Origin of the sequence: Sphingomonas sp. (genome assembly GCF_036387535.1) — a bacterium.
Lineage (GTDB): Bacteria > Pseudomonadota > Alphaproteobacteria > Sphingomonadales > Sphingomonadaceae > Sphingomonas_R.
Genome location: NZ_DASVTO010000157.1, coordinates 1 through 45,505, shown reverse-complemented (window position 1 = coordinate 45,505; position 45,505 = coordinate 1). Strand labels below are relative to the sequence as shown.

Annotated in this window: 46 protein-coding genes and 2 pseudogenes; 21 read left to right on the top strand and 27 right to left on the bottom strand. The window is 67.3% G+C overall.

The window, feature by feature from the left end; genetic code table 11:
• The first annotated feature begins 155 nt into the window (after positions 1-155).
• Complete coding sequence (locus VF649_RS14715) at positions 156-494, top strand: DUF2794 domain-containing protein (RefSeq protein WP_331012710.1); 339 nt, start codon at positions 156-158, stop codon at positions 492-494.
• Here the strand turns inward: VF649_RS14715 and VF649_RS14710 are convergent.
• From VF649_RS14710 to VF649_RS14660, 11 genes are all read right to left on the bottom strand, one after another.
• Positions 475-1,584: a hypothetical protein gene (locus VF649_RS14710; protein ID WP_331012706.1), complete on the bottom strand. Its 1,110-nt coding sequence runs from the start codon at positions 1,582-1,584 to the stop codon at positions 475-477. The two genes, VF649_RS14715 and VF649_RS14710, sit on opposite strands and share 20 nt — an antisense overlap.
• Before the next feature lie 289 nt (positions 1,585-1,873).
• Positions 1,874-2,770, bottom strand: coding sequence for an SDR family NAD(P)-dependent oxidoreductase (locus tag VF649_RS14705; protein WP_331012705.1), 897 nt, complete (start codon positions 2,768-2,770; stop codon positions 1,874-1,876).
• A gap of 137 nt (positions 2,771-2,907) precedes the next feature.
• Positions 2,908-3,504, bottom strand: a complete 597-nt coding sequence (locus tag VF649_RS14700; protein WP_331012704.1) for a PEPxxWA-CTERM sorting domain-containing protein — start codon at positions 3,502-3,504, stop codon at positions 2,908-2,910.
• A gap of 273 nt (positions 3,505-3,777) precedes the next feature.
• The gene (locus tag VF649_RS14695; RefSeq protein ID WP_331012703.1) at positions 3,778-3,999 is read right to left on the bottom strand and encodes a hypothetical protein; all 222 of its coding nucleotides are present in this window, start codon (positions 3,997-3,999) and stop codon (positions 3,778-3,780) included.
• A gap of 141 nt (positions 4,000-4,140) precedes the next feature.
• Complete coding sequence (phoB, locus tag VF649_RS14690; protein WP_331012702.1) at positions 4,141-4,839, bottom strand: phosphate regulon transcriptional regulator PhoB; 699 nt, start codon at positions 4,837-4,839, stop codon at positions 4,141-4,143.
• A 5-nt stretch (positions 4,840-4,844) separates the two neighbouring features.
• Positions 4,845-5,546: a phosphate signaling complex protein PhoU gene (gene phoU, locus VF649_RS14685; protein ID WP_331012701.1), complete on the bottom strand. Its 702-nt coding sequence runs from the start codon at positions 5,544-5,546 to the stop codon at positions 4,845-4,847.
• Positions 5,547-5,557: 11 nt separating this feature from the next.
• On the bottom strand, positions 5,558-6,304 hold the full coding sequence (gene pstB, locus VF649_RS14680) for a phosphate ABC transporter ATP-binding protein PstB (RefSeq protein ID WP_331012709.1): 747 nt from the start codon (positions 6,302-6,304) through the stop codon (positions 5,558-5,560).
• Between the two features lie 65 nt (positions 6,305-6,369).
• Positions 6,370-7,665 (bottom strand): phosphate ABC transporter permease PstA, encoded by a 1,296-nt coding sequence (gene pstA, locus VF649_RS14675; protein ID WP_331012700.1) that lies wholly within the window; start codon positions 7,663-7,665, stop codon positions 6,370-6,372.
• A complete protein-coding gene (gene pstC, locus VF649_RS14670) occupies positions 7,662-9,017 on the bottom strand; it encodes a phosphate ABC transporter permease subunit PstC (protein ID WP_331012699.1) in 1,356 nt (451 codons plus the stop codon). The genes pstA and pstC overlap by 4 nt, the downstream gene beginning before the upstream one ends.
• Positions 9,018-9,019: 2 nt before the next feature.
• Complete coding sequence (locus VF649_RS14665) at positions 9,020-10,057, bottom strand: substrate-binding domain-containing protein (protein WP_331012698.1); 1,038 nt, start codon at positions 10,055-10,057, stop codon at positions 9,020-9,022.
• Positions 10,058-10,089: 32 nt separating this feature from the next.
• On the bottom strand, positions 10,090-11,343 hold the full coding sequence (locus VF649_RS14660) for an ATP-binding protein (protein ID WP_331012697.1): 1,254 nt from the start codon (positions 11,341-11,343) through the stop codon (positions 10,090-10,092).
• A gap of 204 nt (positions 11,344-11,547) precedes the next feature.
• Here VF649_RS14660 and VF649_RS14655 point away from each other — a divergent pair, with 204 nt between their 5' ends.
• The 6 genes from VF649_RS14655 (at position 11,548) to VF649_RS14630 (ending at position 15,059) form a co-directional block, all read left to right on the top strand.
• The gene (locus VF649_RS14655; RefSeq protein ID WP_331012696.1) at positions 11,548-11,700 is read left to right on the top strand and encodes a hypothetical protein; all 153 of its coding nucleotides are present in this window, start codon (positions 11,548-11,550) and stop codon (positions 11,698-11,700) included.
• Between the two features lie 17 nt (positions 11,701-11,717).
• A complete protein-coding gene (locus VF649_RS14650) occupies positions 11,718-12,146 on the top strand; it encodes a hypothetical protein (RefSeq protein ID WP_331012695.1) in 429 nt (142 codons plus the stop codon).
• Positions 12,147-12,302: 156 nt separating this feature from the next.
• Positions 12,303-12,704, top strand: coding sequence for a hypothetical protein (locus VF649_RS14645; RefSeq protein ID WP_331012694.1), 402 nt, complete (start codon positions 12,303-12,305; stop codon positions 12,702-12,704).
• 206 nt (positions 12,705-12,910) lie between these two features.
• Positions 12,911-13,216 (top strand): HPr-rel-A system PqqD family peptide chaperone, encoded by a 306-nt coding sequence (locus VF649_RS14640; RefSeq protein WP_331012693.1) that lies wholly within the window; start codon positions 12,911-12,913, stop codon positions 13,214-13,216.
• A complete protein-coding gene (locus VF649_RS14635) occupies positions 13,213-14,070 on the top strand; it encodes an HprK-related kinase A (protein WP_331012692.1) in 858 nt (285 codons plus the stop codon). Before VF649_RS14640 ends, VF649_RS14635 begins: the two co-directional genes overlap by 4 nt.
• Positions 14,055-15,059, top strand: a complete 1,005-nt coding sequence (locus tag VF649_RS14630) for a nucleotidyltransferase domain-containing protein (protein ID WP_414713692.1) — start codon at positions 14,055-14,057, stop codon at positions 15,057-15,059. Before VF649_RS14635 ends, VF649_RS14630 begins: the two co-directional genes overlap by 16 nt.
• Positions 15,060-15,235: 176 nt before the next feature.
• On the opposite strand, the gene gph is transcribed toward VF649_RS14630, so the two are convergent.
• Positions 15,236-15,910 carry a phosphoglycolate phosphatase gene (gph, locus tag VF649_RS14625; RefSeq protein WP_331012691.1) on the bottom strand — a complete coding sequence of 225 codons (675 nt, stop codon included), beginning with the start codon at positions 15,908-15,910 and terminating at the stop codon, positions 15,236-15,238.
• A gap of 60 nt (positions 15,911-15,970) precedes the next feature.
• Here gph and glmU point away from each other — a divergent pair, with 60 nt between their 5' ends.
• The 6 genes from glmU to VF649_RS14595 all read left to right on the top strand — a co-directional run bounded on the left by glmU (position 15,971) and on the right by VF649_RS14595 (position 21,694).
• Entirely contained in the window at positions 15,971-17,314 is a 1,344-nt protein-coding gene (gene glmU, locus VF649_RS14620; RefSeq protein ID WP_331012690.1) for a bifunctional UDP-N-acetylglucosamine diphosphorylase/glucosamine-1-phosphate N-acetyltransferase GlmU, read from the top strand.
• 168 nt (positions 17,315-17,482) lie between these two features.
• Positions 17,483-19,306: a glutamine--fructose-6-phosphate transaminase (isomerizing) gene (gene glmS, locus VF649_RS14615; RefSeq protein ID WP_331012689.1), complete on the top strand. Its 1,824-nt coding sequence runs from the start codon at positions 17,483-17,485 to the stop codon at positions 19,304-19,306.
• 2 nt (positions 19,307-19,308) lie between these two features.
• Positions 19,309-19,494: a hypothetical protein gene (locus VF649_RS14610; RefSeq protein WP_331012688.1), complete on the top strand. Its 186-nt coding sequence runs from the start codon at positions 19,309-19,311 to the stop codon at positions 19,492-19,494.
• A gap of 45 nt (positions 19,495-19,539) precedes the next feature.
• Positions 19,540-19,908: a GFA family protein gene (locus VF649_RS14605; protein ID WP_331012687.1), complete on the top strand. Its 369-nt coding sequence runs from the start codon at positions 19,540-19,542 to the stop codon at positions 19,906-19,908.
• Positions 19,909-20,138: 230 nt separating this feature from the next.
• Positions 20,139-20,939 carry an ABC transporter permease gene (locus VF649_RS14600; protein ID WP_331012686.1) on the top strand — a complete coding sequence of 267 codons (801 nt, stop codon included), beginning with the start codon at positions 20,139-20,141 and terminating at the stop codon, positions 20,937-20,939.
• A complete protein-coding gene (locus VF649_RS14595; RefSeq protein WP_331012685.1) occupies positions 20,939-21,694 on the top strand; it encodes an ABC transporter ATP-binding protein in 756 nt (251 codons plus the stop codon). Before VF649_RS14600 ends, VF649_RS14595 begins: the two co-directional genes overlap by 1 nt.
• A 140-nt stretch (positions 21,695-21,834) precedes the next feature.
• Here the strand turns inward: VF649_RS14595 and VF649_RS14590 are convergent, their stop codons facing one another.
• The 3 genes and pseudogenes from VF649_RS14590 to VF649_RS14580 form a co-directional block, all read right to left on the bottom strand.
• Positions 21,835-24,756: a TonB-dependent receptor plug domain-containing protein gene (locus VF649_RS14590; RefSeq protein WP_331012684.1), complete on the bottom strand. Its 2,922-nt coding sequence runs from the start codon at positions 24,754-24,756 to the stop codon at positions 21,835-21,837.
• Positions 24,757-24,972: 216 nt separating this feature from the next.
• Positions 24,973-26,007, bottom strand: a pseudogene (locus tag VF649_RS14585) (acetyl-CoA C-acetyltransferase); the annotation flags it as partial.
• A gap of 12 nt (positions 26,008-26,019) precedes the next feature.
• Positions 26,020-27,135, bottom strand: coding sequence for an alpha/beta hydrolase (locus tag VF649_RS14580; RefSeq protein WP_331012683.1), 1,116 nt, complete (start codon positions 27,133-27,135; stop codon positions 26,020-26,022).
• Here VF649_RS14580 and phaR point away from each other — a divergent pair.
• From phaR to VF649_RS14560, 4 genes are all read left to right on the top strand, one after another.
• Positions 27,134-27,724, top strand: a complete 591-nt coding sequence (phaR, locus tag VF649_RS14575) for a polyhydroxyalkanoate synthesis repressor PhaR (protein ID WP_331012682.1) — start codon at positions 27,134-27,136, stop codon at positions 27,722-27,724. The two genes, VF649_RS14580 and phaR, sit on opposite strands and share 2 nt — an antisense overlap.
• Positions 27,725-27,835: 111 nt before the next feature.
• Positions 27,836-28,483, top strand: coding sequence for a Tim44/TimA family putative adaptor protein (locus VF649_RS14570; protein WP_331012681.1), 648 nt, complete (start codon positions 27,836-27,838; stop codon positions 28,481-28,483).
• The gene (locus VF649_RS14565) at positions 28,480-29,829 is read left to right on the top strand and encodes a murein transglycosylase A (protein ID WP_331012680.1); all 1,350 of its coding nucleotides are present in this window, start codon (positions 28,480-28,482) and stop codon (positions 29,827-29,829) included. Before VF649_RS14570 ends, VF649_RS14565 begins: the two co-directional genes overlap by 4 nt.
• Positions 29,804-30,355 (top strand): Smr/MutS family protein, encoded by a 552-nt coding sequence (locus tag VF649_RS14560; RefSeq protein ID WP_331012679.1) that lies wholly within the window; start codon positions 29,804-29,806, stop codon positions 30,353-30,355. The genes VF649_RS14565 and VF649_RS14560 overlap by 26 nt, the downstream gene beginning before the upstream one ends.
• 243 nt (positions 30,356-30,598) lie before the next feature.
• Here the strand turns inward: VF649_RS14560 and dapE are convergent, their stop codons facing one another.
• The 8 genes from dapE to VF649_RS14520 all read right to left on the bottom strand — a co-directional run bounded on the left by dapE (position 30,599) and on the right by VF649_RS14520 (position 37,179).
• On the bottom strand, positions 30,599-31,723 hold the full coding sequence (dapE, locus tag VF649_RS14555) for a succinyl-diaminopimelate desuccinylase (protein WP_331012678.1): 1,125 nt from the start codon (positions 31,721-31,723) through the stop codon (positions 30,599-30,601).
• A 73-nt stretch (positions 31,724-31,796) separates the two neighbouring features.
• Complete coding sequence (locus VF649_RS14550) at positions 31,797-32,462, bottom strand: glutathione S-transferase (RefSeq protein WP_331012677.1); 666 nt, start codon at positions 32,460-32,462, stop codon at positions 31,797-31,799.
• Between the two features lie 130 nt (positions 32,463-32,592).
• On the bottom strand, positions 32,593-33,246 hold the full coding sequence (yihA, locus tag VF649_RS14545) for a ribosome biogenesis GTP-binding protein YihA/YsxC (RefSeq protein WP_331012676.1): 654 nt from the start codon (positions 33,244-33,246) through the stop codon (positions 32,593-32,595).
• 81 nt (positions 33,247-33,327) lie between these two features.
• The gene (gene yidC / locus VF649_RS14540; RefSeq protein WP_331012675.1) at positions 33,328-35,070 is read right to left on the bottom strand and encodes a membrane protein insertase YidC; all 1,743 of its coding nucleotides are present in this window, start codon (positions 35,068-35,070) and stop codon (positions 33,328-33,330) included.
• 19 nt (positions 35,071-35,089) lie between these two features.
• On the bottom strand, positions 35,090-35,314 hold the full coding sequence (yidD, locus tag VF649_RS14535; protein WP_331012674.1) for a membrane protein insertion efficiency factor YidD: 225 nt from the start codon (positions 35,312-35,314) through the stop codon (positions 35,090-35,092).
• Positions 35,311-35,628, bottom strand: coding sequence for a ribonuclease P protein component (gene rnpA / locus VF649_RS14530; RefSeq protein ID WP_331012673.1), 318 nt, complete (start codon positions 35,626-35,628; stop codon positions 35,311-35,313). The genes yidD and rnpA overlap by 4 nt, the downstream gene beginning before the upstream one ends.
• A 5-nt stretch (positions 35,629-35,633) precedes the next feature.
• The gene (rpmH, locus tag VF649_RS14525) at positions 35,634-35,768 is read right to left on the bottom strand and encodes a 50S ribosomal protein L34 (RefSeq protein WP_076071284.1); all 135 of its coding nucleotides are present in this window, start codon (positions 35,766-35,768) and stop codon (positions 35,634-35,636) included.
• A 727-nt stretch (positions 35,769-36,495) separates the two neighbouring features.
• Positions 36,496-37,179 (bottom strand): class I SAM-dependent methyltransferase, encoded by a 684-nt coding sequence (locus VF649_RS14520; RefSeq protein WP_331012672.1) that lies wholly within the window; start codon positions 37,177-37,179, stop codon positions 36,496-36,498.
• 241 nt (positions 37,180-37,420) lie between these two features.
• Between VF649_RS14520 and VF649_RS14515 the strand changes: the two genes are divergently transcribed.
• Positions 37,421-38,929: a YifB family Mg chelatase-like AAA ATPase gene (locus tag VF649_RS14515; RefSeq protein ID WP_331012671.1), complete on the top strand. Its 1,509-nt coding sequence runs from the start codon at positions 37,421-37,423 to the stop codon at positions 38,927-38,929.
• Between the two features lie 85 nt (positions 38,930-39,014).
• The gene (locus tag VF649_RS14510) at positions 39,015-41,054 is read left to right on the top strand and encodes a TonB-dependent receptor (protein WP_331012670.1); all 2,040 of its coding nucleotides are present in this window, start codon (positions 39,015-39,017) and stop codon (positions 41,052-41,054) included.
• A gap of 19 nt (positions 41,055-41,073) precedes the next feature.
• On the opposite strand, the gene VF649_RS14505 is transcribed toward VF649_RS14510, so the two are convergent.
• Complete coding sequence (locus VF649_RS14505; RefSeq protein WP_414713691.1) at positions 41,074-42,789, bottom strand: gamma-glutamyltransferase family protein; 1,716 nt, start codon at positions 42,787-42,789, stop codon at positions 41,074-41,076.
• 135 nt (positions 42,790-42,924) lie between these two features.
• On the opposite strand from VF649_RS14505, the gene VF649_RS14500 reads away from it, so the two are divergent.
• Positions 42,925-43,131 carry a hypothetical protein gene (locus VF649_RS14500; protein WP_331012669.1) on the top strand — a complete coding sequence of 69 codons (207 nt, stop codon included), beginning with the start codon at positions 42,925-42,927 and terminating at the stop codon, positions 43,129-43,131.
• 23 nt (positions 43,132-43,154) lie between these two features.
• Here the strand turns inward: VF649_RS14500 and VF649_RS14495 are convergent, their stop codons facing one another.
• Genes VF649_RS14495 through VF649_RS14485 form a run of 3 tightly spaced genes read right to left on the bottom strand, consistent with a single transcriptional unit; the run spans position 43,155 to position 44,909 of the window.
• Positions 43,155-43,655, bottom strand: a complete 501-nt coding sequence (locus tag VF649_RS14495; RefSeq protein WP_331012668.1) for an LptA/OstA family protein — start codon at positions 43,653-43,655, stop codon at positions 43,155-43,157.
• A gap of 5 nt (positions 43,656-43,660) precedes the next feature.
• Complete coding sequence (gene lptC, locus VF649_RS14490) at positions 43,661-44,299, bottom strand: LPS export ABC transporter periplasmic protein LptC (RefSeq protein WP_331012667.1); 639 nt, start codon at positions 44,297-44,299, stop codon at positions 43,661-43,663.
• Positions 44,292-44,909, bottom strand: a complete 618-nt coding sequence (locus tag VF649_RS14485; RefSeq protein WP_331012666.1) for a ribonuclease H-like domain-containing protein — start codon at positions 44,907-44,909, stop codon at positions 44,292-44,294. The genes lptC and VF649_RS14485 overlap by 8 nt, the downstream gene beginning before the upstream one ends.
• 323 nt (positions 44,910-45,232) lie before the next feature.
• On the opposite strand from VF649_RS14485, the pseudogene VF649_RS14480 reads away from it, so the two are divergent.
• A pseudogene (locus VF649_RS14480) lies at positions 45,233-45,505 on the top strand (cold-shock protein); the annotation flags it as partial.

Here is a 45,505-nt window from a genome sequence, read left to right as displayed (position 1 = left end):
GCCGTGCACCGAGCAATATGACCAGGCGACGCAGAAGCTGGAACTGATGCGGTGCGAGCTGGAGGTGATGCGCGGGCGAGTGGACGCGTTGCTGGCGGAGCGCGACCGCATGATCCAGCCGCTGGAGCGGGATGCGGGATGAGGACCGCGCGCTGATGGGCGTGGTCACGCCGTTTCCGGGTGCGCGCCCGACGCAGGTGGCGTTCGATCGGGCCGAGATGATGCGTATCCTGGACCTGTATGGGCGGATGGTCGCGGCCGGCAACTGGCGCGATTATGCGATCGAGTTGGGCAGCGAAGTGGCGGCCTTTTCCGGTTTTCGCCGCGCCACCGAACGGCCGGAATTCCGGATCGAAAAGCGTCCCGCCCTGCGCAATCGCCAGGGCATGTGGGCGCTGATCGGCGAGTCCGGTGCCGTGTTGAAGCGGGGGCACGAACTGGCCCCGATCCTGGCGCCGATCGAACGGCGGCTGCTCAAGCTGGTTGCGGAATAGCCGCGGCCGTCGTGGTGACCGGCAGCCGGCGGCGCAGACCGTCGGGCAGCCGATCGACGATCGCGGCGCGGGCACCGTGCCAGAAGGCGGACAGCAGCAGCAGCGCCGAGCCGATTACCAAGCCGGTCAGCGCGAGATTGAGGCTGACCGCGCCGAATTCACGGAAGAGCGCGGCGAGCGCATAGAGCACGTAGAACAGCGCCGATACCATGAGCGCGCGGCGGTCGACCGCCAGTGCGACGATGCCGAGCAGGACATAGAGCGCCAGCACGATCACCGCCTCGGTCGAGGTGGCGCCGCCGTCCAGCAGCCCGAGCAGCTTGAACACCGGATGCACGATCAGCGGTGCGGCGAGCAGATGGAGCCAGAAGGCGACATCGGCCCGGCGGGTGGTGCGGCGCGGATCGGACATGTCCCAGTGCATGGCGAGCGCGAACACGGCGAGCCCGGCGGGGAGGGTCAGCGCGGCGACGTGATCCTGCAGCCCGGGAATCAGCACGAGCACGATCCCCAGCAGGGTGCCGACCGCACCGGCCGCCATGGCGGCAACCGTGATCGGGACATGGAAACGGCGCCAGTGCGCCAGCCCCGCGGCAACCGCGACGATACCGACGACGGCGGCCATGATCCCGTCCAGCCGTGGATTTTCGGCGGCGGCGAACCAGTGGGCAAGATCCCCCGCGGCTTTCGCCAGTCCGCCGACGAAGGCGAGGAGCAGCAGGATACTGGGCAAGGCCATGCGGCGGACGCGCGTGAAATATTCGGCCAGGCCCCAGGCGGCGACCGCCACGAACAGCCCGCCGAGCGGCGCCAGCGTGCGGGTCACCGGAAAGGAGAAGCCGGACGGCATCGTCTGCTGCGTCGTCACGCTGGCGAGCACCAGGCTGGATCCGATCCAGGCGAGCGCGGACAGCAGCAGGATGGTGGCGATCGCGACGAAGATATCGTTGAACCCGGTCAGCAGCCGGAACTGTTCCTCGTCGACCGTGCCATCGGCCGTGCCGGTGAGATAGCGGCGGAAGGCGATAGCTGCCTCCGGCGTCAGCACCCCCGCGCCAACCGCACCATCGATATCCGTGTCCGTGTACATGCCTGTCCCCGCTGCGTTTGCGCGATGCTAGGCGTGCTGTGTTGCCTTGGCAATACGGGCAAGGGGATGTTCGGCGGTCATCATCCAGCGTGGGTCGGGGTTTCGTCCGGTGTGGCGGTCGTGTTGCGCCTTTGGGAGATCCCGGCTTTCGCCGGGATGACGGGAGGATGGGGGTGACCGAGGTCGCGGCTGTTCATCACCCCGGGTGACCGGGGTGATGCCGGTTCGTCACCCCGGATGACCGGGGTGGTGCCGGTTCGTCACCCCGGGAGACCGAGGTGACGGTGGATCAGCCCTGCAGCGACTGCAGGATGGTCATCGACTGGTCGGCGCCGGATTTCGGCACGGTTTCGCCGTCGCGGTCCGAGATTTCGGACCAGTGTGCGGCTACGCCTTCCGGTGTGCGGTCTTCGGCGGCGAGCATCTTGCCCTTGGTCATGGTGACATGCGCCGTGTGGAAGAAGCCGGCACCGGCGCCGACGATCTGGTTGGTGGGGGCATCGTCCGACACCAGGAAGAGCGCGGCAGGGACGACGTTCTCAGGTGCGAACGCCTTGAAGGCTTCAGCCGGGAAAATGTCCTCGGTCATGCGGGTGCCGGCGACCGGCGCGATCGTGTTGACCTTGACGTTGTACTTCGCGCCTTCGAGGTAGAGCGTCTTGGTCAGGCCGGCGAGGCCGAGCTTGGCCGCGCCGTAATTCGCCTGGCCGAAATTGCCGTACAGGCCGGTCGACGACGCCGTCATCAGGATGCGGCCATAATTCTGTTCGCGCATCATGTCCCACACCGCCTTGGTCGCGGTGGCAGACCCGGTGAGGTGGACGTCGACGACCAGGCGCCAGTCATCCATCGTCATCTTCGTGAACGACTTGTCGCGCAGGATGCCGGCATTGTTGATGAGGATGTGAACGCCGCCCCAGGCTTCCTTGGCCTTGGCGACCATTTCGGACATCTGGTCCATGTCGGTCACGGACCCGCCGTTGGACATGGCGATACCACCGGCCTGTTCGATTTCCTCCACGACCTTCAGCGCAGCGTCGCTGTGGCCGGTGCCGTCGCGGGCGGCGCCGAGATCGTTGACGACGACCTTTGCACCGCGGCGGGCGAGTTCGAGCGCATAGGCGCGGCCGAGGCCGCCACCGGCGCCGGTGACGATCGCGACGCGCCCTTCGAAACTGATGGTCATCCGTGACTCTCCGTTCTGGTTTACGTGAACGTCAAGTAGCGCCATGCGGGCACGATGGAAAGAGGGTTCCCGCGTACCATGCGAAACGCCGCCGATCCCATGATCGGCGGCGTTCCGGTGCGTGGGAGCAGCAGTGATCAGGCGTAGGCGGGCGTCGCGATGCGGGCACGACGGCGGGCGGCGGCGCCCATCACGCCGAAGCCGACCAGCATCATCGCCCAGGTCGTCGGTTCCGGAACGCCGGAAACGGCGGAGAGCGTCGAGGTGTAGCTGAGATTGCGTCCCTGTGTGATGCGGACATTGCCGAGATTGGTCGCGACCGCACCGTTGACGGTGCCGAGCAGGAACGCCGCGGGGGTCGCAGCCGTGTCGTCGGTCGCATCGCCCAGCGCGCCGAGGAAGCTGAACAGGTTCTGCGCATGTGCGCCGCCAGCGAAACCGGCGATGAACCCGGTCGAGTAGAAGCTGAAGGCATTGCCGAAGTCGAAAGTCTTGCCGCCGGACAGTGCGGTCAGGCTGCTGAGCGGGACGACGGTGGTGTTGAGCAGCGTCTGCGTGGTGTTGGTATCGCCGATGCCGGTGAACACCGCGGGGGTGTTGAACGACTGACCCGCGAGCGTTCCGCGGAAATTGCCGGACACAGTGTAGGTGATCGTCGCGGCCGACGCCGAACCGGCCAGCAGGGTAGCAGCAGCGACGGCGGACATGGCCAACAAGCGGAGGCGGGTCTTCATGATGGTTCTCCCTAAGCACACCACGCAAGCGGCGCGGTCAAAAACCTCCTAATTCGATATATTCGAATGATCCAGCAAGTTAACCAATGAATAAAGCAGTGTTCCAGAACGAAACGTGGGATCGTGGAGAAGATTAATAGTTAAACTATGCGGTTCCCGAACTGTTAATCATCGATGCTGTTCATCGCGCACTATTATCTGTCCATGCCCGTCCGACATCGGGGTGCGGCAGGGGCACTGGACGGCATCGCGCGTCCGTGGCGACCCTGCAAATCAGGGGTTGGGACCATCATGGATGCCGACGCGCGTGGCGCGTTCGCGGGAGCGGGTGCGCAGGCCGAGGCTTTCGGCGCGCGTGCTGCAGGCCATCTGGGTGCGGTCCAGCGCCCTGGCGATTGCGGGAAGCAGTTCGCCGGCTTCGATTCGCTGGCGCAGTTCCAGATCCTCGGCATCGGTCCAGCGTCGGCGAACCCGTTTGTGTAGAGCGAACGTCATGGCCTAATCCTCCTGAACGAAGGGGATTAGACCGCGGGATGTGAATGATTTTACAACAAGATCGTCAGCTTAGGTGCAGTATTGCAACCCGGTTTACTTGTCTTAACGCGTGCTTAACCAAGTCCGGTACCCCTTTTCCGCTCAAACGGCGCCTTCGCTGTCGAGGGCATAGCCGGCCGAGCGGACGGTTCGGATGATGTCGGGCAGGTTGTCGCCGTTGATCGCCTTGCGCAACCGGCGGATATGAACATCCACGGTGCGCGGTTCGATATCGCTTTCGCGGCCCCACACGCTGTCGAGCAGGCGTTCGCGGGAGAAGACGCGGCCGGGATGTTCGAGAAAATGCTTGAGCAGCCGGAACTCGGTCGGCCCGAGCGGGACGGTCGTGCCGTCGCGGCGGACCTTGTGGCTGACCGTATCCATTTCGATGTCCGAATAGATCAGCCGTTCCCCGGCGAGCGCGGGGCGGACGCGGCGCAGCACCGCCTGGACGCGCGCAACCAGTTCGCGCGGGGAAAAGGGCTTCGTCACATAATCGTCGGCGCCGGTTTCCAGACCGCGCACCCGGTCTTCCTCCTCGCCACGCGCGGTGAGCATGATGATCGGGACGTTGGCGGTATCGGGCATGCGGCGCAGGCGGCGGCAGACCTCGATCCCCGACAGCGATTCGAGCATCCAGTCGAGCAGCACGAGATCGGGCGGCGTTTCCCGCGCGAGCAGCAGCGCCTCCTCACCATCCGGCGTATGTTCGACTTCGAACTCCTCGCGCTGGAAATGCCACATCAGCAGTTCGGCGAGCGCTGCGTCATCTTCGACCAGCAACAGGCGGGCACGGGCCATCAGCTCTACTCCATGGGCGGGACGAGCGTGTCGTCCCCCTTCGATCGTTCGGTCATCTGGCGACCGGTGGCGGCAAAGAAGACCATCTCGGCGATGTTGGTCGCGTGATCGCCGATGCGTTCGAGATTCTTGGCGATGAACAGCAGGTGCGTCGCGGACGTGATGGTATGCGGATTTTCCAGCATGTAGGTCAGCAGCGTGCGGAACAGGCTGTTGTAGAAATCATCGACCGCGCGATCGCTTTCGCAGACCGTGACCGCGGCGTCGGCATCGCGCGCGACGAAGGCGTCCAGCACATTGTGGACCATTTCCGACACCAGCCGCGCCATGGCCGGCAGGATCGACAGCGGTTCGATGCCGCGTGCGTCCTGGAGCAGGGGCACGCGCTTGGCGATGTTCTTGGCATAATCACCGATGCGTTCGATCACGCCGCTGATCTTCATCGCGGCCAGGATCTCGCGCAGATCGTCGGCCATCGGCGCGCGCAGCGCGATCATGCGGACGACCTCGCGTTCGATTTCCGCCTCGATCGCGTCGATGCGGCGATCCTGATCGACTACGCGGGCGGCGCCATCGAGGTCGCGGCGGACGAGTGCCTGGATCGCATCGGAAATGGCGGCTTCGGCCATGCCGCCCATTTCGGACACCAGCGCGCGCAACTGGCCCAGTTCGTCGTCAAATGCCTTGATCGTGTGACCCATCGCCATGTCGTCGCTCCTCAGCCGTAGCGGCCGGTGATGTAATCCTTGGTCCGCGTCTGGCGGGGATTGGTGAAGATGTCCGACGTATCGCCATATTCGACGAGCGTCCCGAGGTGGAAGAAGGCGGTCTTCTGGCTGACGCGTGCCGCCTGTTGCATGTTGTGCGTCACGATCACGATCGCGTAGCGGCCGCGCAGTTCGTGGATCAGCTCCTCGATCTTTGCAGTCGCGATCGGGTCGAGCGCGGAGCAGGGTTCGTCCATCAGGATAACTTCCGGATCGACCGCGATGGCGCGGGCGATGCACAGCCGCTGCTGCTGCCCACCCGACAGCGCCGTGCCGCTGTCGGTCAGGCGGTCCTTGACCTCTTCCCACAAGCCGGCGCGCTTCAACGATTTTTCGACGATGGCGTCCATGTCCGGCTTCGCCGCGGCCAGGCCGTGGATGCGGGGCCCGTAGGCGACATTTTCGTAGATTGTCTTGGGAAACGGATTCGGCTTCTGGAACACCATGCCGACGCGGGCGCGCAACTGCACCACGTCCATTTCGGGCGCGTAGATATCCTTGCCGTCGAGCGTGATGTCGCCGGTGACGCGGGCGGAGGCGACGGTGTCGTTCATCCGGTTGAGCGTCCGCAGGAAGGTGGACTTGCCGCAGCCCGACGGGCCGATGAAGGCCGTCACATTTTCCTGAGTGACGTCGATCGAGACGTCCTGGATCGCCTGTTTATCGCCATAGAAGACGTTCACGCCGCGCGCGGCCATCTTCAGCGTGCCGCCGGCGACACCATGCTGGTGCGCGGCGCGGTCGTTGAGGGAGGTTTCTGTCATCACCAGCGCCGTTCGAACCTGTTCCGGAGGTAGATGGCGATCCCGTTCATCGCGAGCAGGAACACCAGGAGGACAATGATCGCGGCCGACGTCTTTTCGACGAAGCCGCGGCTGACCTCGTCCGACCAGAGAAAGATCTGGACCGGGAGGACGGTGGCGGGATCGGCGAGGCCGCCGGGCGGGGACGCGATGAAGGCGCGCATGCCGATCATCAGCAGCGGCGCGGTTTCACCAAGCGCGCGCGCCATGCCGATGATGGTGCCGGTCAGGATGCCGGGCAGCGCCAGCGGCAGGACATGGTGGAACACGACCTGCACCTTCGACGCGCCGATGCCGAGCGCCGCGTCGCGGATCGACGGCGGGACCGACTTGATCGCGTTGCGCCCCGCGATGACGATCACGGGCATCGTCATCAGTGCGAGCGTCAGCCCGCCGACGATCGGCGCCGATCGCGGGAAGTTCAGGACGTTGAGAAAGACCGCCAGTCCGAGCAGGCCGAAGATGATCGACGGAACCGCCGCGAGATTGTTGATCGACACCTCGATCAGGTCGGTCCAGCGGTTGCGGGGGGCATATTCCTCCAGATAGAGCGCGGACAGCACGCCGATCGGGAAGGCGAGCACCAGCGTGACGAACATCGTCAGCAGCGAGCCCTTGAGCGCGCCCCAGATGCCGACCAGCGTCGGGTCCGTCGAATCAGATCCGGTGAGAAAGGCCCAGCTGAACCCGGTACGGACCGCCTGCTTCGCATCCAGCAGGCGATAGCCGGCCTCCGCATCGGCATCGGCAGTGCCCTTGGCCGCGAGATCGATCGCGGTGGCGGTCGGCACCCAGATGTCGGCGCGGCGGGTGAGGATCGCAGGGTCGGCCTGGATCGCGGCCCGGACCGACAGCCACGCGCCGTCCGACAGCAGCTTATAGCCACCCGCGCCATAGGCGCGATCGGCGGCGGTGGCGGTGGCGGCTTCGAGATCGACCGCAGCCAGTCGCGCGCGCGCATCCGGGCGCCCCAGATCGGCGGGGGCAAGCGCCAGCCGCGCGGCCGGAAAGTCGATCGGCAGGCGCAGTTCGGTCTGGGTGAAGCCGCGCAGCCCCTGGCTGAGCATCGACACCAGCAGGAAGACCAGGAAGGCGGTCGACAGCAGCACCGCGCCCGCGCCGAGCAGGCGGAACCGGCGTTCGGCACGGTAGCGGCGGCGGATGCGACCCTGCATCGAATCCGTCGTCCAGTCGGTCGGGACGCGCGCCTGCGCATGACGCGGCGGCGGTTGCAGGACGGAAGCGAGCGTGCTCATTCGTAAGCCTCGCGATATTTCTTCACGACGCGCAGGGCGACGATGTTGAGGAGCAACGTCACCACGAACAGCACGAGGCCAAGCGCGAAAGCCGCCAAGGTCTTCGCGCTGTCGAATTCCTGATCGCCGGTCAGCAGCTGCACGATCTGGGTGGTGACGGTGGTGACGCTGGCGAAGGGGTTGGCGGTCAGATTGGCGGCAAGACCGGCGGCCATGACGACGATCATGGTTTCGCCGATCGCGCGGCTGACCGCGAGCAGGACGCCGCCGACGACACCGGGCAGCGCGGCGGGCACCAGCACGCGGCGGATGGTTTCGGAGGTGGTGGCGCCCATGGCCAGCGACCCGTCGCGCATCGATTGTGGCACCGCAGCGATGCTGTCGTCCGCCATCGATGATACGAACGGGATGATCATGACGCCCATGACCAGCCCGGCGGCCAGCGCGCTTTCCGACGACGCACCGCCGATGCCGAGCAGGCTCGCCAGATCGCGGATCGCGGGGGCGACGGTGAGCGCCGCGAAATAGCCGTAGACGACGGTGGGGACGCCGGCCAGCACCTCCAGGATCGGTTTCATCCAGCGGCGCGTGGCGGGGCGGGCATATTGGGTGAGGTAGATCGCACTCATCAGGCCGAGCGGGATGGCGACGATCATCGCGATGATCGCACCGATGAAGATCGTGCCCCAGAACAGGGGCACCGCGCCGAACGTGCCGCTGTCCCCTGTCTGCGGCGACCAGAGCGTGCCGAACAGGAACTCGATCGGCGACACCCGCGCGAAGAAGCGCAACGATTCGAACAGCAGCGACAGCACGATGCCGAGCGTCGTCAGCACAGCGATCAGCGACGCGCCGAGCAGCGCCGCCATGACCAGCCGTTCGACGCGGGTGCGGGCGCGGAAATCGGGACGCAGCCGGGTGAAGGCGAACGCGCCGCCGGCAAAAGCAAGCAACAGCGCCACGACGCCGCCGATCACGTCATAATGGGTCTGGACACGCTGGAACACCGGGACGAGCGGTACGACCTCCGGATGGAAGGGGGTGGTGAGCGCGCCCGTGCCGAGCGCGCGAACCTCGTTCGTCAGATCGGCGGGCGCGATCCGGATGGCGGCGGATTGCGGCGTGGCGGTGACCGCGGCATCGACCAGGCCCGGCGAGACGAACGACCACGCCGCCAGGAAGAGCAGCGCGGGGGCGAGCGCCCACAGCGCGACATACCAGCCATGATAAGAAGGCAGGCTGTGCGGGCGATCCGTACCGGTACCGGTGAACCGCCCGGCGCGGGCACGGCCGGTGAGCCAGCCGACCAGCGCCAGCCCGGCGACGAGTAGGAGGAAAAGGCCAAGCGACATGGTTATTGCACCATCGCGGGATCGAGCGGGGTGAAGGCGAGCGCGATCTTGCGGTTCTTCTCCGTGACGTCGGCCGGGGCGACGATCAGCCCGCGCCGCGCCAGATAGCCGCCGCGTCCCCAGTCGTTGGCATATTCGGCGACCAGTTCGCGCAGCCCCGGCACGACGTTCAGATGCTGCCCCTTCACATAGATGTAGAGCGGGCGCGAGCCGGGATAGCTGTAGTCCGCGATCGTATCGTAGGTCGGCACGATCCCGTTCATGGGGATTCCACGCACCCGATCCTTGTTCTCCTCCAGAAAGCTGTAGCCGAACACGCCGACCGCATCGGGATTGGCGACCAGTTTCTGGACGATCAGATTGTCGTTCTCGCCGCTTTCGACATAGGCGCCGTCTTCGCGGACCTTGGTGCACACCGCGGTGTGGCGCTTGGCATCGGTATTCTTCAGCGCCGTCATCGCGGGGTTCGCGTCACAGCCCTTTTGCAGGATGAGTTCGGCGAAGGCGTCGCGCGTGCCGGAAGTGGGCGGGGGGCCATAGACGACGATCGGGATCGCGGGGAGCGTGGGGTTGACGTCGGACCAGCGGCGCGCCGTCTGCGGCCGGCCGTAAGGGGTGGCGGCCAGCGCCTTGTACACATCGGCCGGGGTCAGGCGCATCGCGTCGCCACGCAGGCTTTCGGCCATGACGATGCCGTCAATGCCGATCTGGACCTGGACGATGTCCTTGACGCCGTTCTTCGTGCATTCCTCCAGTTCCGATTTCTTGATCGCGCGGGAGGCGTTTTCGATATCGGGGAAACGCGCGCCGACGCCGGCGCAGAACAGCTTCATCCCGGCGCCGGTGCCGGTGGATTCGACGATCGGTGCCTTGAACTGCGTCTGGCGGCGGGCAAATTGTTCGGTGACGGCGGTGGTGAACGGATAGACGGTCGACGATCCGACCGCGCGGATCTGATCGCGCGATGCGTTCGCCCCATTGTTCGAGCAGGCGGACAGCGCCAGCGCCGTCGTCACCACACCCATCGTCCTGCTGATCATCGACCGCTCCATGAGGCCCGCGTCGCGAGCCGTCAGGCCGCGCTAGGTCGTTTCGCCTCTTCCCCTGTGACGGTTTCGTGACCATTTGATGACAGCGTCTCCGGGGCGCGGGGCAGCAGCATGGTGACGGTGGTACCGGTGCCGACAACGCTGTCGATCGACAGCCGGCCGCGATGCCGTTCGACGATATGCTTGACGATGGCGAGCCCGAGTCCGGTGCCGCCGAGCGCGCGGCTGCGGCCCGGATCGACGCGGTAGAAGCGTTCGGTGATGCGCGGCAGATGTTCCGGCGGAATGCCGTCCCCCTGATCCGACACCGCCAGCCGCACCATCGCGGGGGAGGCGCAGCGGAGATCGACCGTCACCGGCGTTCCGGAACGGCCATATTTCAGCGCATTGCCGATGACATTGTGGAGCAGTTGCGATAGCTGCGCCGGATCGCCGGCGACGTCGCACGGCGCGCCATCGCCCACCACGATGATGCGGGCGTCGTCCAGTTCCAGCCCGGCGACCAGCGCGCGGCGGACATCGGCAAGCAGCCGATCGAGCGGGACCGCGGTTTCGGGCAGGCTGTATTTGTCGGCCTCGATCCGGCTGAGCGACATGAGGTCGTCGACCAGCCGTTGCATCCGCTTCGCTTCGCCGAACATGATCTTCAGGAAACGCGCGCGGGTCGGGCCGTCCTCGGCCGCATTGCGATCCTCCAGCGTCTCGATGAAGCCGAGCAGGGTGGCGAGCGGGGTGCGCAGTTCGTGGCTGGCATTGGCGACGAAATCGACCCGCGACCGCTCTGCCGCGTGGATTGCGGTGCGATCGACCAGCCGCGCCAGCCGTGCGCCGTCGCGGAGCGGATGGACGGTGAGCGCGAACCGGCGCGCATGATCGCCGAGCCCGACCAGCTCGACCGGCGCGCCATCGCCGGGTTGCCGCCCCGCCAGCCGATCGGCGGCGGCGGGATGGCGGATGGCGAGCCGCACATCCTCCCCCACGATATGGTCGCCGAGCAGCGCGCGCGCGGCACGATTGGCGTTCCGGACGCGTTGCCCCTCGATCACCAGCAGCGGATCGCGGATCGCATCCAGCACGATGTCGATGCCGAGATCGGGCTGGTCGCGGTCGTCGTCCACCTCCAGCAGGCGGGGCGTGGGCGGGGCGGGCGCCGCCGCCAGGAACAGCGCCACCACCGCGAGCGTCGCACAGAAGGCGGTGACGGCAACCGGGCTATGCAGCAGCCAGGCGAGGGTGCCGGCGGCGACACCGGCGATCAGGGACAGGAGGATACGCATGGGCACACCCTTCTTAGGGGTGCTTTTGTGACATTCCTATGATGGCTGTGGCGGCATGTGGCGGTTCCGCCGAGGCATGTTCGGATTCGCAAAGGATCCGTGGCAGCGGGGCAAGGTGGCGCGCTTGTCGGTGGCACGGCAGGAAGCTGGGGAGGAGCATGGGCCGGGTGCGTGGGCTTGGGCACCATAGCGTCTCCCTCGCTCGTGATCCCGATCATCGGCGAGATCGGCACCGGTGGCGCTTGCCTGGCGGATGGAATTCTGGGCGGATTTGGTGGCGGCGCAGCGGGAGCCTGGTTGGGCGATCGTACCGGAACGGCGGCCTATGACGACATCACCAAGCTGGAGTGGTCGTAACGGGTTTCGTTGATCGGGTGAACCAAGCCTTTTTTCGCCGCTTGCGCGCGCGGTCGCCCAGATATGTTGTCGTCGCGGACGGCATTCAGGTCATATCTCCGGATGGGCGCGAGCATCGGCTGGGATTCGCCGAACTGGCGGCTGCAACGCTCCACCACCGCGATGCCTACGCGTATGACGCCTTCGTTTTGGCGCTCAGCTTCACCAACTGTGAAACCGTGGAATTTGCTCAAGATGAGTCGCAGTGGGGGCAACTGGTCGATGCGCTGGATCGGAGCGGGCGCATTCAGGAGCCTTCCACCGTCTGGCAGCTTCGGGCGATCGGTGACGGTGGTGGAGCGCCCATGCGGCATCTGCGCATTACATGGGCGGAGTGCGTTGACAGCACGACCGGCATAGCGGCCCGCTCCATCAGCATGAGGTTTACGTCTGCCGAACGCTCCTGACCGGCGTCTCCCGGACGCAGCCATAGCATCTTCGTATGGCCCCGGATCATCACCTCCGTAGCCGCGGCATATGCTGTGCCAATAAGAGCGGGCGTGGCGGCTCGCTTTCGGGGTGGCTTGGGGGTAGGCATTCGGGGTGGCACGCGGAGGGCATGGGTGAGCGAGGATCGGGGCGACGGTGCGGGTGCGACGGCGGAAGCGCCGACGCGGCGGATGCTGATGCTGGGCGCGGCGGGGGCGTCGATGGTGGTGACGATCCGGCCGGCGCTGGCGCAGACGGCGGGATCGGTGCTGACCTGCGAGATCCCGATCCCCGATCCGCGGCAGAGCGGCAAGTGGATCGGCGCGGACGGATCCGTGGTCGCGCCTTTCACCCAGGGCGCGGTGCGGCCGCCGTGGCGCCCGTTGAAGGGGCAGGATGTAAAGGTCGCGTTGCGCAACCACACGGTGTTTCCGGGCACGACCTATGAACAGACGCAGGCCTATACCAAATATATGCAGCGGTTGCAGAACGGAAACAGCGGCTTCACCTGCTTCGTCTCGCTGAAGACGCGTTAGGCGGGGCACAGTGATCCAGGTATTTCGAGATGCGCGGTGCTTCACCCGAGCAAGATCCCGGCTTTCGCCGGGATGACGAAGTGGTGGGAGGACGGATTTCTCCTATCTGTCACCGCGGCGGGGGCCGGGGTCTCGTTTGGGCTAGGGGTGGGTGCTTTACCTTCGGGAGATCCCGGCTTTCGCCGGGATGACGGAGGGGTGGGGTGATGGTTGACGACACGTACCTCGTCGCCCCGGCGAAGGAATCACGCTACATCGCCGACGCGGCGTCGCCCTCTGTCGCGATGGAGGGGTTTGCCGTCGTCTATCATGCGCCGTCGGGGGCGACGCATGTGCTGGGGTCGCCGGTGCCGGAAATCCTGGGCGTGATCGCGCCGGAGCAGGGCGCGGCGACGATCGCCGGCATCGTGGCGCGGTTGCAGGCGGACTATGAACTGGACGGCGATGTCATCGAAGTGGTGACCGCGCGATTGGCGGAACTGGAGGCGGCGGGGCTGGTGCGGCGCGTGTGAGGCATCAGCTGACATTGAAGATCGGGCCGGTGCGGTTCCGGGTCGGATCGGACTGGGCGGCGCCGATCGCGGCGCTACGATCACTGTACCGCGACTATCCAGTGGCCGCGGGCGTGCCGGATTATACCGTGCGGCTGGAAGCGGAGCGGCCATGGCGGCGGTTCATCCGCCCGTCGGTGGCGGTGCGGGGGGATCATGTGCTGCCGGACGCGCTGCCGCTGGACCTGACGCATGGCGTGCTGGCGGCGGAGATCGGGATGAACCTGCAACTGGCGCTGGGGGAGCGGCGCTGGTTGCTGCTGCATGCGTCGAGCGTCGAGCGCGAGGGCCGCGCGATCATGATGACCGGCGAGTCGGGATCGGGCAAGTCGACGCTGGCGGCGGTGCTGGCGACGCGCGGCTGGCGGTTGATGGGCGATGAATTCGCGCTGGTCGATCTGGCGAGCGGCGCGCTGCGCGCGTTTCCGCGGGCGACGAGCCTGAAGAATGCGGCGATCGACGAGATGCTGGCGCGCGTGCCCGAGGCGCGGTTCGGGACGGAGTTGACCGGCACGCCGAAGGGGCGGCTGCGGCATCTGCGGCCGGATGCGGCGGCGATCGCGGCCATGGACGTGCCGGCGACCCCGGCGCTGATCCTGTTTCCCAGGTTCGGGCCGCCGGAGGGGGCGGAGGCGATGGGTGCGGCGGAGGTGTTCGTGCGGCTGACGCAGGCATCGACCAATTATGTGCCGCTGGGCCGCGGCGGATATGATGCACTGACCCGGCTGGTGACGCAGGTGCCGGCGGTGGCAATCGATTATCCCGATACCGATGCCGCGGTGGCGGTGGTGGAGCGGCTGTGGGCGGCGCTGTGACGGCGGCGCTGCGCCTGACGCGGTTGCTGGCCGATCCGGCGCGGGCGGCGGAGCTGGACGAGGGCGGCTGGACCGCGGTGCTGACCGCGGCGCTGGCTGAGCGGTTGGCGGGCACGCTGGCGGCGCGGCTGGCGGGGGTGGCGGTGCCGGAGACGGTATCGGGCTGGCTGGACAATGCCGCGCGGCAGGCGGTGGTGGAGCGGCGATCCGCGCTGTGGGAGGCGGAGATGGCACGGCGGGCGCTGGCGCCGCTGGGGGTGCCGGTCGTGCTGCTGAAGGGGACGGCCTATGTCGCGGCCGATCTGGCGGCGGGGCGGGGGCGATCGATCGGAGACCTGGATATCCTGGTGCGGCCGGCGGACCTGCCGCGCGTGGAGGCGGCGTTGCTGGCGGCGGGATGGGAATGGGTGAAGGCGGATGCCTATGACGACGCCTATTACCGGCGGTGGATGCACGAGTTGCCGCCGCTGATCCATCGCACCCGCGACCGGATGATCGACGTGCATCACACCATCCTGCCGCCGACCGCGCGGCCGACGCCGGATGCGGCGTTGTTGGTGGCGGACAGCATCGCGCTGCCGGACGGGCTGCACGTGCTGGGGCCGGCGGACCGGATCGTGCATGCGGCGGCGCATCTGTTCGCGGATGGCGACCTGGCGGGGGGCTTGCGCAACCTGTGGGATATTCACTGCCTGATCGGCGAAGCGGGATGCGACGGGTTGATCGCGCGGGCGGACCGGCATCAGCTGGGTCCCGCGGTGGCGCGGGCGGGGCGGCTGGCGCATCAGCTCTATGGGACGGCGGTGCCGGAGGCATGGCGGCGGCGGCGGTTCGGCGACCGCTGGTTCCGGCGGCGGTTGCTGGCGGTGGATGGCTGGGGACGGGATCGACGGCGGGTGACGCGGCTTGCCTTCTATGTGCGGTCGCACTGGCTGCGGATGCCGCCGGCGATGCTGGCGCGGCATTTGTGGGTGAAGATGCGGCGGTAGGCGGGTGGTGTTCGACGGCCGTGTTCGGAGCGGGTTCTCGACAGGCCCGAACCGAGCGGATGGGCGGGGCTCGCCTTCATGGCGACACCGCAGCGCAGGCCGGGGTTTCGGCTGGCTTGGCGGGTGCGGTTTCCCTTCGGGAGATCCCGGCTTTCGCCGGGATGACGGTGGGGCGGCTATGCTCCGAGCTGCGCCAGTGTCGGTACTAGCTGGTCGAAATGGTCGATCAGGGCGGAGGCACCCAGATCGTCCGCCGGGCGGTCGCGGAAGCCGAAGGTGACGGCGATGCAGGGAAGGGCGGCGGCGCGGGCGGTGTCGGTATCGGTGATCGAATCGCCGACGAAGACGGCGGTGCCGCCGCCGGCGCGGGCGATGGCTTCCAGCAGCGGGGCGGGGTCGGGCTTGCGGACCGGGAGGGTGTCGCCACCGACGATCGCGGCGAAGCGGCCATGCCAGCCGAGCGCATCCACCAGTGCGATCGCGACCGATTCGAGCTTGTTGGTGCAGATCGCCAGCTGGACGCCCCGTGCGGTGAGCGCGTCGAGCGCGGTATCGACGCCGGGGAAGGCGCGGCTGTGGTCCGCGATGTGCGCGGTATAATGATCTAGGAAGAGCGGGAAACCACGATCGATCAGCATCTCGTCGCAGGCGCCGGTCGCCTCCAGCCCCTGGCGCAGCAGCGCGCGGGCGCCGTGGCCGACCATGTGACGGACGGATTCGGGCGCCATCGGCGGGCGATCCAGCTGGCCCAGCGCGTGGTTGAGCGCGGCGGTGAGATCGGGCGCGGTATCGACGAGGGTGCCATCCAGATCGAAGGCGACGATGGCGAAGGGAAAGCGAGACGTGTGCATGACGCCGCTGTCACCCGCCGGTTATGGAATATGCAAGGGGAACATGGCAGAGCGGCGCGCATGTCGAGCCCGTCCCCCCACCCCGTCGCCGCGATCATCCTGGCCGCAGGCCGCGGCACCCGCATGAAATCCGACCGGCACAAGGTGCTGCACCCGATCGCGGGACGACCGATGCTGGCGCATCTGCTGGCGACAATCGAAACGCTGGCGCCGGCGAGGCGCGTGGTGGTGGTAGGCAGCGGGCGCGAGCAGGTGGAGGCCGCGGTGGCCGGGCAGGGGGTGATCGTGGCGGTGCAGGAGCCGCAGCTGGGCACCGGCCACGCGGTGCAGCAGGCGCAGGCGGCGCTGACCGGCTTCGCGGGCGACGTGCTGATCCTGTACGGCGACGTGCCGCTGGTTTCGGCGGAGACAATGACGCGGATGCTGGACCGGCTGCACGGCGACGATGCGCCGGCGGTGGTGGTGCTGGCGTTCCGGCCGGACGATGCGCTGCGTTATGGCCGGGTGATCGCGGAGGACGGGATCGTCGCGCGGATCGTGGAATATCAGGACGCCGGTGCCGCCGAGCGCGCGGTGCCGCTGTGCAACAGCGGGTTGATGGCGGTGCGGTCGGACGCGCTGTGGGCGCTGCTCGACCAGATCGGGTCCGACAATGCAGCGGGGGAATATTATCTGACCGACATCGTTGCGCTGGCGGAGCGCGCGGCGGTGGTGGAGACCGCGCCCGAGGAAGTGGCGGGGATCAACAGCCGCGGCGAACTGGCGGCGGTCGAGGCCGGGTGGCAGGCCGCGCGGCGGGAACGGGCGATGGCGGAGGGGGTGACCTTGGTCGCGCCGGAAACCGTCTGGTTCGCGCATGACACGGTGCTGGGCCGCGACGTGACCGTCGAACCCCATGTGGTGTTCGGGCCGGGCGTGACGGTGGCGGACGCGGTGACGATCCGCGCGTTCAGCCATCTGGAAGGCGCCACGATCGGCCGCGGCGCGGAGGTCGGGCCCTATGCGCGGCTGCGGCCCGGTGCGGTGATCGGGGAGAGCGCGAAGGTCGGCAATTTCGTCGAGATCAAGCAGGCGGTGCTGGGCGCCGGCGCCAAGGTCAACCATCTCTCCTATATCGGCGACGCCGTGATCGGGGCGAAGGCGAATCTGGGCGCGGGCACGATCACCTGCAATTATGACGGCTTCACCAAGTCCAAGACGGTGGTCGGCGCGGGGGCGTTCGTGGGATCGAACAGCGCGCTGGTGGCGCCGGTCACGATCGGCGACGGCGCGATCGTGGGCGCGGGATCGGTGGTGACGCGCGATGTCGAGCCGGACGCGCTGGCGCTGGCGCGCGGGCGGCAGACGGTGATCGGCGGCTGGGCGGCGCGGTTCCGGATGGGGAAGGCCGCGAAGAAGGCCTGATCGTCATTCTCCGTTCGTCCCGAGCCCTTCGACGGCCTACAAGCTGGCGCCCAGGGCAAGCTACGGCTTCGCCGTAGTCGAGGGGCGTGTGGCGAGCGCCGTGCGGGGTGTCTCGACGACGCTCGACACGAACGACTTCATTGCGTGTCAATCAGTTAGGAACAATCCATGTGCGGCATCATCGGGATCGTGGGCGCGGGTGAAGTGACCGGGCGGCTGGTCGAGGGGCTGCGGCGGCTGGAATATCGCGGCTATGATTCCGCGGGGGTGTGCACCATCCACGACGCGGCGCTGGATCGGCGGCGGGCGGAGGGGAAGCTCGACAATCTGGTGCGGGTGCTGGACGCGGACCCGTTGGCCGGGCGGATCGGGATCGCGCATACCCGCTGGGCGACGCATGGCGGGCCGACGACCAGCAACGCACACCCGCACGCGACCGGCGAGGTGGCGATCGTCCACAACGGCATCATCGAGAATTTCAAGGCACTGCGCGACGAGCTGACCGCGCGCGGGCGGGTGTTCGAGAGCCAGACCGACAGCGAGGTGGTGGCGCATCTGATTTCCGAGCGGGTCGAGGCGGGCGAGGCGCCCGCGCAGGCCACCGCCGCGGTGCTGAAGCGGCTGCACGGGGCATTCGCGCTCGCCATCCTGTTCCGCCAGCATCCCGACCTGCTGATCGGGGCGCGGCTGGGGTCGCCGCTGGTGGTGGGATATGGCGAGGATGAGACATATCTGGGGTCCGACGCGCTGGCGCTGGCGCCGCTGACGCAGCGGATCGCCTATCTGGAAGAAGGCGACTGGGTGGTGATCACGCGCGAAGGGGCGCAGATCTACGACAAGGACGACCGGCCGGTAGAACGGCCCGTCACGCTGTCGGGCCTGATCGGGCTGACCGTCGACAAGGGCAATCACCGCCATTTCATGCTGAAGGAGATTTACGAGCAGCCGATCGTGGTGGCGCAGACATTGCGCTCCTACCTGCGGCCGCTGGACGGGCAGGTGGCGTTGCCGATCCCGGATTTCGATTTCGCCGAGATCCGCCGCGTGACGATCGTGGCATGCGGCACCAGCTATTATGCCGGCATGGTCGCGAAATACTGGTTCGAACGCTTTGCGCGTTTGCCGGTCGAGATCGATGTCGCATCCGAATATCGCTACCGCGATCCGGTGATGGAGGACGGCGGGCTGGCGCTGTTCATCAGCCAGTCGGGCGAGACTGCGGACACGCTGGCGGCGTTGCGCCATGCCAAGGCGGGCGGGCAGAAGATCGCGGTGGTGGTGAACGTGCCGACCAGCACGATGGCGCGCGAGGCGGACCTGCTGCTGCCCAGCCATGCCGGGCCGGAGATCGGGGTCGCGTCCACCAAGGCGTTCACCTGTCAATTGGCGGTGCTGGCGGCGCTGGCCGCGAACCTGGCGCGCGCGCGCGGACGCCTGTCGGGCAAGGAAGAGCGCGAGATCGTCCGCCATCTGGAGGAGGCGCCGGCCGCGATCAATGCGGCGCTCGCCTATGACGACGCGATCGCGCAGGTGGCGGCGACGATCGCGGGCGCCCGCGACGTGCTGTATCTGGGCCGCGGGCCGGATTATCCGCTGGCGCTGGAAGGCGCGCTGAAGCTGAAGGAAATCAGCTACATCCATGCCGAAGGTTATGCCGCGGGCGAGATGAAGCATGGACCGATCGCGCTGATCGACGATCATGTGCCGGTGATCGTGCTGGCGCCGTCGGGGCCGCTGTTCGAAAAGACCGTGTCGAACATGCAGGAGGTGCAGGCACGCGGCGGCAAGGTGGTGCTGATCTCCGACTATGACGGCATCCAGGCGGCTGGCGAGGATTGTATCGCCACCATCACCATGCCCAAGGTCCACCCGCTGATCGCGCCGATCGTCTATGCGATCCCGGTACAACTGCTCGCCTATCATGTCGCGGTGCTGAAGGGGACGGATGTGGACCAGCCGCGCAACCTGGCGAAGTCGGTGACGGTGGAGTGAGCATGGCTCCGATCGTCCTGGTGCTGGCGATCCTGGTGGCGGCGATGCTGTTCGCGCGGTGGCAGAGCCGGCGCGGGCGGCCGGAGAGTGGCGGCGGGGATGGCGGGGACGGCGGAACCGGTGGCGAGAGCCATGGCTGGTCCGACGGCGGCTCCGATTGCGACGGCGGCGGCGGGGGATGTGACTGATCGCTGACCGCGACCGGTCCGGCGGAGAGATGAGGAGTAGCGATGATGATGGTCGAGGGTGGATGCCATTGCGGGTTGGTGCGGTTCGAGGCGTCGGTGCCGGACGGGCCGGTCGAGGTGCTCGACTGCAATTGCTCGATCTGTGCCATGACGGGCTATCTGCACCTGATCGTGCCCGATAGCCGCTTTCGCCTGGTCGAGGGGCAGCGCGAGACCAGCACCTATCGCTTCGGATCGGGCAAGGCGCGGCACATGTTCTGTACGCAGTGCGGGATCAAGAGCTTCTACAAGCCACGATCGCATCCCGACGGGATCAGCATCAACCTGCGCTGCCTGGACGAGGGCCATGGCCTGGACGTGCGGGTGGTGGCGTTCGACGGACGCGATTGGGAGACGGCACGGGCGGGTTTGTAGAAGCGGATCATGTGGTTGGCCCGATCAACGCCTGGCAGAAGGCCGCGGGCCGCGGGCGGAGCTGCCAAGCCCGGTCGGTCGATGGTCGCGCAGGGTCGGTATTCGGTCCGGAGACATCGGCTCGGCGAACCGCGGCAGGTGGGACGGGCTCGTATCTTGCCGTCGCCGAATGGCAGGCGGCGAGCAAACCCCTTGCCCATCGCGTGCCGCCGCCGCTATCAGCGGGCGGAATGACGAGCAGGACCATCGGTGTGGCGGGGATCGCCTTCTTCGCCTCGATCGGGCGCGTGGTGATCGCGCTGTTCGGCGCCGTCGGGCGGGTGGCGCGGTTCGCGGGCGTGACGATCCTGCGCGGGCTGACGCCACCTTATTATCCCGGGCGGCTGTTGGAGCAACTGGGGCAGATCGGCTGGTTCTCGCTGCCGGTGGTCGGGTTGACCGCGATCTTCACCGGGGCGGCGCTGGCGCAGCAAATCTATACCGCCGGATCGCGGTTCAGCGCGCAGTCGACGGTGCCCGCGGTGGTCGTGATCGGCATCGTCCGCGAATTGGGGCCGGTGCTGGTGGGGCTGATGGTGGCCGGGCGGGTGTCGTCATCGATGGCGGCGGAACTGGGCACGATGCGCGTCACCGAACAGATGGACGCGATGACCACGCTGCGCACCGATCCGTACCGCTATCTGCTGGCGCCGCGGCTGTTCGCGGCGGTGATCGCGATGCCGCTGCTCGTGCTGATCGCCAATGCGATCGGGATCATGGGCGGCTATTTGCTGTCGGTGCACAAGCTGGGGTTCAACGCCGCCAATTATCTGGCGACCACGCGGCAGTTTATCGGCGCCGATGATTTCCAGATGGCGCTGGCCAAGGCGGCGGTGTTCGGTTTCTTCATCGCGCTGATGGGATGTTATCACGGGTATCGCACCGACGGCGGCGCCGCGGGCGTGGGGCGCGCGACCACCGACGCGGTGGTGTCGGCCTTCATCCTGATCCTGTCGTCGAACCTGATCATCACCGTCATGGCGTTCGGGTGATGGCAGACGCGAAGATCGTGCTGGACGGGGTCACCAAGCGGTTCGGCGATCGCGTGATCCTGGACGGCGTCAACCTGGCGATCGAGCCGGGCGAATCGCTGGCGATCATCGGGCAGTCGGGCAGCGGCAAATCGGTGACGCTGAAATGCATCCTGGGCCTGATCCAGCCGGATGCGGGATCGATCCTGGTCGATGGCGAATCGGTGGTCGGCCTGCATGGCAAGGATCAGGAACGCGTCCGCGCCAAGTTCGGGATGCTGTTCCAGGGATCGGCGCTGTTCGATTCGCTGCCGGTGTGGCGCAACGTGACGTTCGGGCTGACGCAGGGCCGTGCGCGCGATGCGGCACAGATGAAGAAGATCGCCGAGGAAAATCTGGAGCGGGTCGGCCTGGACGGCAAGATCCTGAACCTCAGGCCGAACGAGCTTTCGGGCGGGATGCAGAAGCGCGTGGCGCTGGCCCGCGCGATCGCACCGCGGCCCGAGATCATCTTCTTCGACGAACCGACCACCGGGTTGGACCCGATCCGCGCCGACGTGATCAACGACCTGATCGTCAGCCTGGTCGAGGATCTGGGCGTGACCGCGCTGACCATCACCCACGACATGGCATCGGCCCGCAAGATCGCGCACCGCGTGGCGATGCTGTACCAGGGCCGCATCATCTGGCGCGGCCCGCGCGACCGCCTGTACGACAGCGGTAATCCCTATGTGGAACAGTTCGTGCTGGGACGGGCGGACGGGCCGATCCGGTAGGCATGCGATCCGCGCGTTCGTAGAAGCTCGCGGATAGTATCCATTTCAACCAAAAAGGGACGCAACCCGCAGGTTGCGTCCCTTTTTCGATATCTGCCGCCCCGACGAATCGGGAGCGGCAGGGCAGGGTCACACCGATCCTAGAAGCGAAGCTGAGCCCCGGCATAGAAACGGCGGCCAAACGGGTCATAGATATCCGCGGCGGTTGTGGTGCCCGTGATCGTGCCGTAGAAGACGGTGTCTTCCAGCTTCGGCGGCTTCCGATCGAACAGGTTGTTGGCGCCGAGGAAGAATTCCATCCGGTCATTTTCGCCAACGCGCGCCCGCAACTGCACATCATGATACAGGCGCGACTTGATCTCGTTATGCGCGATGATGTCGGGCGAAAGGCCGTCGGACGACTCCGCAAACTCCGAACGAACGGTGTCGACCATCGGGCTGTAATAGGTGGTCGTCCAGTTCGCACTGAACGGACCAAAGCTATAACTTAGCGAGGCATTGACCTTGTCGCGGAACACGGCGCCATATTCCAGGTTGCCGACACCGCTGTTGATCGGGGCGGACGGATCGGACTGCGACTTGTAGCTCAAGCTGTGGGTGTAGAGGACGTTCAGGTCAAACCGGTCATCCGCCATCAGACCGACGGCATGACCATAGCCCAGCTTGACGTCGATCCCGGAGGTCTTGGTCGCCGCGATGTTGATGTTCTGGGCGTTGACGGTCCGGATCAGCCCCGTATTCGCATTGCGGATCACATTGTCGCAGAATTGCGGCAGGTTGGTCAGCAGGCATTGCTGGATTGCGGTTGCACGCGGGATGATGCCGATCGCATTCGACAGGCGAATGTCGAAATAGTCGACCGTCAGGCTGAAGCCCCGAAGCTGAACCGGGGTCAGCACCGCGCCCAGGGTCAGCGTCTTGCCCTTCTCCTCCTGCAGCGCACGATTGCCGCCATCGAAGCCGTTGATGCTCTGAATATCGGCAAGCGTGTAGGTGAAGGTGCCGTTGGCCGCGATGGCCGCGGCCACGGCCGGGATGGCGCGACAGGCAGTGGCGTAGGTTCCGCTGCTGCTGGCCGTGGTGTTGTTGCACGGATCCTGAACCGAGGGGAAGGTTTCGGACGGAGACGAGAAGAGTTCCCCGATATTGGGCGCGCGGTTCGCGACGGCATAGTTGCCGCGGAAACGCAGGCCACGGATCGGAGAATATTCACCGCCCGCATTCCAGCTGAACACCGTGCCGATCGTCGAGTAATCGGAGTAGCGCGCAGCACCCTGGATGCTCAACGACTCCGCGAACGGCAATCCCTTGAGGAGCGGAATGTCGATCTCGCCAAACGCTTCCTTTACGTTGAACTTGCCGATGGTGTCCGGCGTCTGGTTGCCCGAATTCTGGCCGGCATTGGTCAGCTCATCCCAGTTTTCGCTGCTCTTTTCCCGGCGATATTCGCCGCCGACCGCAACCCGGACATCCCCATATGGCAGTGCGAGCAGCGTTCCGTTGACGCTGCCCGTCGCGACGAACTGCGTGTTCTTGATATCGACTTCGCGGGGAACGGCGGCCAGCACATAGTTGGACGCCGCGGTCGACGCGGTATTGTATCCGAACAGATTGATCGGGACGCAACCCGCCGCACGCGCTGCCGGATCGCGGCAGACGATGTTGCCGGATGCGTCGCGCACCGCGTCCAGCGCGTTGCCGTAGCGGGTGATGTCGATGTCCTGGCTGCTGGTCCGGTCCTTCAACTGACCATAGACCGCGGACAGTTCATAGTTCCACTTCGCGCCAATGTCGCCGCGGAGGCCACCCGCCACCCGGAAGGTGTCACGGTCATTCGTGTTGCTGCGGCTGAACACCTCGTTCTGGCGACGGCGAAACGCGATCGAGGTGACGTCGTTTCCGGCAATGGCGTCGCCGTTTCGGGCGGCAATCTGTTGCTGGATGCTGACAGGAATGAAGGGATTGTCGATCCCGTAATCGACGCCGACATCGAGAAGGGAGTCAAGCGCGAGCGCCTCGATCTGCGAACTGGACCTGGTCTTGGCGTACGTGCCCTCGACGAACGCCGACAACGAGTCGCTCAGCTCATACTCGGCGTTGATCGCACCGAGATAGCGTTCCACCGGCGTCGAAATCCGGCGAACGGCGTTGCGGTTGAAGCCATAACCCGTCGGGAAGCCAGCGACGACGCTGTTGTCGGGATTGAAGGTGAACAGGTTGCTCCCGAAGCCGCCGGCGTTGGTCGACGCGATGTCGCCATTCCGAAGTTCGAAACGTCCCTGGGCTGCATAAGAGCTGTACGACTGCGGGCCACAGCCTGCGGCCGAGCAATCCTCCGCTGAAATTGCCCGATTACGCGACAGAAGGCCAAGATCGTTGGCATAGGTGAAGTTCGCGATCACCGATCCGCGGCCGTCGGGACCGAAGCTGGTGCCGCCCGTGATGCTGCCGGTGTAGTTGGCGCTGTCGCCCCGGTCCGAAATGCCATATTGGCCGCGCGCGACGATGCCCTCCATCTTCTTTTTCAGGACATAGTTCACGACACCGGCAATCGCATCGGAGCCATAGATGGCGGATGCGCCGCCGGTGACGACCTCAATCCGGTCCACGAAATCCGCCGGGATGTTGTTGACGTCGACAATCGACGTCCCGGCGACGCCGGGCACGAACCGCCGCCCGTTGACGAGCACCAGTGTTCGCGAGTCCCCCAGGTTCCGCAGATTGACGGTGGCGATGCCGTTGCCCGAGGTCGCAAAATTGCTGTTGGTTCGGCTGATGCCGGGAATACCCACCTGCGGGAGCTTCTGGAGAAGATCCTGAGTGTTGGTGATGCCTTGCGCCTGGATCTGTTCGGATCCGACGACGGCCACCGGTGAGGCAGCATCCAGTTCAGGCCGCGCGATGCGGGAACCGGTGACGACGATCGCTTCCTCGGCGGGTTCGGCCGCAGCGGCGGTGGCAGGCGACGGCGCGGCAGGCTGTACCGCGGCTTGGGCAAACACGCCGGCCGGAATCGCGCCGGTGGCGAGAGCGGAGGCTACCAGAAAGGTCTTCTTAATCATCTAAACCCCTTTCGAGGCGGAAAAACACTCCGCCTCAGAGGCTCAGACAACATCCTAAATGCCAGACATTACAATCCCATAGTGCCAGAAGCAGAACGGACCCCCGGAATTTCCGGGGTGTCCGTTGCTCAAAAAGCACAGTCGCGCAACATGCTTTCGGCAGGCACCGCGCAACGGAAAGGATCGAACCCTACCCTACCGCTCGACGCACAGCGCGATCCCCATGCCGCCGCCGTTGACGTTGACGCGGTCGGGATCCCAGCCGAGTTCGCGCCCGACGGCGAGCGCCTGGGCCGCGAAGGCTTCGTTGGCTTCGATCAGGTCGAGATCGGCGATCGACCAGCCGGCCTTTTCGAGTGCGCGGCGGCTGGCGGGGACGGGGCCGATGCCCATGATCGACGGATCGACCCCGGCCGATGCCCAACTGGCGATGCGGGCGAGGATCGGCGCGCCGCGGCGTTCGGCATCCTGGCGGGACATCAGCACCAGCGCTGCGGCGCCGTCGTTCAGGCCGGACGCGTTGGCGGCGGTGACGGTGCCGTCCTTGCGGAAGGCGGGGCGCAGGCCGGCAATCCCGTCCAACGTGGCGCCGGCGCGGATATATTCGTCCTGGTCGACGACGATATCGCCCTTGCGGCCCTTGATCGTGACCGGGGCGATTTCATCGGCGAAGCGGCCTTCGCTGCGCGCCGCTTCGGCACGATTTTGCGAGCGGACGGCGAACTGGTCCTGCTCCTCGCGGCTGAGCTGATATTGCTGCGCCAGATTTTCGGCGGTGATGCCCATGTGATACTGGTTGAAGGCGTCGGTCAGCCCGTCCTTGATCATGGTATCGACCAGTTCGACATTGCCCATCTTGCTGCCGGCGCGGAGCGCCTGGGCATGGGTGGCGAGCGACATGCTTTCCTGGCCGCCGGCTACGACGATCGCACTGTCGCCGCAGTGGATGGCCTGCGCCGCCAGCGCCACCGCACGCAGACCGGAGCCGCAGACCTGGTTGACGCCCCAGGCGGGAACCTCCTTTGGACAGCCGGCGGCCATCGACGCCTGGCGCGCGGGGTTCTGCCCCTGCGCGGCGGTCAGCACCTGACCCAGGATCACTTCGGAGACTTCGTCCGGCGCGACACCGGCGGAGGCAAGCGCGGCCTGGATCGCGGTGCGGCCGAGTTCGTGCGCGGGCACGGAGGCGAATGCGCCCAGGAAGCTGCCGACGGCGGTACGGCGGGCGGCGGTGATCACGACGTCGGACATGAAGCTCTCCGTTCAGATGGGTTGCGGGCGCTCTATCAGCCGCGTGGCCGGGTGTAAAAGCCAGTCGCGGAGCGGTTCCCACAATTGGGCCCGGGCGCGGGTGCCGACGACCATGCCGACATGGCCGAGCGCCAACCGGTGCGGAACGGCGGAGGCCAGCCGCGTCGACAGCGCGGTGTCGGCGGGCACGATCCGGTCGCGGGTCGAGACGATATCGAGGATCGGGCAGGGAATGGCGGCGGGATCGATCCGACGACCCGCGACCGACCATCGGCCAGTGCCGGGTCGGTCGTCCCGATACAAGCCCTCGAACAGATCGCGCGCGGCGGCGAGCGCGATCGGCGGGCCGTCATTGGCCCAATCCTCCAGCGCAACCGAATCCGCGATGTCGGCCTGGCTGGCGAAGGCTTCGAACCGGGCGACGGTCCGCGCGGGATCGAGCCGCCAGAACAGCGCCTGCAACGCCTCCATCGGCAGCAGGCCGAGCCGGCCGGCGGCGGGCGCCAAGTCGGTCCAGAGCCGGGCGAGATCGGTGCGGGCCTGCACCGGGAACCCCGCAAACGACCAGGGCGTGGCGATCAGCGCAAGCGCGGGGACCGGACGGAGCGCGGCGGCGGCGATCGCCATGGTGCCGCCAAGGCAATAGCCCACCAGCGCGGGCGGACGATCCAGCGCGTCGATCAGCGGCAGCAGCATGGTTTCGACATGCGCGGCGATATCCTGCGCGGCGTCGGACGGCGTCGGCGTGCCCCAGTCGAGCAGCAGCGGGCGCAGGCCGGCATCCGCGAGGTAGTGCAGCAGCGACCGGCCGGGTGCCAGATCGAGCACCGAAGGCGGATTGATGAGCGAGGGAACGAAAAGGACGGCAGGGCCCGTCCTGTCGCCGCCATAATCCCGCAACACCGCACGGCCGGCGCGTGCAACGATGGGCGCGGGCGGGGCGGGGGGCGGGCGATCCGCCTGCTGATAGCGGCGGAGGCCGGCAAGGGCCCGCACGAGGCGATCGGGCGCGTCCACGGTTTCGCGACGCAGCAGATCCAGGAACAGCGGCAGGGGGCGCGGCCTGTGTTGCGACGCGGCGTAAAACGGTGCTAGCGTGCCGCTTTCTGGGGCAGGGTATTGCGACATGGCCAAATCTTCGGGCGGTTCAGGTGTCATCACGATCAAGAAGTACGCCAATCGGCGCCTGTATGACACGGATTCGTCCAGCTACATCACGCTGGAACATCTGGCCGCCATGACCCGCGCGGGGCGCGAGTTCAAGGTAATCGACGCCAAGTCGGAAGAGGACATCACGCACAGCGTGCTGACGCAGATCATCATGGAAGAGGAAACCCGCGGCCAGACGATGTTGCCGGTGGGGTTCCTGCGCCAGTTGATCGGGCTTTATGGCGACAACATGCAATCGATGGTGCCGCAATATCTGGAAGCATCGATGGACGCGTTCAAGCGCAACCAGATGCAGTTCCGGTCGGCGATGGAGGGCGCCTTTGCCGGCGGGCCGTTTGCGGAGATCGCGAAGCGCAACCTGGAGATGTTCGAGGCGGCGGCGAGCGCGTTCAAGCCGCCGCTGACGCCGGGCGGACCCTTGGGCGCCGCCATGAACGGCCAGCCGGCCGCGAACGCCACGCCGGCGGCGGACGTCGCGGACGAGGTCGCGACATTGAAGGCGCAACTGGCGCAATTGCAGGCGAAGATCGACACGCTGAAGCCGTGATCCGACCGGCCGAGCCCGAGAACATGCGACGAAATTGAAAGATTGACGTTGTAGGCCTATATACGGTCACCGGATGTGACGATCGCATCCTGAAGCGCGTTCGGAGGCTCGGTGGAAACGATCATCATCCTGGCATTGGTCTTCTTCTTCGTCGGATTGCGGCTGTACAGCGTCCTGGGCAAACGCACCGGGCATGAACAACCGATCGTGAAGCCGGTGGAGACCAAAGCGGTGACGGCGTTACCGCGCGGCATGATGGACGCGAAACCCGATCCGGCGGCCGCGGGCGAGCCGACGATCGATGCCCGGGCCCGGGACGGCCTGCGTGCGTTGGTGTCGGCCGATCCGCAGTTCGATGTCGCCCGGTTCCTGGAAGGCGCGCAGTCCGCCTATCGCATGATCCTGGAAGCCTATTGGGCGGGCGACGAGGCCGCGCTGGAAACGCTGGTCGATGCCGACGTGCGGGCGGCGTTCGTCGACGCGATCGCCGAGCGGCGGGCGGCCGGGCATGTTCTGGACAACCGGCTGGTGTCGATCGAGCGCGCGATGATCGATGCGGTGCGCGTCGACGGCCAGACGGCCACGATCGTGGTGCGGTTCGATGCCGATATCGCGGCGGTAACCCGTGATGCGGAACAGAATGTGATCGCGGGATCGGTGAGCGATGCGGTCAGCACGCATGACGTGTGGACGTTCGCGCGCAGCGTGCGGGCGAGTGATCCCAACTGGATCCTGGTCGAAACCGACGAGGCGGCGTGATCCGGCGTTCGTGCGCGGCCGCGACGGTCGCGCTGCTGCTGGCGGGATGCGCGACCACAGAGCGGCCGGTGGCGTCCGGCGGCAGGCCGGCGATCGACCGTCCGCCCGAAACGGCGCGGATGGAGGCCAGATTGCCGCCGCCGACCAGCCTGACGCCCGGCCCGGTGCGGGTGGTGCCGCGCGCCATCGTTCCGCCAATGTCTCCACCTTATCTGGCGGTGCCGGGTGCGACGAGCGCCGCGGCAAGCGGCGTGCGGGCAGGACCGCCGTTCGCGGCGCTGGGCGCGACCGATCCGGAAGCGCGCGCGGCGCTGGCCGCGTTTCGAATCAGCTGCCCGTCGCTGGTCAGGCGGACCGATCGCAGCGGACTGACTCGGCCGGCCGATTGGCAACCCGCCTGTGCCGCGGCGGCAAGCTGGCCTCGCGAGGATGCGCTCGGTTTTTTCGCCCGCTATCTGGAGCCGGTGGTGGTGGGCGACGGGCGGGCGTTCGCGACCGGCTATTACGAGCCGGAAATCGCGGGATCGCGCACGCGGCGACCGGGATATGAGGTGCCGATCTATGGCCGGCCGGATGACCTGATCGATGTCGATCTGGGGCTGTTCGCGCCCGACCTGAAAGGCCGCAAGATCCGCGGGCAGGTGCAGGGCAGCGCGCTGACGCTGTATCCGGACCGCAGCCGGATCGTGGCGGGCGAATTGGGCGCGCATGCGCCGGTGGTCGCCTGGGCGCATGATCCGATCGAGATGTTCTTCCTGCAGGTGCAGGGATCGGGGCTGTTGCGCCTGCCCGATGGCGGGATCATGCGGGTGGGCTATGCCACGCAGAATGGCCGTGAATATACCGGCATCGGCCGGTACATGAAGGATCGTGGACTGTTCGGTCCCAATGATTCGACGTCGATGCAGGGCATCATCGCGCGCCTGCGGCAGGAGCCGGACGGCGGCGCCGCGATCATGAACGCCAACAAGAGCTTCGTCTTCTTTCGCGAACTGGGTGGGGCCGGGCCGCTGGGGGCAATGGGGTTTCCGGTGATGGGCCGGACGACGGTCGCCGCGGACCCGGCGTTCACGCCGCTGGGCGCGCCGCTGTTCCTGTCGATGGATCATGGCGAGGCGAGCGGATTGTGGGTGGCGCAGGATACGGGCGGCGCGATCAAGGGCGCCAACCGGTTCGACACCTATTGGGGATCGGGCGCGGAGGCGCGGACGGTGGCGGGCGGCATGTCGGCGCGCGGGCAGGCGTGGTTGCTGTTGCCGATCGGTACGGTGGCACGGTTGACTGGCGCGGCGTTCGGGGCCGGGGCGGGAAGCGGGGACGATGGCGGGACGCCGGCTCGCCCCTGACGAACAGGCGCTGTGGCGGCGGGTGATCGCCGATGTGCGCCCGCTGGCGCCGATGGCCATGCCACAACCGACACCGGTGACGATGACGCCGCCGGCTTCGGTGCCGCGCGGACGAGCCATGCCGGCGGTGCCGGCGGCGCGCGCGATGCCGAAGCCGCCGGCTGCCCCGCCCGGCGAGACGCTGGACGGTGGATGGGACCGGCGATTGCGGCGTGGGATGGTGCAGCCGGATGTCGTGATCGACCTCCATGGTTATACCCTGGTCCAGGCGCATTCCGTGCTGGAGGCCGGGCTGGGCAACGCGCTGGCGACCGGTGCGCGGATGATGTTGCTGGTCACCGGCAAACCGCCGAAGGTGCGCGGCAGCGCGCTGGATCGGCCGGGAAGGGGTGCGATCCGCGCGGTGATCGGCGACTGGCTGACCGGATCATCCCATGCCGGGCGGATCGCGGCGGTTCGCCATGCGCATCCGCGGCACGGCGGGGCGGGCGCGTTATATGTCATCCTGCGGCGGGTGCGCGGATAGGCGCAACCAGTATATTCTCAGAGACCGGGGGGCGAGCCTTGCCCCCCACGATGGTCAGCGGGCGCGCAGGCCGTGAACGGTCACGAACGTCATGATCGCGAGCAGGATGAACAGCGCGCTGTACAGTTCGTCGCGGTTGAGCTGAAAATCGAAAGCCATCGAAGCGTCTCCGTCATTGCTCCGGAGGATATGGCACCCCGACTTTGCTGCCACGCAACATGGCCGTGACAAAATGTTTCGGGATTACAGCGCGTCCGCGGCCGGCGCGGGCAGCGCGGCGCGGAGGATATCGGCGTAGATCGCACTCAGCGCGTGCAGGTCGGCGACGGCGACGGCTTCGTCCAGCTTGTGCATGGTGGCATTGAGCAGGCCGAATTCGACGACCGGGCAGAGCCGCGACAGGAAGCGCGCGTCCGAGGTGCCGCCGCCGGTGGAGAGAACCGGATCGACCCCGGTCTGCGCGCGGATCGCCGTGGCGACCAGATCGGAGAGGGTGCCGGGTTGCGTCAGGAAAGCCTCGCCCGAAATCCTGGCGGACTGCGTGCCACCATGGCGTTCGACGATGGCGCGAATCCGGGCGACCAGATCCGCGCCGCGTTGCAGATCGTTAAAGCGGATGTTGAGCCGCGCCGTGGCCGCCGCCGGGATGATGTTGGTCGCAGGGTTGCCCACGGTGATGTCGGTGACCTCCAGGTTCGATGGCTGAAACCAGTCGGTGCCGTCGTCGAGCTGGAGGGCCTGCACCTCCGCGAGGATGGCGGTCAGGCGCGGGATCGGATTGTCGGCGAGGTGCGGATAGGCGACGTGCCCCTGTGTTCCGGCGACGGCGATCTGGATGTTGACCGAACCGCGCCGGCCGATCTTGATCGTGTCGCCCAGCCGGGTTTCGGACGTCGGTTCGCCGACCAGGCACAGATCGGGGCGGATGCCACGCGCCGCCATCCAGTCCATCAACGCGAGCGTGCCATAGGTGGCGGGGCCTTCCTCGTCCCCGGTGATGAGCAGGCTGAGCGTGCCGCCATGATCGGGAATGCCCGCGGCCGCCGCGACGAAGGCAGCGATCGCCCCCTTCATATCGACCGCGCCGCGGCCGTGGAGGAGGTCGCCGCGGATCGCGGGGACGAACGCGTCCGGGGTGGCGGGGACGACGTCGGTATGGCCTGCAAAGGCGAAATGCGGGCGGCCCGATCCGCGGCTGGCGAACAGGTTGCGGACCGGGCCATCGGGGGCTTCGCCGGTCCAGAAGGTTTCGACGGTAAAGCCGATCGATTCGAGCGCGGTAGCCAAGACATCGAGCGCACCCGCATCGGCGGGCGTCACGCTGGGGCAGGCGATCAGATCGGCGGTGAGGGTAACAGGGTCGAGCATCATCATTCCTAAGGGCGTCGCGTCCGGGCCGGCCCCTCTCCCAACCCTCCCCCCGGAGGGGAGAGGGTTGTTGTCATGCATCGGAGGAAAGCTCATATTTCGCGACGACCCAGGGTTCCGTCCGGGCGGCGTCGATCCAGGCGGCGACGTCGGGGTGGCGGAGGAGAGTGGTGGCGTAAGCTTCGGCGACCGGCGGGAGCGGGATGGCATAGGTGCGGAAGCGGGTAGCGACCGGCGCGAAGATCAGGTCGGCGGCGCCGTAATCGCCGAACAGATAGTCGCCGCCGCCGCCGAAGCGGGTGCGCGCCTCCGTCCAGAGCGCGACGATGCGGTCGACATCCGTCTGGACCGCATCCGGCAGTGCGGCGGCGGGATAGTGGCGGCGGACGTTCATCGTGCAGTGGCGGCGGAGATCGGGATAGCTGCTGTGCATTTCCGCGGCCATCGACCGCGCCAGCGCGCGGGCGGCGGGATCGGCGGGCCAGAAGCGGTCGCGGCCGACCATGTCCGCGAGATAGTCGACGATCGCCAAGCTGTCCCAGACGACTGCGTCGCCATCGATCAGGATCGGTACCTTGCCGGCGGACGCGCGAAAGGGGGGTGTCGCCTGCGCGGCGTCCCATTCCTCGCTCCACATCGGGATCAGGGTTTCGTCGTGGACCAGACCGGACAGGCGCACGGCGAGCCAGCCGCGCATCGACCAGCTGCTATAGGCCTTGTTGCCGATGATGATCTGCATCTGTGTTCCCCCCGAATGTGGGGCTTGTGCCTTGCGGTTGTTTTTGGGGCAAGGGTGTCGGCTTCACCCTCACCCTCCCATTCGCAAGGGCGAATGGGTCCCTCCCTCCCGGACGGAGAGGAGAAGGTGTTTAGTGGAGGATCGCTTCGAGGACGGCGGCGCGGAGTTCGGGGATGCCGAGGCCGGTTTCGCTGGAGGTGACCAGGATTTCGGGGTGGGCGGCGACATGCTTGCGCGCCTCCGCGATCGTGGCGGCGGTGATAGCCGCCAGTTCGCTTGCCTTGATCTTGTCGGCCTTGGTCAGGACGAGGCGGTAGGACACGGCGGCCTTGTCGAGCATCGTCATGATCTCGCGATCGACATCCTTGGTGCCGTGGCGGCTGTCGATCAGGACCAGCGCGCGTTTCAGGACGACGCGGCCGCGCAGATAGTCATTCACCAGAAACCGCCATTTGCGGACCATGTCCTTGGGCGCCTTGGCAAAGCCGTAGCCGGGCATGTCGACCAGCCGAAAGACGAGCGGATCGCCGACGTCGAAGAAATTGAGTTCCTGCGTCCGCCCCGGTGTGTTGGACGTGCGGGCGAGCGTGTTGCGGCCAGTGAGCGCGTTCAGCAGTGAGGATTTGCCGACATTGGACCGACCGGCGAACGTCACCTCCGCCACGTCCGGGCTGGGCAGATGTTCCAGCGCCGGCGCGGATTTCAGGAAGCCGATCGGCCCGGCGAACAACCGGCGGGCGGGTTCGACCAAGTCGGCGGCGGAGGGGATCTCGTCATCGGTCATGGGCTGGTCCTGAGGTGCGATACCCCCGGTTTGCGACCGGGGGGCGGTTCTCGACACGCTCGAACCAATACGGCGCGGGCGTTACTTCTTGGGCGTTTTGGCCGGCTTGATTGTCGCGACGGGCGCGGTCTTCATGCCGGGATAGCGGCTGTAGAACCAGCTTTGCTGCGCGATGGTCAGCAGGTTGCTGGTGATCCAGTAGAGCAGCAGCCCGACCGCATAGGGCGCCATGATGAACATGAACACCCAGGGCATGATCGCGAAGATCTGTGCCTGCGTCGGATCGGCGGGTGCGGGGTTGAGCTTGAACTGGAAATATTGCGTGACGCCGAGCAGGATCGGGATGACGCCGATCGCGATCATGTGCGGCGGGGTGAAGGCCAGCATGCCGAACAGGTTGACCGGGGTCAGCGGATCGGGCGCGGACAGATCCTTGATCCACAGCGCGAACGGCTGGTGCCGCATCTCGATCGTCAGCATCAGCACCTTGTACAGCGCATAGCCGATCGGAATCTGGATCAGGATCGGCAGGCAGCCCGACATCGGGTTGACCTTCTCCGTCTTGTACAACTCCAGCATTTCCGCCTGCAGCTTGGGCTTGTCATCCTTGTAGCGTTCCTGAAGCAGCTTCATCTTGGGCTGGATGACGCGCATGCCGGCCATCGACTGGAACTGTTTCTGCGCGATCGGGAACATCAGCGCCTTCACCAGCACGGTCAGCAGGATGATGGCCACGCCGAAATTGCCGACCGCCTTGAACAGCCAGTCGAGCACGGTGAAGATGGGCTTTTCGAGAATTTCGAACCAGCCCCAGTCGATCGCGCGGCCGAGATGGGAAATGCCGAGCGACGATTCATACCCGTCGAGTGTCGCGACTTCCTTGGCACCGGCGAAGAAATGCTGGGTGACGCTGGACTGCTTGCCCGGCGCGATCACGCGCGAGCGGTTGGTGAGTTGCGCCTGATATCGCTGGCCATCGCCGGCGCGGAAGGCGGCGTCGAACGGCACCGTCTGTTCCGGGGCAAGCGCGGCAAGCCAATATTTGTCGCCGAAGCCGAGCCAGCCGCCGGTCGAGCTGTAGCTGATGCCGGTCGCGCCGGCGCCGTCAAGTTCCTTGAAGTTGGGGCCGTAATTGGTCTTGCCATCGATCGTCGAGATCGGGCCGGTGTGCATCGTCCAGCCATCGGGGTCCTTCGACACACCGGTGCGGCTGATCAGCGCATAGGGTTGCACCGCGACCGGGCCCGTGCCGGCGTTGCCGACCGTCTGCGTCACGGTGAACATGTAATTGGCATCGACCGCGAACCGCAGGCGATAGACCTGACCGCGACCGTTGTTCCAGCTGAGCGTTACGGGGCGGCCAGGTGCGAGCGTGGTGCCGTCGGCGGTCCAGACGGTATCGGCGCCGGGCAGCGCGGCGCCTGCGCCCGTCCAGCCGAAGCCGGCGAAATAGGCGTCGCCCGTCCCGCCGGGCGACAGCAGCCGGATCGGCGGCGCGTTCTTCGCGATCGTTTCCCCATAAGCGGTGAGGGTGAGATCGTCGATGCGTGCGCCGCGCAGGTTGATCGAACCGGCCAGTTTCGGCGTCGCGATCCGGACGCGCGGGCTTTCGCGCAGCACGACGGCGCGGTCGCGCGCGGCGAGGGGGCCGTCCTGCGCGGGGTCGGCCTGCGGCTGCGGCAGGGGGACGGGCTTGCCCGCGACGATCCTGGTGGTGGCGGGCGTGGCGGTGGGCAGCAGCCGGTTGGAGACCACGCTCCATCCGAACAGCACGAGCGCGGACAATATGATCGCGAGGATCAGGTTGCGGTTTTCGCTATTCAACGGAATGCACCCCGATATCTCATGGAACTGGATCGGCGCCGCAGCCACCCCAAGGGTGGCAACGCAGCAACCGGCGGGTGGCGAGCCAGCCACCCTTTGCCGCCCCATAGCGCGACAAGGCCTCGATCGCATAGGCCGAACAACTGGGCGTGTAGCGACAGGTTGGGGGCAGCAGGCGGGACGGGCCGATCTGCCACGCGCGCGCAACGGTGATCAGCACCAGCGCGGCGACCCGGCCGATCATCGTTTCAGCTTGGCCAGCGCCTTGTCGAGATCGCGCGCGAGATCGGCGAACGGGCGGTCGATACCGGCGCTGCGCCCGATGAGGACATGATCCGCCCCCGGCATGCCACCTGTGGGCAGCGCCGCGCGGGCCAGTGCTCGCAGCCGCCGTTTCAGGCGATTGCGGACGACGGCGTTCCCGACTTTCTTGGTAACGGTGTAGCCGATGCGGATCGCGGGATCGGTATCGCCGCGCGGTCGCATCTGAAGGATGAAGCCGGGCATCGGTGCCCGGCGCCCCCCATTCGCCGCGACGAAATCCGCGCGGCGCGTCAAGGTGATCAGGCCGACAGCACCTTGCGACCGCGCGCCCGGCGCGCCGCCAGGATCTTGCGTCCACCCGGCGTCGCCGAGCGCGTGCGGAAGCCGTGACGGCGGGCACGGACGAGGTTCGACGGCTGGAAAGTGCGCTTCATCGGTCATTCCTTGGGCATCAACGTCAAAAGGCCGCGCGACGAGCGTGCGGCCGGAGCGCGGCCCGGATAGGCAAAGCTATGTGCTGAGTCAATGGCACCAGACTGAAGACGCCGTCTGGATTTGACACCCCGGCGGTGCGGCTGCGGGGTATGGAGTTTTCACAATCTCGGATCTTGAGCCAGGTTTCAGGCTACGGACCTGATCGGACTTGAGCCGAGGAATGATCCAGCCTTGGATCACACAACTCATGGATCATGAACCGTCACTGACCCACCCCCTTGTTGCTGGTGCCCGCTTGTGCCACGCGGCGGGTAAGCGAATTCTCGGCCGAGGTTTCCGGCGCCATCTTGTTGGTAGAGGCGGGAAGCGTCGGCGCGGATGAAGAATGCGATATCCTCATTCAACGGGCCCTTGGCGCTGACGCGACTCCTCTTCTGGTGCCGTTCGTGAAGCTAGATGCAGGTGCAGTTGGCGCCGAGATTGTAGGCGTTCGCGGCCGTCGGGATGGCGGGCGGGGCGGTGCCCGAAAGCCGCGAGCGATACAATGGGTACTGACGGCGATGGGGCTCGCGCTGCGGCCAGGCAGATCATCGGCAACTTGTCGCTCGCCGACTTGCCGATCGCTCACTCCTTAGGCACCAACTTGTAGCAGCGAAGAGCGTGCACCCGGAAAGGCGAGGAGCCACCGGCCACAGATTTGTATGACGCGATTGCAGCCTGCCGCGATCAACGGCGTCGGGCGCGCAGGAGATCCATGATATCGCCGAATGGACGGATGTTGAAGGCTTCGCGATGAAGCTGGCAATCGGCGAAGCCGAGTCTGCTGATCTGCTCTACGGGTCGGGTGGCCGCATCGACTGCGCGGGTTTGCCTCCAAAGCACCGTTTCGCCGTGATTCTCGACCAGTGTCGCGAAGCTGAAGCCGGGCAAATAGTCCCGCAGGAAGAAGATCACGCGATAGACATCGCCCATCCAATCGACATTCCGAATTCCGCGCGCTGCGCGAAACGCATTCGAATCCCGTTGCGATGGGAGCGATGCGGCGTAGCTTGGCGGTAGGACGTCATCGATTACAATCGTGCCACCTTCCCGCAGATGTCCAATTGCGTTCAACAGATCGCGCAGCGTCTGATCGAACGTATGGAGCCCATCGATGAAAATGACGTCGAAACAATCGTTCCCGATGATATGGGCAAAATAGTCGTCGCTGGAACATTCGTGAAAATGGACATCTTGCCCGGCGACGGCAACGCGCTCCGCCGCGAGATCACATGAGAATGCAATGTCAACGGCGACCTTGCGCGCCGCGCGGACCGCGTTGAACGTGTTGCCGTCGAACACGCCGATTTCTAGGTAGGAGGGGCGTTCGTACAGGTCGAGAATGGCTTGGTTCACGTCGGCACGCAGCATTTTTGTTCCCGATCCTGAGCATCGTTTTCGGAGGAGCACCACCACCACATAGCGGCTGGCCGCTGTGGCGGTGCCTGTCGAGGGGTATCGGATCTAATCCTAACCGATGGATCAACGCTAGGTCCATGCCCGCCCCGCGTCCGACCTGGGCGGGTGACGAATATTGATCTGAGAGCTGCCGCCGAAGCCCCTCGACTTTCGCGGTGGTGCGCCTGATAGCCGGTCATTGGGGGAGAAGTGCATGGTCGCGCATGTTTCGACGGTGGCGTATCTGGGGCTGGAAGCGCGCGCGGTCGAGGTGCAGGTGCAGCTGGCGCCGGGCGTGCCGGCGTTCAACATCGTCGGGCTGGCCGACAAGGCGGTGGCGGAAAGCCGCGAGCGGGTGCGATCGGCGTTGACCGCGATCGGGCTGGCGTTGCCGCCGAAGCGGATCACCGTGAACCTGTCGCCCGCCGACCTGCCGAAGGAGGGATCGCATTACGACCTGCCGATCGCGCTGGGGCTGCTGGGCGCGATGGGCGTGATCGATGCCGAGACGCTGGCCGCCTATGTCGTGGTGGGCGAATTGGGGCTGGACGGCCGGGTATCAGGGACGCCGGGCGTGCTGCTGGCCGCACTCCACGCGTCGGAACAGGGGCTGGGGCTGGTGTGCCCCGCGGCGCAGGGACCGGAAGCGGCGTGGGCGGGATCGATCGAGGTGGTGGGCGCGCCGGGATTGCTGGCGCTGCTCAACCATTTCAAGGGCACGGCGCCGCTGCCGGCGCCGCTGCCGGGCGAGATCGCGGCGGTGCCGGAGGGTCCGGACCTGAAACAGGTCAAGGGACAGGAGACCGCCAAGCGCGCGCTGGAGATCGCGGCGGCGGGCGGGCACAATCTGATCATGGCGGGGCCGCCGGGGGCGGGCAAGTCGCTGATGGCGGCGTGCCTGCCCGGTATCCTGCCCGACCTGACGCCGGCGGAGGCGCTGGAAGTGTCGATGGTGGCGTCGGTGGCGGGACTGTTGCAGGACGGGCGGCTGATCCGCCGGCGACCCTATCGCGCGCCGCACCACAGCGCATCGATGGCGGCGCTGGTGGGAGGCGGGCTGAAGGTACGGCCGGGCGAGGTCAGCCTGGCGCATCTGGGCGTGCTGTTCCTGGACGAGCTGCCCGAGTTCCAGCGTACGGTGCTGGATTCGCTGCGCCAGCCGCTGGAGACCGGGCGGGTATCGGTCGCGCGGGCGAACGCGCACGTTACGTTTCCGGCGCGGGTCCAGCTGGTCGCGGCGATGAATCCGTGCCGGTGCGGGCATCTGGGCGACCCGGCGCTCGCCTGCGCGCGGGCGCCGCGCTGTGCGTCCGATTATCAGGCGAAGCTGTCGGGGCCGTTGCTCGACCGCATCGACCTGCATGTCGAGGTCGGCGCGGTGACCGCGGCCGACCTGGTCCTGCCGCCGCCGGCCGAAGGATCGGCGGAGGTCGCCCGGCGGGTGGCGGCGGCACGCGACGTGCAGACCGCGCGCTATGCCGGGGATGGCGTGCGGACCAACGCCGAGGCCGACGGTGCCGTGCTGGACCGCGTGGCAACGCCGGACGCGGCCGGGCGGCAGTTGCTGGCGAAGGCGGCAGAGGCGATGCGGCTGACGGCGCGGGGCTATCACCGCGTGTTGCGCGTGAGCCGGACGATCGCCGACCTGAGCGGTTCGGAGACGGTGGGACGGGTGCATGTCGCGGAGGCGCTGAGCTATCGCCGGCGGGCCCCGACAAATTAACGAAGATTGCAGAAGAAATTAACCATGTTCTCGATAGATGCCGTGAAGCGAGAGCATAAGAAGATCATAAGGTGGGGGTTCGTCGATGTTGGCTTTGTTTCTGATGGTGCAGGCGGCGGCGGTACCGCCGGTATCCAGCGAGATCGTGGTGACCGGGCGCGGGCTGGCGGATGCGCCGGGCGACCGCGTCTATGACAGCATCACCATCGATCGCGCGCGGCTGACCAGCACGGCGAGCGGGCGGCTGGAAGATGTGTTGCGCGACGTGGCGGGGTTTCAGCAATTCCGGCGGTCGGACAGCCGGTCCGCACAGCCGACCAGCCAGGGCGCCACGCTGCGCGGGTTGGGCGGCAACGCATCGAGCCGGGCGCTCGTCCTGCTGGACGGCGTGCCGCAGGTCGACCCCTTCGGCGGCTGGGTCAGTTTTCCGGCGTTCGACCCGATGCGGCTGGGCCAGGTGCGGGTGACCCGCGGGGGCGGGAGCGGTGTCTATGGCCCCGGCGCGCTGGCCGGCACGATCGAACTGTCGAGCGCGGGGCCGGGGGACAGCGACGGCCTGGCGGCCGACCTGGCCTATGGCAGCCGTGACTCGGTGGATACGCACGCGATGGTGGCAGCGCCGCTGGGCGCCGGGTTCGGCTTCATCGCCGGCAGCTATGCGCGGGGCGACGGGTTCATTCCGGTGATCGCATCGGCGCGCGGGCCGGTGGATCGGCCATCCCCCTATGAGCAGGCCAGCGTCGCCGTGCGCGGCGTGGCACCGATCGGCGCGGACAGCGAAGTGCAGGCGAGCGGACTCGGCTTCTATGACCAGCGCGAGCGCGGCGTGCCGTTCACCGGCAACAGCAATGTCGGTGCGGATGCCAGCCTGCGGCTGATCGGGCGCGGGGCCTGGGGTTATGAAGTGCTCGGCTATTTGCAGGTGCGGAAATTCACCAGCAGCTTCGCCGGGATCAACACGGCCCGCACCACGGCCACGCGGACGCTGGATCAATATAATACCCCCGCAACCGGGGCAGGGGGTCGGATCGAGATCCGGCCGCCGCTGGGCGACGGGATCACGTTGCGGCTGGGCGGCGACGTGCGCACGACCGATGGCGAGACGCGCGAACTCTATACCTTCGTCGCGGCCGCGCCGACCCGGCGGCGGGCGGCGGGCGGACGGACCGCGACCCTGGGCGGCTTTGCCGATGTGACCGTGGAGCCGACCGATACGCTGACGCTGACCGCGGGCGGGCGGATCGACCGCTGGTGGATTCGCGGCGGTTTCCTGCGCGAAAATACCCTATCGACGGGCGCGGTGCTGACCAACGCCGCCTTTGCCGATCGCAGCGGTTGGGAACCCACCGCACGCGGCGGGATTGCATGGAGCGTCGCCCCCCAGGTGACGGTGCGCAGCGCCGCCTATCTCGGCTGGCGCCTGCCGACGCTGAACGAACTATATCGTCCGTTCCGCGCAGGGACCGATGCGACCGCCGCGAACGCCGCGTTGAAGCCGGAAACGTCACGCGGCGTGGATGGCGGAATCGACTGGCGGCCGGCGGCCGGCATGCGGCTGGGCGCGACCCTGTTCTGGAACCGGCTGGACGATGCGATCGCCAATGTGACGCTGGGCACCGGGCCGGGGACGTTCCCGGGCGTGGGGTTCGTGGCGGCGGGCGGTGCCTATCGCCAGCGGCAGAACCTGGATCATCTCCGGTCGCGCGGTGTGGAAGTGGAAGGCGAGGCGCGGCTGGCCGCATTCCGGCTGAGCGCATCCTATGCCTATGTCGATGCGCAGGTTGCGGCCGACGGATCGGCCCGGGCGCTGAACGGCCGTGATCCGGCGCAGACGCCGCAGCATCAGGCGACGGGGACGCTGGCATGGGTGCAGGGCGGGCTGCGGGCGTCGGGAACGGTGCGCTATGTCTCGTCGCAATATGAGGACGATCTGAATGCGCGGTCGCTGGGCGATGCGGTGACGTTCGACGCCGCCGTGGCGGTGCCGGTGACACGGCGGGTGGCGATCCAGGTGCGCGGCGAGAATCTGGCCAACCGCCGGGTCGAAGCGGGCGTGACCGGCAACGGCGTGTACGAACGGGCGACCCCCCGCACGCTGTGGGTCGGCATACGGGTGGGCGGCTGAGGCCGCGGAAGGCGGCGGCTCAATAGCCCCTGGCGACCCCGTCACGGCGGGGATCGGCGCCGCCTTCATAGCCGCCGGCGCGGCGGAGCAGGATGTGGACGCCGCTGTTTTCGCGGTCGTCGGGGCGCAGGACGATGCCGCGCGCGGCGAGGCCCGCGACCGTGGCCGGGGCGAACAGCGCGGTGTCGCCGGAATAGGCATCGCCCCTGGCGACCAGGTTGGGGAGCGCGGCGGCGGCCTGTGGTGACAATTTCCAGTCGAGCAGGCCGACGATCGCCTTCAGATTATAGGCTTGGATCGCGGAGCCGCCGGGGGATCCGGCCGCGGCGAGGAAAGCGCCGTTCGCATCGAGAATGATCGCGGGCGCCATCGAGGACCGCGGACGCTTGCCACCCGCGACCGCGTTGGCGGCGGGGGTTCCGTCCGGGTCGAGCGGTGCGAAGCTGAAATCGGTCAGCTGGTTGTTCAGGAAGAAGCCGCCGACCATGCGGCCCGATCCGAAGATGCTTTCGACCGTGGTGGTCATCGACACGACATTGCCGGCGGCATCGGCGATCACGAAATGGGTGGTGCCGCCGGGTTCGATGGTGGCATCGACCCCCGGGGCCGGAGCGCGGGCGGGGTCGCCATGGGTGGGCGCAGGGCCGGCGACGGTGCCGATCAGGCGTGCGCGGGCCGCAAGATAGTCCGGCGCCAGCAGGCCGGCGACCGGCACCGCGACGAAGGCGGGATCACCCACGAAATAATCGCGATCTGCATAAGCGAGGCGGCTGGCCTGTGCGATCTGGAACCACCCCTGCGGATCGGCGGGATCGCGGCGGTCGATATCCGTGGTGGCGACCACGCCGAGGGCGATCTGCAGGCCCAGCCCGCCGGACTCGGTCGCGGGCGTGCAGATCGTGTAGATCCGATAAGGGCGGCAAAGTGCGGCGGTGCGGCGCGGGCGATAGGCCTTCATGTCCGCGAGCGTCAGTGCGCCGGGGCGGGCGCCCTCCCGCACCTTGGCCACGATCGCGGCGGCGATCGGGCCGTCCAGCAAGCCAGCCGGGCCATCGGCGGCGATCCGGCGGAGCGTGGCGGCATAGGCCGGGTTGCGCATGCGATCACCGGCGGCATAGCGGGTGCCGTCCGGCTTGGTGAAATAGGCACGGGCGTCGGGGGTCTGCGCCTGCGGCGCGGCGCTGGCGATCGACATGCCCATGCGGGGGGGCACGACGAAACCGCCTGTCGCAAGCCGGATAGCGGGGGCGAACAGGGTGGGCCAGGGGCGGCGGCCATGATCCTTCTGCGCCATCGCCAACATCGCGATGGCGCCGGGGACGCCGGTCGAGCGGCCCGACAGCACCGCGGAAACCCGACTTTCCACGGTACCATCGGGATTGGTGAACAGCGTCGGCGTGGCGGCGGCGGGCGCGGTTTCGCGGCCGTCATAGGCGGTCACGCGGCGAGTACGGGCATCATAATGGACCAGGAACGCGCCGCCGCCGACGCCCGAGCTTTGCGGTTCGACCAGCCCGAGCACCGCCTGCACCGCGACCGCGGCATCGACCGCGCTGCCGCCGCGGCGCAGGATGTCCAGCCCGGCGTCGACCGCCAGCGGATTGGCGGCCGCGATCATCGCATGTGAGGCGAGCGGAGACGCGGCGGCGGCCAAAGCGGGCGCGGGTGGCGGCGCCGTGATGGTGGTGCAACCGCCTAGGATCAGGGTCGCGAGCGGCAGGACGATACGCATCATGACCGTGAGAATAGCGCGGGCGGACGAAAGGTCCACTGGCGCGACCATGGAACAGGTCGGCAGAGGATATGGCGGTCGGCGGAACAGAAACCACGCTGTCGCGCTGTTGCCGCAACGCATAGAAGGAGACGATACATGTTCGGAAAGATCATCGGTGCACTGGTCGGGCGCGAAATCGACCGGCGCGACGGGCGCGGCGGCACAAAGGGCGCGATCCTGGGGATGGTGGCGACCGGGGGGCTGCGACGGCTGGGTCCGCTCGGCATGATCCTGGGTGGCGGCTACGTCGCCAAGAAAGCATATGATCGGCGGCGGGCGTCCCGGAGCCAGCGCGGCTACTGACCCGCAAGCCCGTACCCGACCGGTTATTGCCGGTCGGGGACCGTGAAGCGCCCGGTGACGCGACCACCCTGTGCACCGCCGTCGACATTGGCGCGACCGGAATTGAGGTCATAGATCAGCCGCTGGCTGCGCACCTGATTTCCACCCTGGCGGGTCAGGACGACGCCGCCGATCATGGTGATGATCCGCTTGTTGAGATCGTAGATCGCGAACTGGCTGCGCGCGGTTTCGGTCGGCGCGGTCAGGGTGACACCGCCGCTGGCATCGAGCCGCTGGATCTGCGGGTTGCCGGCGACCGTCAGGTAGGTGATCGTCGCACGATCGGACGCCAGTTTCAGATTGCCCTGCGCGACGCGGACATTGCCGTTCAACACCGCGCGGCCATCACGGCTGGCAAGCGTGCCCGAATCCGACGACACGTCGATCGGGCCGTTGGTGTCGAGCCCGGCAAGACCCGACGACGTCTGCGCCAGGACCGGCGTGGCGAGGATCAGGAGCAGGGTACAGGCGGCGGTGCGGATCATGCGCGTCACTTGGCCCGGCGTCGCGGGATTTGCAACCGCACCCCCTGCGTCAGCGTGAGGACGCGGGTGTTGAGATCCCCGGTCAGGTGCCCCCCCTGGAACGTGCCGAGTTCGCCGCGGCCATCGACCGGACCGCCCGACGCGATCCTGCGCGTCTGAAGATCGACGGTGACGTCGCGCGTCTGCATCCGGTAGCCATTGGCGCCGCTGAACAGCACCTGGCCATCGATCGCGACCTTTTCGGTGTCCATGTCGTAGCGGCCCTTGCGCGCGACGATCGTGGCCGGACCGTCGTCCAGCTGGATGCGGGCCGACAGATCGTCCATGCGCACCACCGGGACGCGCGACGTCTGCTGCACCGCCGATGCGGCGCGCAGCTGAAACGGCTGGCCCTTGCTGTCCTGTCCGCGATAATTGGCCTCCGTCACACGCATGCGTTCGCGCGCGACATCGACCCGGTCCTTCGCGAGCACGAAACTGACGTCGCGGCCGCCGAGCAGGGGCGCGATCGCCAGCACGATCGCCAGCGCGGCGATCGCCAGCGGCAAGACGATCCGCAGGATGCCGATCACGCGATCATGACTGCCCCCGCGGGCGGCCCAGGCGCGGCGGCGGTTGCGGGCAAGGGCGCCTGCCTCAGACATGCGCGAAGATGTCGACCTCCGCCCAACCGGCGATATCGAGCGCGGCACGCGCGGGCAGGAAATCGAAGCACGCCTGCGCCAGCGCCATCCGCCCTTCGCGTTCCAGCCGCACGTCCAGCTTCGCCTTCATCGCGTGCAGGAACCGGACGTCGGACGCGGCATAGTCCTTCTGCGCGTCGCTCAGTTCGGGCGCGCCCCAATCGGACGATTGCTGTTGCTTGCTGATATCCTGGCCCAGCAGTTCGCGGACCAGTTCCTTCAGCCCGTGGCGATCGGTGTAGGTCCGGATCAGCCGCGACGCGGTCTTCGTGCAATAGACCGGCGCCGCCACCGTTTCGAGATAATATTGGATCGCGGCGATATCGAACCGGGCGAAATGATAGAGTTTGAGCCGCGCGGGATCGGCCAGCACGGCGCGCAGGTTGGGCGCGGCATAGTCGCTGCCGGGACCGAAGCGGACGAGATGCTCGTCGCCCTGACCGTCGCTGATCTGCACCAGGCACAGGCGGTCGCGTGGGGTCATCAACCCCATCGTCTCGGTATCGACCGCAATCGGGCCGGGTGCGAGGACGCCGAGCGGCAGATCCTCCTCGTGAAAATGGACTGTCATCCGAACCGCATAGGCGGTGCCGGCCACCGGCTCAATCGCAAAGCGTCGCCATCACCGTCGTCCGCACCCCCGCCCGCGTGATCGCAAAGGCGCGCAAACCCGCCATGGATCAATAATCTGGCGCGATAGGCTGGCCATAATACAACAGTTGTTTTTCCTTTGGTCCCATCTGTCGACCAACTGGCCGAAAGCGCTCGCGGAGAATGGGAAAATACTTTATGGCGATTCTTTGGCACGGCCTTGGCTCGTGCTGGACAGCGCGTGCGCCTCGCCCGGCGTGCATGCTTTTCACTGCAGGGGCGACCGGGAAAGATTTACTAGGCATGAGTTTCGATCGAGGACGGCGCGGGCAGCGCGGCGACAAGGGCAAGGGCAACTTCGGCGGCGACGACAGCAGCTACGGTGGCGGCAGCTCCTATGGCGGCGGCGGCGGTTACGGCGGCGGTGGCGGCTATGGCGGCGGCGGTGATCGCTTCGGCGGCGGCGGCGGCGGTTATGGCGGCGGCGGCGGCGGCGATCGTTTCGGCGGCGGCGGCAGTGGCGGCTATGGCGGCGGCGGTGGCGGCGGTGATCGCTTCGGCGGCGGCGGCGGCGGT

Bases quoted from the DNA above. Each gene is read 5' to 3' on its own strand.
- VF649_RS14715 (WP_331012710.1), top strand. From the start codon at position 156: ATGGGCGTGGTCACGCCGTTTCCGGGTGCGCGCCCGACGCAGGTGGCG.
- VF649_RS14710 (WP_331012706.1), bottom strand. From the start codon at position 1,584: ATGTACACGGACACGGATATCGATGGTGCGGTTGGCGCGGGGGTGCTG.
- VF649_RS14705 (WP_331012705.1), bottom strand. From the start codon at position 2,770: ATGACCATCAGTTTCGAAGGGCGCGTCGCGATCGTCACCGGCGCCGGT.
- VF649_RS14700 (WP_331012704.1), bottom strand. From the start codon at position 3,504: ATGAAGACCCGCCTCCGCTTGTTGGCCATGTCCGCCGTCGCTGCTGCT.
- VF649_RS14695 (WP_331012703.1), bottom strand. From the start codon at position 3,999: ATGACGTTCGCTCTACACAAACGGGTTCGCCGACGCTGGACCGATGCC.
- phoB (WP_331012702.1), bottom strand. From the start codon at position 4,839: ATGGCCCGTGCCCGCCTGTTGCTGGTCGAAGATGACGCAGCGCTCGCC.
- phoU (WP_331012701.1), bottom strand. From the start codon at position 5,546: ATGGCGATGGGTCACACGATCAAGGCATTTGACGACGAACTGGGCCAG.
- pstB (WP_331012709.1), bottom strand. From the start codon at position 6,304: ATGGCCGCGCGCGGCGTGAACGTCTTCTATGGCGATAAACAGGCGATC.
- pstA (WP_331012700.1), bottom strand. From the start codon at position 7,665: ATGAGCACGCTCGCTTCCGTCCTGCAACCGCCGCCGCGTCATGCGCAG.
- pstC (WP_331012699.1), bottom strand. From the start codon at position 9,017: ATGTCGCTTGGCCTTTTCCTCCTACTCGTCGCCGGGCTGGCGCTGGTC.
- VF649_RS14665 (WP_331012698.1), bottom strand. From the start codon at position 10,057: ATGATCAGCAGGACGATGGGTGTGGTGACGACGGCGCTGGCGCTGTCC.
- VF649_RS14660 (WP_331012697.1), bottom strand. From the start codon at position 11,343: ATGCGTATCCTCCTGTCCCTGATCGCCGGTGTCGCCGCCGGCACCCTC.
- VF649_RS14640 (WP_331012693.1), top strand. From the start codon at position 12,911: ATGGTTGACGACACGTACCTCGTCGCCCCGGCGAAGGAATCACGCTAC.
- gph (WP_331012691.1), bottom strand. From the start codon at position 15,910: ATGCACACGTCTCGCTTTCCCTTCGCCATCGTCGCCTTCGATCTGGAT.
- glmU (WP_331012690.1), top strand. From the start codon at position 15,971: ATGTCGAGCCCGTCCCCCCACCCCGTCGCCGCGATCATCCTGGCCGCA.
- glmS (WP_331012689.1), top strand. From the start codon at position 17,483: ATGTGCGGCATCATCGGGATCGTGGGCGCGGGTGAAGTGACCGGGCGG.
- VF649_RS14610 (WP_331012688.1), top strand. From the start codon at position 19,309: ATGGCTCCGATCGTCCTGGTGCTGGCGATCCTGGTGGCGGCGATGCTG.
- VF649_RS14605 (WP_331012687.1), top strand. From the start codon at position 19,540: ATGATGGTCGAGGGTGGATGCCATTGCGGGTTGGTGCGGTTCGAGGCG.
- VF649_RS14600 (WP_331012686.1), top strand. From the start codon at position 20,139: ATGACGAGCAGGACCATCGGTGTGGCGGGGATCGCCTTCTTCGCCTCG.
- VF649_RS14595 (WP_331012685.1), top strand. From the start codon at position 20,939: ATGGCAGACGCGAAGATCGTGCTGGACGGGGTCACCAAGCGGTTCGGC.
- VF649_RS14590 (WP_331012684.1), bottom strand. From the start codon at position 24,756: ATGATTAAGAAGACCTTTCTGGTAGCCTCCGCTCTCGCCACCGGCGCG.
- phaR (WP_331012682.1), top strand. From the start codon at position 27,134: ATGGCCAAATCTTCGGGCGGTTCAGGTGTCATCACGATCAAGAAGTAC.
- VF649_RS14580 (WP_331012683.1), bottom strand. From the start codon at position 27,135: ATGTCGCAATACCCTGCCCCAGAAAGCGGCACGCTAGCACCGTTTTAC.
- VF649_RS14560 (WP_331012679.1), top strand. From the start codon at position 29,804: ATGGCGGGACGCCGGCTCGCCCCTGACGAACAGGCGCTGTGGCGGCGG.
- dapE (WP_331012678.1), bottom strand. From the start codon at position 31,723: ATGCTCGACCCTGTTACCCTCACCGCCGATCTGATCGCCTGCCCCAGC.
- VF649_RS14550 (WP_331012677.1), bottom strand. From the start codon at position 32,462: ATGCAGATCATCATCGGCAACAAGGCCTATAGCAGCTGGTCGATGCGC.
- yihA (WP_331012676.1), bottom strand. From the start codon at position 33,246: ATGACCGATGACGAGATCCCCTCCGCCGCCGACTTGGTCGAACCCGCC.
- yidD (WP_331012674.1), bottom strand. From the start codon at position 35,314: ATGATCGGCCGGGTCGCCGCGCTGGTGCTGATCACCGTTGCGCGCGCG.
- rpmH (WP_076071284.1), bottom strand. From the start codon at position 35,768: ATGAAGCGCACTTTCCAGCCGTCGAACCTCGTCCGTGCCCGCCGTCAC.
- VF649_RS14520 (WP_331012672.1), bottom strand. From the start codon at position 37,179: ATGCTGCGTGCCGACGTGAACCAAGCCATTCTCGACCTGTACGAACGC.
- VF649_RS14515 (WP_331012671.1), top strand. From the start codon at position 37,421: ATGGTCGCGCATGTTTCGACGGTGGCGTATCTGGGGCTGGAAGCGCGC.
- VF649_RS14510 (WP_331012670.1), top strand. From the start codon at position 39,015: ATGTTGGCTTTGTTTCTGATGGTGCAGGCGGCGGCGGTACCGCCGGTA.
- VF649_RS14505 (WP_414713691.1), bottom strand. From the start codon at position 42,789: ATGATGCGTATCGTCCTGCCGCTCGCGACCCTGATCCTAGGCGGTTGC.
- VF649_RS14500 (WP_331012669.1), top strand. From the start codon at position 42,925: ATGTTCGGAAAGATCATCGGTGCACTGGTCGGGCGCGAAATCGACCGG.
- VF649_RS14495 (WP_331012668.1), bottom strand. From the start codon at position 43,655: ATGATCCGCACCGCCGCCTGTACCCTGCTCCTGATCCTCGCCACGCCG.
- lptC (WP_331012667.1), bottom strand. From the start codon at position 44,299: ATGTCTGAGGCAGGCGCCCTTGCCCGCAACCGCCGCCGCGCCTGGGCC.
- VF649_RS14485 (WP_331012666.1), bottom strand. From the start codon at position 44,909: ATGACAGTCCATTTTCACGAGGAGGATCTGCCGCTCGGCGTCCTCGCA.